We start from the raw sequence: 56,348 nt of genomic DNA, 5'->3' as shown, positions 1-56,348 counted from the left end.
GATCAGCAAAAGCGTGTCCATGCCGCGCTCTCGGTAGTTGTAGGAGGCCTGGAGCAGCAGCGTGCTCTTGCCGGCATTCATCGTGGAGTAATGGAAATACAGCTTGGCCATGCGACCAGATAGCGGCGTGCCGGCCCGCCATCAAGTATGACGCGCCTGTCGCAAGGCGCGAATATCGCTTGCCAAAACGCGCGCGTGCTGGCAGGACTGCACGGGACGGGCGGCAAAATTGGCTTCGGCGCGATTCTGCGCCGCGCGTTTTCACTTCCAGATGACAGGTTCGACCCGATGCGTGACCCGCTGTTCCGCATGGCCCTTGTTCTGGGGCTTCTCTCCGCCGTCGGTCCCTTTGCGATCGATATGTATCTTCCCGCCTTGCCGGAGGTGGCGCGGGATCTGGCCACGACCGAGGCGGCCGCGGCGCAGACCCTGACCGCGTATTTCATCGTGTTCGGCATCGCGCAGATGATCTACGGACCGATGGCCGACGCGGTCGGGCGCAAACCGCCGCTCATCATCGGGGTGGCGATCTTCCTGCTGGCCACGATCGGCGCGGCGCTGGCACCGACGATCGGCTGGCTGATCGTCGCGCGCGGCGTACAGGGGCTGGGCGCGGCGACGCTGATGGCGGTGCCGCGCGCGGTGATCCGCGATCTGGCGACCGGACCGGCAGCGGCGAAGATGATGGCGGCGATCATGATCGTGATCTCCGTCTCTCCGATGCTGGCGCCGCTGACTGGCTCGCTGGTGATGGCCTGGGGCGGCTGGCGCGAGATCTTCGCGGTGCTGGCGGTGGCCGCACTGCTCAGCCTGGCGCTGATCGTGCTGGTGCTGCCCGAGACGTTGCCCGCGGCGCAGCGTCAGCCGGTGCGGCTGGCGCGGATGCTGTCCGGGGCAAGGCGGCTTCTGACCGACAAGCGATTCATGGGGCTGACCATGATCGGCGGGTTCGGCATGTCGAGCTTCTTCGTGTTTCTCTCCACCGCCAGCTTTGTCTATACCAGCCAGTACGGGCTTAACCCGACCGAGTTCTCGCTGGCTTTCGCGGTCAACGCGATCGGCTTCTTCACCGCCTCTCAATTCGCCGGGCGGCTGGCGCAGCGTTTCGGGATGGAGCGGGTGATCTCGCTGGCCATCATCGGCTTTGCGGGGCTGGCGTCGGTGGTGAGCTTGCTGGTCTGGTCGGGCTTCGACTCGCTGCCGGTGGTCATCGCGGGGCTCTTCGTGGCGAATGCCTGCCTGGGGCTGGTGATGCCGACGGCGATGGTCATGTCGCTCGACCCGCATCCCGATATTGCCGGGCTGGCCTCGTCACTGGGCGGGACCATTCAGATGCTGACCGGCGGTGTGATGATCGCGGTCGTAGGGCCGTTCATGGACAATACCGCTGCCACCATGGTGCCAGCGATTGCGCTGTGCGCCCTGCTGGCATGGGCGGCCGCGGTGGCGTCGCTGCCGCGGTTGCGGTTCGGGCCCCGGCTGGCCTGACATCCGGCTTGCACAACACAAAACCCGCGGACGATGCGGTCCGCGGGTGTCCTGTTTAATCGCGCCAGCCGCCGGTCAGGCGTTCTGCTGCTGGCTTTTCGGCCGCCGCGACGGGCGCCGGGCCGGGCGCTTGCGCGGTGCGGCCTCACCGCCGGGGCGGGCGCGGGGCGCGCCGCCGCGACCGCGGCTGCGCGGGGCGGGCTTTTCCTCCGCCGGGGCCTCGCCACCGATCACCGGGATCTTCGATTTCATCGCCTTCTCGATGGCGCGCAGTTCTCCGATTTCCCCCGGCGCGCAGAAGGCCACGGCGCGGCCATCGCGACCGGCGCGGGCCGTGCGCCCGATCCGGTGGACATAGTTCTCCGGCACGTTCGGCAGATCGAAGTTATAGACATGCGCCACCTGCGGAATGTCCAGACCCCGTGCGGCCACATCGGTCGCGACCAGCACCTGCGTCTTGCCCTCGCGGAACGCGGCGAGCGCGCGTTCGCGCTGCCCCTGCGACTTGTTGCCGTGGATCGCCGCGACCGAGAAGCCCCATTTGTCGAGCAGTTTCGCCAGCTTCTCGGAGCCGTATTTGGTCCGGCCAAAGACAATGGCCAGCTCGCCAGGATGTTTGGACATATATTCGGCCAGCAGCGTCGCCTTATCGCCCTGATTGACGAAATGCACGCCCTGCTCGATCTTCTCGGCGGCCTGGCCTGGCGGGTTGACCTGCACCTTTTCCGGGTTCTTCAGATAGGTGCTGGCCAGCTCCTCCATCAGCTTCGGCATGGTGGCCGAGAACAGAAGCGTCTGGCGCTTGGCGGGCAGTTCGCGGGCGATGCGGCGCAGGGCGTGGATGAAGCCGATATCCAGCATCTGATCGGCCTCGTCGAGCACCAGATACTCGGTCTTGGACAGGTCGAGCGCGCGGCGGTCCAGAAGGTCGATCAGCCGGCCGGGCGTGGCGATCAGCACGTCCACGCCGCGCTCGATCCGCTGCATCTGCACGTTGATCGAGGCGCCGCCAACGACGCGGAAGGCGCGGATCGGGGTGCCTTCGGCAAAGCCCTCGACCGAGGCGGCGATCTGGGTCGCCAATTCGCGGGTGGGCGCGAGGATCAGCGCCCGGCAGGAACGCGGATCGGGCTTGCGGCCATGGGCCAGAAGCCGGGTCAGCATGGGCAGGGAAAATGCCGCGGTCTTGCCGGTGCCGGTCTGGGCTAACCCAAGCAAATCAATGCCTTGAACGATATGCGGGATGGCTTGCGCCTGGATCGGGGTGGGGGCGTTCAGCCCCATTGGCGCCAGGTTGGCGTTGATGCGGGGGTCGATCCCCATCTCGGCGAAGGGGCCGGTTTCGACCGGCGCCCGGGCGGGCGCGCGGCGCGCGGCGACACCGGCCTCGCGGGGGGCGCGCTGCGGGTTCGGGCGGGGTTTCTGGCCGCGACGCGGCCGACGTTTTTCGTTATTCATTTCAATCACTTGCATGCGGCCGCACACCCGTATCGGGCACGGCAGGCGGCGCTTGGCCGCGAAAGGGGTGCGGGTCGCGATACGGTGACCCGGCGGTGCCCCTGCGTGTGGGTGGGAACCTGTTCGTAAGCCCGCCCGCGACTGGCTGCACACGCGGCAGCACGCGGACCGGGGTTGCGGATCAGATGAGGCCTCCGCGCGGAAAAGTCAAGCCGTCCGGCGGGTCCGAAACCAGCCGCACAGCCTGTGCACAGGGTGTACACCGCGCGTACACTGTTCGTGCACCGTTCTTCTGACACGCGACGAAACGTCTTACACAAGGCGGATCTGCCTGCCGGGTGGCCTCAATCGCACGCAGCGCGGGCCGGTATCAGGCCAGTCTGCCCCGCACGAGAGGGCAAGCGCCTGTCCGTGGGATGGCGCCGCCGAGGGATGTGCGGCACGCTTTATGGAGCCACCCGCATCTCTTCGCGGGGTCGGGGGGCTGACGGCACCAGAGCGCCAGCCCGCCCGGACGGGCAGGCGCAAGCCCCTGGCCGCTGGCGCGGCTGTTCCGGGCGCGGGCGTGACGGAGGCAAGGGGGTTGGCGGCCGGTCGATTGATGCGGTTTGGTGATCGAAACCTTAACCGGGCCGCGGTCCGCTGGTCGCAGATACTCATACCGGGGCCTTCGGGTGTGAGCGCGCGCTCGATCCGGGTGTGCCCGATGGCCGCAAGCAGCCGCGGGGCGACTCAGCCCCGATCGGCGCTGTCCATCCAGATCGTCACCGGGCCGTCATTGGTCAGCGCCACCGCCATGTCGGCCCCGAATTCGCCCGTTTCCACCGCGCAGCCGAGATCGCGGAGTGCCGCGGCGAAATCCTGATAAAGCGCGCGGCCCTGATCTGGCGGGGCGGCGGCGGAGAATCCGGGGCGGTTGCCGGAGCGTGTGTCGGCGGCCAGCGTGAACTGGCTGACGACGAGCGCCGCGCCGCCCGTGTCGAGAAGCGCGCGGTTCATCTTGCCGGCCTCGTCGCGGAAGATGCGCAGCTTGGCCACCCGCGCCGCCAGTTTCTGCGCCGCCGCGCGGTCGTCGCCCTGCATGGCGCAGACGAGGATCATCAGGCCGGGGCCGATCCGGCCGATGGTGCGCCCCTCGACGGTGACGCTGGCTTCGGTGACCCGCTGGATCAGGGCGCGCATCTGGACCTCTCTGATTGCGATGCCGCTGCCTGCCACATCCGGGATGGGCGGGCAATGGCGGTGGGCCGGGCGGTTCGCGCCGGGGCGGCAGCGCGCCTATCGCAGCGCGTCACGGTTGCCGGAGAGCCTGTCGCCGGGGCAGGGCGGGGAACGATGCCGGGGCTGCATCGTTTCGGAGGGGAATTGTCCTTAACGATGGAGCGGCAGAGATGGCCAGCAAGTCAGACGACAAGACCCCGACCCCGGATCCGGCAGAGCCGGGTGCCTATTTCCCCTCGCCCCATTCGCTGGGGGAGTTCACGTCGCCGAAATCCGATCTGGCCGACGCGGATTATCCCGACGCCTATACGGGCGGGCGCTGGAAGGTGCTCGTCATCGGGGCCGACGAGCGGTATCTTATGACCGACAATGGCAAGATGTTCTCGACCGGGAACCACCCGGTCGAGACGCTGCTGCCGATGTATCATCTCGACAAGGCCGGGTTCGATTTCGACATCGCCACGCTGTCGGGCAACCCGGTGAAGTTCGAGCATTGGGCGATGCCGGAAGAGGATGCGGAGGTGACGGGGTTCTTCGACCGCTTCGCGGATCGCTTCCGCCAGCCGCTGAAATTGTCGGAGGTGGTGCGCGAACGGCTGGGACCGGACAGCGATTACATCGCCGTGTTCATCCCCGGCGGTCACGGCGCGCTGATCGGGCTGCCGGGCAGCGCGGATATGCGCGCGGTGCTGGAATGGGCGGCGGATGTTGACCGGCATGTGATCTCGCTGTGTCACGGTCCGGCGGCGTTCCTGTCGGCGGCGGAGAGCGGGATCTATGACGGCTACCAGATCGCGGCCTTCCCGGATTCGCTGGACGCGCAGACCCCGGAGATGGGCTATATGCCCGGCCATCTGACCTGGAAATTCGGCGAGCGGCTGGAGCAGATGGGGTTCGATATCGTCAATGACGATATTTCCGGGCTGACCACCAAGGATCGCAAGCTGCTGACCGGGGACAGCCCGCTGGCTGGGAATGCGCTGGGAAAACTGGCCGCGAGCGAGCTGCTGGCAGCGGTGAAGCAGGGCTGAGAGGCCGCCGCGGGTGGGCGGTGGTCAGAGCCGGGTGACGACGCGTTGGCCGAACAGCCGGTCCACATCGGCGCGGCGGCACAGCGCGGTGGCGGGCGTCATGCAGGCGGCCGAGGCCATCGCCGCCCCGAGGCCGAGCGCGTCGGGCGTCGCCATGCCGCGGGCGCGGGCCAGCGTGAAGCCCGCGACGAAGCTGTCGCCCGCGCCGACCTTGCTGACGATGGGGACTTTCGCGGCCTCGGCATGCCAGGCACCCTCGGCGGTGGCGATGATATTGCCGTCGCCGCCGCGGGCCACGATCACCGCCTGTGCCGCGCCATCCTTGACCAGCGAGGCGGCAAACAGCGCCGTGTCGCGGCGTTCGGCCAGGGGGCGGCCGGCCAGCGTCTCCGCCTCGTGCCGGTCCATGCGCAAGAGCGCCACGCCATGCCCGCCCGAAGCCACCGCGCTGAGCGCATGGCCTGACGTGTCGACGAAGAGATGGCTGCCGCTGTCCGCCAGCCGCGCGGCGAGGCTTGCGGCGTAGTCATCGGGCACGCCGGGCGGGTTGGAGCCGGACAGCACCACAAAGCCGTCCGGGGCGGCGTGGCGGGCGATCTCGTCCAGCGAGCGGGCGACCAGGTCCGGCGGCCAGTCCGGGCCGGGCATGACGAAACGGTATTGCTCGCCGCTGTCGCGGTCGGTGACCACGACGGATTGGCGGGTTTCGCCCGCGGTGTCGAGCCGGATCGGGTCGAGCCCGGCCTCCGCCAGCATCTGCGCCATGCGCGCGCCGGTATGGCCGCCAAGGGCCACGAGCGGGCGGGACGTGCCGCCCATCGCCGCAATCGCCCGGCTGATATTGATGCCGCCGCCGCCGGGATCGACGCGGGGCGCTTCGCAGCGCAGCTTGACCTCTGCCACCACCTGATCGGCGGCGGTGGACAGATCGAGCGCCGGGTTCAGCGTGACGGTCAGGATCGGGGCCTGATCGGGCGCGCTCATTCCCACCACCGGTCGATGCGGGCGATATCGTCATCGGACCAGCCGAAATGATGGGCGAGTTCATGCACGGTGACATGCGCCACCAGATCGGGCAGGGTGATGTCGCCGCGCTCGGCCCATTCATCCAGGATGGCGCGGCGGAACAGCCAGATCGTGTCAGGGAAATGCTGCGGATCCGACGGCGATTTATGCGTCATCGGCACGCCGTCATAGATGCCGGTCAGCTCCAGCGGGTCATCGGTTTCCAGCTCGTCCAGCATGTCGTCGGGGGCGAGATCCTCCACCCGCAGCACGATGTCCCTGGCATGGGGGGCGAAGGCTGTGGGCAGGGTGGCGATCACGTCGCGGGCGATGGATTCGATATCGTCCTGTGTCGGCGCCACGCGGCCGGTCCAGTCTTGGGTCTCATCGCTCATCATCTCACCTCGTTTGCCCCTGATATGGACAAAATGCAGGCGATATGAAAGAGCGTCGGGGTCCAGAGGATTATTGCCATGACCACCACCCGTTTTGCGCCCTCGCCCACGGGGCATATCCATGTCGGCAATCTGCGCGCGGCGCTGTTCAATTACCTGATCGCGCGCAAGGCGGGCGGCACGTTCATCCTGCGGTTCGACGACACCGACCGGGAGCGTTCGAAACAGGAATATATGGACGGGATCAAGCGCGATCTGGAGTGGCTGGGGATCGAATGGGACCGGGTGGAGCAGCAATCGACGCGGCTGGACCGATACGAGGCGGTGCGCGAGCAGCTGCGCGCCGATGGCCGCATCTACGAGGTGTTCGAGAGCCCCGGAGAGCTGGATCTGAAGCGCAAGAAGCAGCTCAACATGGGCCGCCCGCCGGTCTATGACCGCGCCGGGCTGCGCCTGAGCGAGGCGGAAAAGGACGCGCTGCGCGCCGAGGGGCGCGAAGGGTATTGGCGCTTCAAGCTGGCGCATGAGCGGATCGAGTGGGCGGACCGGATCCTGGGGGATATTTCCATCGACGCTGCCTCCGTGTCGGACCCGGTGCTGATCCGCGCCGACGGGCAGGTGCTGTATACCTTCGCCTCTTCGGTGGACGACACCGATATGGGGGTGACCGATATCGTGCGCGGGTCCGACCACGTGACCAATACCGCGACGCAGATCCAGATCATCGAGGCGATTGGCGGGACGGTGCCGGTGTTCGGTCATCACAGCCTGCTGACCGGTCCGCAGGGCGAGGAGCTGTCGAAGCGGCTGGGGTCTCTGGCGATCCGCGATCTGCGCGAGGCCGGGGTGGCGCCCGAGGCGCTGGTGTCGATGATGTCGCGGCTGGGCTCGTCCCAGCCGGTGGAGCTTTTGTCGATGGACGAGGTGGCGGAGAGCTTCGATCTGTCGCATTTCGGCGCGTCGCCGACGAAATTCGATGCCGAGGATCTGTGGCCGCTGACCCGCGCGCGCAACCAGTCGCTGCCCTTCGAGGCGGTCAAGGACCGGGTCGCGGCGCTGGGTGTGCCGGGGGATCAGGCAGAGCGGTTCTGGCGCGTGGCGTCGCAGAATATCACGACGCTGGACGATCTGGGCGAATGGTGGGCCATCTTCAGCGAGGGGGCGGAGCCCGACATCGCGCCCGAGGATGAGGCGTTCATTGCCGAGGCGATGACGCTGCTGCCGCCGCCGCCCTATGACGACAACTCGTGGTCGGAATTCACCACCCGCGTCAAGCAGGCCACGGGCCGCAAGGGCAAGGCGCTGTTCATGCCGCTGCGCAAGGCGCTGACCGGGCAGGCGCATGGTCCGGATATGGGCGATCTGATGCCGCTGTTGCAGGTGGTGAAGGCGCGCGGATAGCGGCGAGGTCCGGCGCTTACGCGCACCCAGCCGGCAGGATCGCGTGCCGCGCTGCGGGGGATTGGATAGGGCGTCCGGTTCTGGCCTGGGTTCAGTCCGAATCGAGGGCACGCGCCTGCCCGTGGGATGGCGCCGCCGAGGGTCGGGCGATGCGCTTTATCGCGCCACCCACATTTTTTCGCTGAGCGGCAAGGCTGCGTCACCAACGCGCCAGCCCGCCTGCACGGGCAGGCGCAGGCCCGGCGGGGCTGCGCCACTTGTTCCGGGCGGGATGGGTCAGAGGCGTGGTCGACTCAGCCGAGACTTGGCGAGGCCGGCTGTTGATCCGCAGGGCCAGCCGGCGTAACCACCGCGCGCTCGGGTCGGCAGCACCTCGCCAACTCATTCCTGGAACTTCGCGGCGCATAGTCTTTGTAACTCAAGTTCTGCGTCGCGCCCAATCTGGATGTTGTCCAGCAGCCACGTGATACGCTCTATGGCCTGCTCGGTGACGCCATTATCTTTCAAATCTCTCCAGAGAAGATATAAGTATGAGTTGCCGGCTGTAGGTATAACCGAGAAGAAGGTGGCTGGCGCTAATCTGTCCAAGTCCATTTCGTTACGGAAATATGAGTAGTTCCATGCGTGCACGACGTTCGACAGGTTTTCACCGATCGCTTGGACTGAACCCTCGGGTACGTGCAAGGATCGAATTTGAAATTCAGGAAGTTCCGTGAGGACCTTGCGGTAGGGTTGACCATAAAATTTTGATAGGCGACGATCTGGAAAGTCCTCTCCGACAATCCAGTCCAACCCGATCGTCCTCCTACGAAGTTCAAATGCGAGTTGGTCGAACTTAAACAAATCACTTCTGTGATTGCTATGAGATAGAAGCCCATAGCGGCTATCAGGATGACCCATGGAGTTTATCCTATGGAGCAACGATTCAAGCGACTCATCTCTCCAGATCCACTCGGAAAGTTTGCTCGGTCTCCTAAGCTCCCTCACGGCAAGATTTCCAAACAACTCGCTGTGTGTACGCCAAAGCTTTTCGATGTCGTGCTTGAAATGCCGCGTAACCGACACGCCGTTCAGAACTAGACCAGCTTTTAACAGCTTCTCGATAGTTTGAAGCGCATTCCACCAAAACTCTTCATGTATCCCGTAGATCTTTGATAGTCTTGAGAAGAAATAGTTTCGGTCGGCGGGCGCTACGAAGAATTTTTGTGCCATGACCGACTTGAAGTGGTTCAAAGGGATGTCGAACATCGAAGTTTTCATGATCGTGAAGCCGAACTGTGTGAAACATTTTCAGGTGGTTTAAAGTTGATGCTAGTTCTCGGGTGCACGGCAAATCAACGCGCAAGGAAGCCCTTGCCGCTGATCGACTTGACTTCTACGTCGTGCAGCGACACGAGAATCTCGCAGCCCTGAGTTTCGCGCTCTGTCTCGGCTCCAGCCCCTACCGCGACCTGCTCCAATTTCCACAGAATCCCGCTTGACGCCCCCCGCACCCTCCCTTACATCGCCTCCACCCCACGCGGTGATCGGGGCGGAGTAGCTCAGTTGGTTAGAGCAGAGGAATCATAATCCTTGTGTCGGGGGTTCAAGTCCCTCCTCCGCTACCACGACATCGCCCTATGTCCCGTTGCATGACAAATCGTCTCGGCCGCGCGCCAGCGTGGCCTGGCGGGTGGTGCGAGGTCGGGGACGGGCGGTGCGCCGGTCAGTCTAGCGGCAGCTTCCAGATCCGCGCGGCATTGGCGGCGTAGAGCGCGTGGCGCTCGGCCTCGGAGGCGTGGGCGAAGAGGTCTCGCGTGGCCTCGGCCCATTTGGTCAGACCGCCCCCCAGCGTGCAGACGAACCAGTCGCTGCCCCAGACCAGCCGGTCGAAGCCGAAACTTGCCGCGACGTGATCGGTCCAGCGACGCAGATCCGACGGTGTCCAGCCCGGCGCGGCATAGGCGGGCAGGCCGGAGATCTTGGCGGCCACATTGGGTCGTTCGGCCAGAGCCGCAATGTCCCGCGCCCAGCCGTCGAACGCGCCACCGGCAATGTCGGGCACGCCGCAGTGATCCAGCACGAATTGCGTGTCGGGCGCGGCATCGGCGAGCGCGATGGCCAGTGGCAATTGCCGGGCCAGCACGCAGAGATCGAAGGGCAGGTCGTGGTCGGAGAGGCGGCGGAGATTGTCGCGGAACTGCGCGGTCCGGGACAGATCGTCGGGCATGGTATGGAGCACGCGGCGCAGCCCGACCACCGCGCCGCCGGACAGGGCCTGCTCGATCTGCTGGGCGAAGCGGGGCGATTCGGGGCGGCAGCCGCCGATGATGCCGATGATCGGGACATCCGCGCGGTCGGGCAGGGACTCGATATGGGCGGTTTCCGCCGCGATCAGGTCTTCGGCGACATCGACCTCCATATGCAGCGCGGCTGTGATGCCGCAGGCCGCCGCCTCCCGCGCGTAATCCTCATGGGTCCAGTCCCGGTCGAGCGCGGGCGCATCCGCGAGCCAGGGATAGGTGAGTGCCGTGCGGTCCACCAGGTGCAGATGGGTGTCGATCATGGTCATGCGTGCCGTTCCTTCGATGTTGCGGTCACCGGGGTCAGCCGGTCTCCACCCCGGCGCCGGCCATGGACGAGAGCGTCCGGCATGTGTCGAGCAGCATATGCGTGCAGTCGGAGAGATCCGGCGCGTCGGGCACATTGACCAGCGGCAGATAGGGCACGGTCAGCGCGGCGATGGCCGCGCCGTCGCCGGCCATGACGGGGGCCGAGAGGTTGAACACCCCGGCGGTCTGGGCCGAGGGCATGCTTTCATAGCCCTGCTCGCGGATCCGGTCGAGCCGGCTGGCCAGCGAAGGGGGCATCTCGCGCCCGGCATCGAGCGGGTTCTCGGCCACCATGACGCGGCGCTGCTCCTCGGTGCTGAAGGCCAGAAGCACATGGCCCGAGCCGGTGTCGTAAAGGCTGATATGCGAGCCGACGCGGACGCTGATGCCCCAGTATCCGGGGGCCTCCTGCTGGGCGATGACCACCACCTGGCCGCGATCGAACACGGTGAGCTGGTTGGCCTGGCGGGTGCGGATGGCCAGTTCGCGCATCAGCGGGGTGGCATAGCTGACCAGGCGGCGCGTCGGCGGGTGGAGCTGCGAGATGCCGAACAGCTTCAGCGTCAGCGCGAAGCGGTCGCCTTCGAGCCGGGTGACATAGCCGCGCTTCTGCAGCCGGTCGAGCATCCGGTAGAACTCGTTCGGGCTGCGGTCGAGCCGCTTGCCGATCTCGGCCTGGGTCAGACCGCCATCGATCCCGGCCAGAAGTTCAAGAATATCAAGCCCCTTGTCGAGGGCCGGCGCGCGGTATCGATCATCGTCTGACATGGCATCTCCCGTAAACGGTAAATTCATATACGATACAAGCTGCGGTCAAGCCAGAAGTTCGCTTGACAACTCGCCGGTTTGGAATTTGTATGTAAATAGGCTGCTCACTGGCGCAATCATAGATGCCAAAGCAATCAGGGAGGATGGAAATGACATATTCAGCGAAACTCGCGGCGCTGCTCGGGGGAAGTCTGCTGGCCGGAATGGCGGCCGCGCAGGACCTGCCCGGCAGTTTCGACGGGGTGACGGTGCAGGCCAAGCTGATCGGGGGCCAGCAATACGAGGCGCTCTATGCCCGCATCAACGAATGGCAGGAGGCCACGGGTGCGACGGTCGAAGTGATCTCGAAAAAGAACCATTTCGAGCTGGATCGCGAGATCAAGTCCGACATCGCCACCGGCCAGCTCGGCTGGTGCGTGGGCTCGAACCATTCGTCCTTCGCGCCGCAATATCCGGGCATCTACCAGGATCTGCGCGCATTGCTGCCCGAAGACGCGCTGTCCGGCTTCGTGCCGGCCACGCTGGATGCGGCGACGCTGGATGACCGGCTGGTGATGCTGCCGCGCGCGCAATTCGACGTTTCGGCGGTGTATTACCAGAAATCGCTCTATGAGGACGAGGCGAACAAGACCGCCTTCGAGGAGGAATACGGCTATCCGCTTGCGCCCCCGGACACATGGGACCAGCTGGCCGACCAGGCGAAGTTCTTTGCCGATCCGCCGGATTTCTACGGCACGCAATATGCCGGCAAGGAAGAGGCGATTGCCGGGCGGTTCTATGAGATCCTGAAGGCCAATGGCGGCGAATTCCTGAATGCGGATGGCGAGCCGGCCTTCAACTCCGACGCCGGGGTCGCGGCGCTGCAATGGTTCGTCGATCTTTACGCGGCCAACGCGGTGCCCAACGGCGTGCCGAATTATCTGTGGGACGATCTGGGGCAGGGCTTCGCCTCGGGCACGGTCGCGGTCAACCATGACTGGCCGGGCTGGATGGGCTTCTTCAACGATCCTGAATCGAGCAAGATCGCCGGCAATGTCGGCGTCGCGCCGCCGCCCAAGGGATCGTCCGGCGCGCGCAGCGGCTGGTCGGGGTTCCACGGCTTCTCGGTCACGGAAGATTGCGAAAATCCCGAGGCCGCGGCATCGCTGGTGTGGTTCCTGACCAACGAGGACAGCCAGAAGATGGAAAGTGCGGCCGGTCCCCTGCCGACGCGCAGCGCGGTCTGGGATCACATCATCGCCGAGGCCGAGGGCGACGAGTATCGCAGCGAGGCGCTGACGGCGTTCCAGGTGGCGGCGGAGGGCGCCTATCCGGTGCCGCGCTCGCCAAGCTGGATCGAGATGACCAACGTGGTCTATCCCGAATTGCAGGCGGCGATCCTGGGCGACAAATCCGCGCAGGAGGCGCTGGATGCCGCGGCCGAGGCGGCGACGAATGTGCTGATGGATGCGGGCGAGCTGTAATCGCTAGCTGCGGGGGCCGCGCGGCGGCCCCCGTTCCCGTCACCTGATACCGGAACTCCCATGAAGCCCTGGCGCTTGCCCCCCCATCTTCTGCTGCTGTTGCCGGCGGTGCTGATCCTTGCCGCGATCGTGGTGATCCCGCTGGGACTGTCGCTGTGGTCCAGCTTCACCCCGTTCCGGCTGACCCGGCCGGATACGATGTATGACTTCATCGGGCTGAGGAACTATGCCCGGCTGCTGGGGGACGCGCAGTTCTGGTCGGCCTTCGGGCGCACGGTGCTGCTGCTGACGGTCGCGCTCAATCTGGAGATGGTGCTGGGTCTGGGCCTCGCCCTGCTGATCGAGCGGGCAAGCCGGGGGCAGCGCATCCTGCGCACGATCATGATGTTCCCGATGATGTTCTCTCCGGTGCTGGTCGGGTTCCAGTTCAAGTTCATGTTCAACGACAATGTCGGGCTGGTGAACAACGCGCTGCAATCGCTGGGGCTGACGGATCGGGCAATCCCGTGGCTGATCGATCAGAACCTGGCCTTCATCTCGATCATGGTGGCAGAGATCTGGTCGTCCACCGCCGTGTTCGCGATCTTCATCCTGGCCGGGCTGATGGCGATGCCGCGCGACCCGCTGGAGGCCGCGCGCGTCGATGGCTGCACGCCGTGGCAGACCTTTCGCTATGTCACCTGGCCGTTCCTGATGCCGTTTGCGTTCATCGCCATGACCATCCGGTCGCTGGATGTGGCGCGGGCCTATGACATCATCAAGATCATGACCGATGGCGGTCCGGCGCGGCGCACCGAGGTTCTGTGGACGCTGATCTCGCGCACCGCCTATTCGGATGCGCGGATGGGGATGGCGAATGCGATGGCCTATATCGCGATCCTGCTGTCCATCGCGTTCACGCTGATCTTCTTCCGGCAACTCTCGAAAGCGCGGTCCCAGATCGCGGCGGAGTGGTGATGATGGACGCCAATCAAAGCTCTCGCATCCGCAAGCGGCTGACCCGCTGGGCGCTGAATGTCGCGCTGTTCATTGCCATGGCGATCATCTGCCTGCCGGGGCTGTGGATCGTGCTGAACTCGCTGCGCCCCACGGTCGAGATCATGGCCAAGCCGCCGGTCTGGATCCCGCGCGAGCTGAACTTCGATGCCTATGTGGCGATGTTCTCGGGCGTCGGCGCGGGCGGGATCCCGGTGCTGGATTATTTCCGCAACTCGATCATCATCGCCACCACCTCGACCGTGATCGCGCTGGCGGTGGGGATGGCCGGGGGATACGCCTTCGCGCGGTATCGGTTCCGGGGCAAGTCTGGCTGGTTCATCGGTCTGATGCTGACCCGCACCGTGCCGGGCATCGCGCTGTCGCTGCCGCTGTTCTTCCTGTATGCGCGGCTGGGCATCATCGATACGCATTTCGGGCTGATCCTCGCCTATGTGGCGATGAATGTGCCCTTCACCATTTGGCTCATCGACGGGTTTTTCCGGCAGGTGCCGAAGGATCTTTCTGAGGCTGCGCAGATCGACGGCTGCACGCGCTGGCAGGCTTTCTGGCGGGTGGAGTTTCCGCTGGCCCGGCCAGGCATCGCGAGTGCCGGGATCTTCGCCTTCCTGACCGCGTGGAACGAGTTCGCCCTGGCGTCGCAGCTCACGCGGTCCACCAACAGCAAGACCCTGCCGGTGGGGCTGCTGGATTATACTGCCGAATTCACGATCGACTGGCGCGGCATGTGCGCATTGGCCGTGGTGATGATCGTGCCGGCGCTTCTACTGACCTATGCGGTCCAGAAACATCTGGTTTCGGGGCTGACATCGGGCGCAATCAAGGGATAGGGCCGCATGGCAGATCTGAGCCTCAGGCAGTTGGACAAGAAATACGGCAGCTTTCACGCCGTGAAGGGGCTGGACCTCCACGTCGAGGATGGCGAGTTCGTGGCGCTCGTGGGGCCATCAGGCTGCGGGAAATCGACGACGCTGCGCATGATCGCGGGGCTGGAGGAGATCAGCAGCGGCGATATTCTGATCGGCGACCGGGTGGTGAACGATCTGGCGCCGAGACAGCGCAACATCTCGATGGTGTTCCAGTCCTACGCGCTCTACCCGCATATGACGGTGCGCGAGAATATGGGCTTCACGCTGAAGATCGCGGGCCGGCCCGAGGCCGAGATCGAGACGGCGGTGGCCGATGCTGCGCGTGCGCTGGAGATCGAGCCGCTGCTGGATCGCCGCCCGGCGCAGCTCTCGGGCGGGCAGCGGCAGCGCGTCGCCATGGGCCGCGCCATCGTGCGCAACCCGGACGTGTTCCTGTTCGACGAGCCCTTGTCCAATCTGGATGCCAAGCTGCGCGGCCAGATGCGCACCGAGATCAAGCGGCTGCATGCCCGGCTGGGATCGACCGTGGTCTATGTCACCCATGACCAGATCGAGGCGATGACGCTGGCCGACCGGATCGTCATCATGCGCGACGGTCTGATCGAGCAGGCCGGTTCCCCCGACGAGGTGTTCAACCGCCCCGCCACGCGTTTCGTGGCCGGCTTCATCGGCTCGCCGCCGATGAACATGGCCGAGGGCGTGATACAGGACGGGCTGATCCGTTTCGGTGATGGCGAGACGCTGCCGCTGCCCGCGCAGTTCCGCGATGCGGTGACGGCGGGACAGCGCGTGACGCTGGGGCTGCGGCCCGACGACATCTATCCGGTGGGCCACGGGCTTCATGCCGGCGAGGCGGTGGAGACGCGGCCGCTTGAGGTGGCGCTGACCGAGCCGCTCGGCAATGAGACGCTGCTGTTCGTGCGCTTCGGCGGGGTGGAATGGACCAGCCGGATGCTAAATCCGCGCGACCTGCGACGCGGGGAGACGGTCGATTTCCAGATCGACCTGTCGCGCGTCCATCTGTTCGACGGCGAGAGCGGCAGATCGCTGAGGACCGCGTGATGGCCAGGATCGAACGGATCGATCTGGCGATGGTCGACCTGGCCCCAAAGGTCGAGCGCCAGGACGCCATTCAGAGTTTCGTGACCCAGGAAACCCCGATTGTCACCATCACCGACAGTGACGGGGCGCAGGGCACCGGCTATTCCTATACGATCGGCACGGGCGGCTCGTCGGTGATGCGGCTGCTGGCCGATCATCTGTGCCCGCGCATCATCGGCCGCGACCCGACCGAGCTGGAGGCGATCTGGCACGAGCTGGAATTCCTGACCCATGCCACCACGATCGGCGCGATCACCTCGATTGCGCTTGCCGCCATCGACACGGCGCTGTGGGATCTGCGCTGCCGCAAGGCCGGTCTGCCGCTGTGGCGCATGGCGGGCGGGGCGCGGCGCAGCGCGCCCTGCTACACCACCGAGGGCGGCTGGCTGCATCTGCCGGTGGAGGCGATTGTCGAGGATGCGCTGGCGGCCAAGGCGCAGGGATTCACCGGATCGAAGGTCAAGATCGGGCGTCCGGTGCTGGCCGAGGATGTGGCCCGGATCGCCGCGCTGCGCGAGGCGGTGGGCGACGGCTACGAGATCATGACCGACGCCAATCAGGGATTTTCGCGCGATACGGCGCGCAGGCGGGCGGCGGCACTTGCGCCGTTCGGGCTGGCCTGGATCGAGGAGCCGCTGCCGGCGGATGACATTGCCGGCCACGTCGCGTTGTCGCAGGCCTCGGATATTCCGGTGGCGGTGGGCGAATCGCTCTATTCCATCCGGCATTTCGCGGAATACGCGGCGCGCGATGCCTGCGGGATCGTCCAGGTGGACGCGGGGCGGATCGGCGGCATCACGCCCTGGCTGAAGGTCGCGCATATGGCCGAGGGTTTCGACATCCCGGTCTGCCCGCATTTCCTGATGGAGCTGCATGTCAGCCTGGTCTGCGCGGTGCAGAATGGCCGATATGTCGAATATATCCCGCAGCTCGACGAGATCACCCATACCGGGCTGACCATCGAGAACGGCATGGCCATCGCGCCGGAGAGCCCGGGCATCGGCATCGACTGGAACTGGGACGCGATCCGGGCCCGCGCCGTGCCCGAGTTCAACCGCAGCGTCAGGAGGTCCGACACATGATCCGCATGGGCTCTGTCATCGCGCTCAATCCCGACAAGATCGCGCGCTACAAGGAACTTCATGCCAATGCCTGGCCCGGCGTGCTCAAGACGATCACCGAATGCAATATCCGCAATTACGTGATCTATCTGCGCGAGCCGGAGAACCTGCTGTTTTCGCATTTCGAGTATCACGGCACCGATTGGGCGGCCGATCAGGCGAAGATGGCCGCCGATCCGGTGACGCAGGAGTGGTGGTCGGTCTGCGAGCCCTGCCAGAAACCGCTGGCGACGGCGGCGGAAGGGGAGTGGTGGGCGCCGATGGAGGAGGTGTTCTTCCATGAGTGAGTTTCGCGCCGAGGCGCTGCGCCAGCACTGGCCCGCGCCCGAGCGCCGCAGGCCCATCGTGATTTTCGGTGCCGGTTCCATCACCGGCGACGCGCATCTGCCGGCCTATGCCAGGGGCGGCTACGAGGTCGCGGGGATCTATGATCCCGATCCGCAGAAGGTCGCGGCATTGGGGCAGCGCGCATTCGCCTCGGTCGCGGAGGCGGCGGCGGTGCCGGGCGCGGTGTTCGACCTGGCGACCCCGCCGAAAGCACATGCCGGGATCCTGTCGGCGCTGCCCGAGGGGGCGGCGGTGCTGATCCAGAAGCCGATGGGCATGGATCTGACCGGGGCAACCGAGATCCTGGGGATCTGCCGCGCCCGCAGCTTGCAGGCGGCGGTGAATTTCCAGCTTCGCTTCTCGCCGATGATGCTGGCGCTGCGCGACGTTATCGCGCAGGGCTGGCTGGGCGAGGTGGTGGATGTCGAGATGCATGGGGTGATGGCGACGCCCTGGGGCCTGTGGAAATTCCTCGACGGCCTGCCGCGCATCGAGATCACCATGCATTCGATCCATTACCTCGACAGCATCCGCATGTTGCTGGGCGATCCTGCCGGGGTGCATGCGAGAACCATCGGGCATCCGTCCCACAAGGTCGCGCAGACGCGGACATCGGCGATTCTCGATTACGGTGACCGGGTCCGCTGCACGCTGTCGGTCAACCATGACTGGGATTATGGCCGCCCCCACCAGGCCTGCGAAATGCGCGTGGCCGGGACCGAGGGCGCGGCCTATCTGAAATTCGGCGTCAATCTCGATTACCCGAAGGGCGAGCCGGACATCCTGCAGATCCGGCCGTGCGGCGGGGACTGGACCGAGGTGCCGCTGACCGGAGCATGGTTCCCCGACGCCTTCACCAGCCGGATGCACAATCTGCAACGCGCCGCGGAGGGGCAGGAGGCGCTGATCTCTGACGCCGAGGATGGCTGGCGCACGATGGCCCTGGTCGAGGCGGCCTATGCCGCCTCCTCCTGTCCCGCGACCCCGATCGAAAGCCTGGATTGATGGAAATTACCCAATATTACGAGGATATCGAGATCGGCGCCCGCCGCGAGACCTTCGGGCGCACCATCACCGAGACGGATTTCGTCGTGCATGCCGGCCATACCGGGGATTTCTTTCCCCATCACATGGATGCCGAGTTCATGGCGAAAAGCGAGTTCGGCCAGCGGATCGCGCATGGCACGATGGTGTTTGCCATCGGCATCGGGCTGACCGCGACGGTCATCAACCCGGTCGCGTTCTCCTATGGTTACGACCGGCTGCGTTTCGTCCGGCCGGTGTTTATCGGCGACACGATCCGCACCCGCGTCACCGCCGCGCGCAAGCAGGACGATCCGAAGCGCGCCGGGTTCGGCCGGCTGTTCGAGACGGTCGAGGTGCTGAACCAGAACGATCAGGTCGTGCTGGCCTGCGAACATATCTACATCGTCGAGAAGAAGGACACAGCGGCATGAGCGAGCTGAGCGGAAAGACCGTGCTGATTACCGCCGCGGGGCAGGGCATCGGCCGCGCCACCGCCGAGGCGTTTGCCCGTCAGGGCGCGGTGGTCCACGCCACCGACATCAACGAGGCGACGCTGGCGGAGATGGCCGGGCAGGACGGCATCCGCACCCATCGGCTGGACGTGCTGGACGGCGATGCGGTCGCGGCGCTGATCGGCGAGATCGGTCAGGTGGATGTGCTGTTCAACTGCGCGGGCGTGGTCCATGCGGGCTCGATCCTGGAGATGAGCGACGCAGAGTTCGACTTTGCCGTCGATCTGAACGTGCGGGCGATGATCCGCACCATCCGCGCCGTTCTGCCCGGCATGATCGCGCGCGGCGAGGGCTGCATCATCAACATGAGCTCGGTCGCGAGTTCGATCAAAGGCGTGCCGAACCGCTTCGCCTACAGCACCACCAAGGCCGCCGTGCTGGGGCTGACCAAGGCGGTCGCGGCGGATTACGTGACCCAGGGCATCCGCTGCAATGCGATCTGTCCCGGCACGGTGCAGTCGCCATCGCTGGATGAGCGCCTTACCGCGACCGGCGATTACGACAAGGCGCGGCGCGACTTCATTGCGCGCCAGCCGATGGGCCGCATCGGCGAGGCCGGGGAAATCGCGGATCTGGCTGTGTATCTGGCGCAGGCAAGCTATACCACCGGGCAGGCGGTCTGTATCGATGGCGGCTGGACAATCTGAGAAAGAGGACAGAGATGAAACTGGTTCGTTTTGGGGAAAGCGGCGCGGAAAAGCCGGGCGTGATCGACGCGGAAGGCCGGATCCGCGACCTGTCGCAGCATGTCGGCGATCTGGCCGGCAAGGAGATCGACCCGGACGCGCTGTCGCGGCTGGCCGGGATCGAGATCGACTCGCTTCCGCTCGTCGAAGGCACGCCCCGGCTGGGACCCTGCGTCGCCGGCACCGGCAAGTTCATCTGCATCGGGCTGAACTATGCCGATCACGCCGCGGAATCGGGCATGGATGTGCCGCCGGAACCGGTGATCTTCATGAAGGCCAGCTCTGCCATCTGCGGGCCAAATGACCCGATCGTCATCCCGCGCGGCTCCAAGAAGACGGACTGGGAGGTCGAGCTGGCCGTCATCATCGGGCGACATGCCAAGTATGTCTCGGAAGAGGACGCCATGGATTACGTTGCGGGCTATGCCGTGACCAATGACGTGTCCGAGCGGGAGTTCCAGACCGAGCGCGCCGGGCAGTGGACCAAGGGCAAGAGCTGCGACAATTTCGGCCAGATCGGCCCGTGGCTGGTCACGAAGGACGAGATCACTGATCCGCAGAACCTCAAGATGTGGCTGACGGTGAACGGCGAGACCATGCAGGATGGCAGCTCTGCCACCATGGTCTATGGCGTCCGGCATCTGGTCAGCTACCTGTCGCAGTTCATGTCGCTGCATCCGGGCGACGTGATCTCCACCGGCACGCCGCCGGGTGTCGGGCTGGGCATGAAGCCGCCGCGCTATCTGAAGGCGGGCGATGTGGTGGAACTGGGGATCGACGGGCTTGGCAGCCAGCGTCAGGACGTGGTGGCCGACGCATGAAGATCACCGGGCTGCGCACGCATGATCTGCGCTTCCCGTCGCAGGGCGCGTTGGACGGGTCGGATGCGATGAATGCCGATCCGGTCTATTCCGCCGCCTATGTGCTGCTGGAAACCGATGGCGGGGTGGAAGGCCACGGGCTGACCTTTACCATCGGGCGCGGAAACGAGCTGTGCGTGGCCGCGATCCGGGCGCTGTCCGCCCGGATCATCGGGCTGGAACTGGACTGGATCCGCGAGGATCCGGGCCGGTTCTGGCGCCATGTCACCGGCGACAGCCAGCTTCGCTGGGTCGGCCCCGACAAGGGGGTGATCCATCTGGCGACCGGGGCGGTGGTCAACGCGGTCTGGGATCTGTGGGCGCGGGCGGAGGGAAAGCCGGTCTGGCGGCTGGTGGCCGAGATGTCGCCAGCCGATATCCTGAAGATCGTCGATTTCCGCTATCTCACCGACGTGCTGACGCCGGACGACGCGCTCGCGATCCTCGAGGCGGCGGCGGACGGCAAGGCCGAACGCATCGCGGAGCTGGAGCAGAACGGCTATCCCTGCTACACCACCTCGGCCGGATGGCTGGGCTATCCCGATGACAAGCTGCGCCGGCTGTGCCGCGAGGCGCGGGCGCAGGGGTTCAGCCATGTGAAGATGAAGGTGGGGCGCGATCTGGACGACGATATCCGCCGCCTGACCATCGCCCGCGAGGAGCTGGGCGAGGACATCACCATGATGATCGACGCCAATCAGGTCTGGGAGGTCGATCAGGCCATCGACTGGGTGAAGCGCCTGTCCTTTGCCCGACCTTATTTCATTGAGGAACCGACCTCGCCGGACGATATCCTCGGCCATCGCGCCATCCGCGAGGCGGTGGCACCGATCAAGGTGGCGACTGGCGAGATGTGCCAGAACCGCATCATGTTCAAGCAGTTCATCGCCGGCGGCGCGATCGACGTGGTCCAGATCGATGCCTGCCGCCTGGGCGGGCTGAACGAGGTGCTGGCGGTGCAGTTGATGGCGGCCAGGCACGGCCTGCCCGTGTGGCCGCATGCGGGCGGGGTGGGCCTGTGCGAATATGTCCAGCACCTGTCCATGATCGACTATATCGCCGTGGCCGGGAGCAAGCAGGGCCGGGTGATCGAGTTCGTCGACCATCTGCACGAGCATTTCACCGATCCCTGCGTCATCCGCAACGGCGCATATATGGCCCCGTCCCGGCCGGGATTCTCCATCCGGATCAAGGACGAAACGCTGACCGGCTTTGCGCATTCCGGCTGAGGGTCGGCTAGTCTAATCATCCGGCGGGCCGGGTGAAACGATCCGCCGCCCATACAAGCCGCCGCGCGGTCCATGCGGGGCGGCAGGCCCGTCGCCGCGACGCCGCGCCAGAATGCAAAACGGCCCCGCGCGGGGCGGGGCCGGTCTGCGATGCGTGTTGTGTCAGTCCAGATCGAAGGACCACATCAGCGTTTCGCCGGAGGCATCATCGACACCGTCATTGTCGGTGACGATCCAGACCTTGCCCTCGGGCGAGATCGCCATGCCCTCGACCTTGTCCTGCACATAGCCGTTCCAGCGCTGCATGTCGGGGACCAGGTCGCGCACGGTCTCCTTGCTGACCACCGGAAGTTCCCCGTCAAGCGCGACCGGCTGAAGCTCGGCGAGCGGCACGCGGGTCACGGCCTTGAGCGCGGCGCGCTCACCGATCAGGTTGTCACGCTCCAAGAGATAGAGGTGATCGCCGTTGATCGCCAGTTCGGACAGGCCGACCCAGCCTTCGCCGCTGTCGAGCGGATAGCGCACGCCCATCCATTCGCCGGTCGCCGGATCCAGTTGCAGCAGCTTGACCTGGCCTTCGGGATCGTCGCCCCATTCGCGCTGCACGGCGACCCAGACCTTGCCGTCCTGCACGGCGATGCCTTCGAGGCCGAAGCGCTTCTGCTGTTCCAGAAGGCTCTCGGGCAGGCTGTATTCCTCCGTGATCTCCCCATCGGAATTCACGCGCAGCACGGCGTGGGGCACTTCCTTCTTCGGATGACCTTCCGAGGCCAGCCAGAACCCGCCTTCGCCATCCACCGTGATGCCTTCCAGGTCCAGCTTCTCGGCCGGGGCGCCGTCACGGGTGACAACGGTTTTCGCGGAGATCGTCGCGGGCGTCGTCGTGGTGTCGATGGTGAAGATGGCGGGCTGCGTGCTGTAGATGCTGTCGCTGACCGCGTAGAGCGTTTCGGGCGCGGCCGGGTCCATGGTCAGGCCCGACAGCGCGCCCCAGCCGATCAGCGGATCGGAACCGGCGGAGGTGAGCACCGGATAGATCGCGTCACCTTCAGCGCGCTCATAGATCATGACATGGGCGCGGGCGGCATTGTCCTCGACCAGGTCGGCCTCGTTTGCGGTGGCAAACAGGTTGCGCTGCGGGATCGGAACCAGGCCTTCAGGGCCGATCCCCGAGGGCAGCATCTGGAGAAGCTGCGGCGCCGCCGGGTCAGTGGCGTCATAGACGCCGATCACGCTGCCACGTTCGGACGCGACGAAGAGCAGCCGCTGATCGCCATAGGTGGCGACGGTCACCGCCTCGGGTTCGGCACCCTTGTTCTCGGAGCGCTTCTCCGGGTAGTGGCCGATTTCGGCGACGGCGCGGTCGAAGCTGTTGCCGCTGTCATAGACGACCGTGCCGTCCTTGGCGAAGATGGTGAAGCCGCGCGAGCCGCCCTTCCAGTCCCCCTCGTTCGCGACGACGAAATGATCGTTGTCCAGCCATGCCAGCGCATCGGGTTCGCGCGGCACGTCGCTGAGGCTGCCGGTGAAATCGAGCGCGCCTTCTTCGGCGATGTCGATCCCGTCCAGGTCAACCGAACCGGCGCTGAAATCCGACTGCACTGTTCCGTCGGCGCCGATCACGACGATATGGTTGTTTTCTTGCAAGGTAACGGCGATTTCGCCGGCCGCGTTGAAATCGACATATTCGGGTTCGGGATCCTCCGGCGCGACATCGGCCAGCCCGGTCATTTCGATCCGTTCCGCCGCATTGCAATCCACGCCGTCATCGCTGACCGGCAGGCGGACCACGAAGCCCGCCGGCATCTGCGGCAAGCCGCCATCGCCCGCATCCTCGTCGCGCTCGTTCTCGATGGCGACGGCGATCATGCCGCCCGCATCCGAGATGGCGACGCTGTCGGGCTGGCCGCCCAGATCGCAGCTTGCCACGACCTGCTTGCTGGCCAGATCGACCGTGCGCAGCACGCCCGACGGATCGGTGTAGGATTCAGACGTGTTGACCCCGACAAAGGCCTTGTCGCCGCGCACCACGGTGGTGGTCGGCTCGCCTTCCATGTCGATATTGCCGAGCGGCTTGGGCATGCGCGGATCGGTGATGTCGATCATGCCGATCGCGCCGAGCGGGCTGTCCGAATAGATCAGCGTGTTGCCGTTTTCGGTGACGGCCATGATCTCGGCCGAGCTTTCGCGCGCCGTGTCCTCGCCTTCGGCCATGTTGCGGATGGTGGGGAAGGCGGCGACGCGGTTGAAGTTCGGCTCAGCCAGGGCCGGAAGCGCGGCCGCAAGTGCGACGCCGGAGGTCAACATTCTGCGGAAAATCATGGGGTTCCTCGTGTTTCGTTCTCCCCCGCTGTTTCGCCCCTGCCTGTGACGGTGAGGTTACGCGACGGTGACAGATTCGTGACGCCGGCGGTTTCACGTTCCGGCTGCGTATTTTTTTGGCATAAACTAAATGAATAATCATATTTATGCTTTTAAACGAACAACTGTTTTATTGATTATTCATCATAAAGTTTACGCTGCGTAAACGAGACTAATTCAAAAACTCAAATTCAAAAATGAACTCCAGAAAATTCCGATAAGATGAGTCGGTCCGTCCAGAGCCCAAATGCCGGTGATTCCATTTCATGGAATTTACCGAACCTATCTAAAAGTATAATCGGTTAACATGTTGTGGCCATTTTTCTAACTCAAAAGACAGGTCATTGAGAAGTTTGGCATATTTATTTAGCCATAATCATGGCCTAGTTTAAAAAAACTTGGGAAACACCGTGTTAGCGCCGGTCGTCAGATTCAGTGCGGGGTCACGCCCGGCCCTTATGGGTGTTTCCTATTGTTTCTGAATGATGGGATGAATTTTATGGCGACCTATACGTGGTACCTCACCGAAGCCGTTCCCGACGCCGGAGGGACAGGCTGGGATACGGGAACATCCAACCAGGTGAAGGTTTTCTTCGGGACGGAGGATCAGTGGGATCTGCTGACACCAGTTCAGCAAGCCGAGTACGACATTAAGATCTTGGATGGTTACGACGGCGCGGCACCTGACGGGCTGGTTGATGGTGACGAGCTGAAGGAGGCAATGCAGCTGTATTCCACCACCAACAAGCTCGGTTACAACTTCCCGAACAATTCCGGCTATCTCGGAACCGACGCGATCGATTTGGACGGCAATCCTGCCACCCCGGATCAGGCTTCGGTGGGTATGGCAGTGGACGGCAAAAGTATCCAGTCGTCGAAAGAAATCGTGATTATCTCGCTCGAGCAGATCACACATGAGCCGATAGTGTCAGAATACAAGCCTGGCTCGGGGAATTTTACGGCGTTCGATCCCGGCACGCTGCTGCCGCCGCCGGATGATTGTCTGGTCTGCGGCAGCCTCATCCGCACCGCGGACGGCGAAAAGCTGGTCGAGGATCTGATGGCCGGCGATCTGGTGCTGACGGCGGATCACGGATTGCAGCCCGTCAAGATGGTGAAGTCGTCTGTCGTCACCGAAGGTCGGCTTGCCGGCAACCCGGCGCTCTGTCCGATCCGCATTCGTGCCGGCGCGCTTGGTCAGGGGCTGCCACAGCAGGATCTGCTGGTCAGCCAGCAGCATCGCATCCTGGTCCGTTCCAAGATCGCATCGCGCATGTTCGGCGTGCCGGAGGCGCTCGTCGCGGCCAAGCAGCTTCTCTATATCGACGGGATCGAGTTGGCCGAGGATGTGACCGAGTTCGAATACTTCCACATCCTGTTCGACCGCCACGAGATCATCTATGCCAACGGCGCGGCGACCGAGAGCCTGTATCTCGGCACCGAATGCATGAAGCATATGCGTCCCCTGCTGCGCGAAGAGATCCTGACGATCTTCCCCGAGCTGAAAGACAGCACTGCCGAGATCGAGCCGGCCCGGCTGCTGGTCCCCGGCGTGCGGGGGCGTCGCCTGGCGCAGCGCCACGGCGACAATCACCAGGAACTGGTCGGCTGAGGGGCCGCTGACCGGCGGGGTCACAGGGCGCGCGCGGGCGCGCGCGCCCTGGCCCTAATCGCGCTCCTGCCGCCAGGCGGTGGCTTTCTCGCGGCCGTGGCGCATCTCCGATTCAAGCTGTTCGTTCATCCGCTTGGACAGCTCCACGAACTCCGCGTTTTCATGGGCCGGGACACCGGGGCGATAGGCTTCGGCCAGGGCCCGGACATGGGTCTTGTCGGATTCGACGAACTGGGCGGTCATCGCCTCGGCCTCCTCCCGCGTAAAGCCGAGCGCCTCATAGGCCGAGCGGCCGGTGCGGATGGCGCTGTCGAAGGTCTCGCGGATGATGTCGTCGGCACCCGCCTGATAGAGCTCGTAGGTGTGGATGCGGTCATAGGCCCGCGCGATCACATGGACATGCGGGTGATTGCGCTTCACATGCTCCACGATCTGCGTGGTCTGCTCCTGCCGGTCAATGGCGACGATCAGAAGCCGTGCCTCGTCTATGCCCGCGGCGTGCAGAAGGTCGGGGCGGGTCGCGTCGCCGAAATAGGCATGGATGCCGAAGGCGCGCAGCATTTCAAGCTGGCGGGACGAGAAATCGACCACCACAATGTCCTTGCCGATGCTGCGCAGCATGCGGGCGATGCTGCCGCCGAACCGGCCATGCCCGGCGACGATGATCCGCGCCGGGCGGTCGATTTCGTCGGCCTCCTGCTTCTGTCCCTCGGTGAAATGCGGGCTGATGACCCGGTCATAGAGGATGAACAGAAGCGGTGTCAGCAGCATCGACAGCGCCACGATCAGCAGGGCGAGATCCGCGGTGCCCTGCGGGATCACGTTATTGGAGACGGTGAAGGACAGCAGCACGAACCCGAACTCGCCCGCCTGCGCGAGGCTGAGCGCGAACAGCCAGCGGTCGCTGCCGCTGATCCCGAACAGCCGCGCCAGAACCAGCAGGATCCCGGCTTTGAGCAGGATCAGCCCCAGCGTGAGCGTGACGACGATCAGCGCGTTTTCCGCCAGCAGCGTGAAGTCGATCCCCGCCCCCACCGTCATGAAGAACAGCCCCAGAAGAAGACCACGAAACGGGTCGATGTCGCTCTCCAGCTCGTGCCGGTATTCGCTGCCCGCCAGAACCACCCCGGCCAGGAAGGTGCCAAGCGCGGGCGACAGGCCGACAAGCGACATCAGCAGGCCGATACCCACGACGATGGCAAGTGCGGTGGCGGTGAACAATTCGCGCAGATTGGCCATTGCGACGAAGCGGAACAGCGGCCGCGTCAGCACCGTGCCGGCGAAGATCACGAAGGCGATTGCGGCGACGGTGACAAGCGCTGTCTGCCACCCGGCCAGCCCGGCCACGAGGCTGAGCGTTTCGGCGCTTTCCGCGCCATGCGACTCGCCGCCCCCGGCGGCCTCCGGCGCGGATTGCGAGATCGCCAGCAGCGGCAGAAGCGCCAGCATCGGGATGACCGCGATGTCCTGGAACAGCAGCACCGAGAAGGCTGACTGCCCGCCATCCGACCGCATCAGCCCCTTCTCGTTGAGCGTTTGCAGCACGATCGCGGTGGAGGAGAGCGCAAAGACCAGCCCCAATGCCAGCGAGACGTTCCAGGACAGCCCAAGCGCGATGGCAACGCCAGCCACCAGCCCCGCTGTCACCATGACCTGCAACCCGCCCAGCCCCAGCAGCCGGGCGCGCATCGACCACAGCAGCCGCGGCTCCAGCTCCAGCCCGACCAGGAACAGCATCATGACCACGCCGAACTCGGCGAAATGCTGGACGGCGATCACATCGACATTCAGCCATTGCAGCACCGGCGAGATCGCGATCCCGGCGACCAGGTAGCCGAGCACGGACCCCAGCCCGAACCGCGTCGCGATGGGCACGGCGATGATGCCCGCGATCAGGAACACGGTGGCGAGCATCAGGAATCCGGTCATGGCAACTGCCCTTTGCAACTGGTGACGACATTGCGGGCGGCAAGGCCGCGCGCCTGAGAAGTTCTACAGTGTGGCGATTGCGCGTCCAGACCCTATCTGTGTCGGCCCCGTCCCCGTGGCCCGACGACCCGCGCCTGTCAGGCCACGCGCTGCCCGCGCACCCAGGTCTCGCGCAGCGCCGGTGTGCCCTCGACCAGCCGGAACCGGATCAGATCGGCGCGCAGTCCCGGCGCGATCCGGCCGCGATCGGACAGGCCCGCGGCCTCGGCCGGGGTGGCGGTGACGCAGCGCATTGCGCGGGGCCAGTCATTCCAGATCCGCGCCAGCAATGCGGCGGCAGAGAGCAGCGCCGAGGGCACGTAATCGGAGCTGACGATATCCATCAGATTTTCCTCTGCCAGCTCCCGCGCCGTGACATTGCCCGAATGCGATCCGCCCCGGATCAGGTTCGGCGCGCCCATGATGGTGCGGATGTCGTGGCGATGGCAGGCGATGGCCGCCGCGCGCGTCGTCGGAAACTCGGCCAGGCGGATGCCATGCGCGGCGGATTGCGCCACCTCTGCCTCGGTCGAATCGTCGTGGCTGGCCAGCACCGCCCCGACCTCGCGGGCGAAGCGGACGGCGCCCGCCTCATGCGCGGCACCGTTGCGCGCCGACAGCTCGCGCAGCTCGCGAAAATACGCGGCGATCTCGCCATCCTGCATCTGCACCTTGCTGCGCAGATAGGTTTCCAGCGCGGCTGTGTCGCGGAACTGCCGCTGGCCGGGCGTATGGTCCATCATGCTGATAAGGCCGATCCGGTCATCCGGTCCGAACGCGGCCAGCTCCTCCAGCAGACTCTCGCAGCACATCTCGGCGCGCAGGTGGAGGTAATGGCTGATCCGCAATTCCTGCCCGTCGATCTGGGCCAGCAGTTCCGAGGCGAGCTGGCGGGCATAGGGCGCATAATCCTTGCGCGAAGGGATCGAGCCGACGCGCATCGCGTCGAACACGGTGGTGATCCCGCAACCGGCCAGCTCGGCGTCATGGGCGTAGATGGCGGCGGCATGGGGCCAGTCCACCCCCGGTCGGGGCTGGATATGACGTTCCAGATTGTCGGTGTGCAATTCGACCAGCCCGGGCGCCAGATGCTCGCCCGCGCAGTCGATGGCGCTGCGCGGTGCCGTGCCCTCGCCGATTTCCGCGATGCGCCCGTCGCGGATCACCAGATGGCCTTTTCGCACCTGATCGGGCAGGATCAGCGCCGCATGGGCCAGCACGGTTTCTTGCATGACGATATCCAGAGGTTCGGGAACATGGACGCTTACCGCAGATTCGCCATCTATTACACCCCGCCACCGGGTGAATTCGCGGATTTCGGTGCGTCATGGCTGGGATGGGATCCGCGGTCTGTTCGCGCGGTGGCGCAGCCGGAGATCTCCGGGCTCGATCCAGGACGCATCACCCAGGCGCCGCGGAAATACGGGTTTCATGCCACGCTGAAAGCGCCCTTCCGGCTGCATCCTGATCGCCGTGCCGAGGGGCTGGAGGCGGCGGTGAGGGCAGTGGCCGGGCGGCTTTCGCCGGTGACGCTTTCCGGCCTCAAGCTCAGCCGGATCGGATCGTTTCTCGCGCTGACGCCCCAGGGCGATCCGGCCGCGCTGAACCGGCTTGCGGGCGAGATCGTCACCGGGCTGGATGACTGGCGCGCGCCGCTGAGCGATGCCGAGATCGCGCGGCGCCGGCCCGAAAGCCTGAGCGCGATGCAGCGCCGTTATCTGGACAAATGGGGCTATCCCTATGTGCTGGACGAATTTCGCTTTCACATGACGCTGACCGGGCCGCTTGACGCATCAGATGCCCAGACCGTGCGAGCCGCCCTTGTGCCGCGACTGGCATTGCTGCCGGAGCCGTTCGTGATCGATGCAATCAGCCTGGTGGGAGAGGCCGGGGATGGCCGGTTTCATCTGATCCGGCGCATCGCGCTATAACCAGTTCTTCCAGCGCAGCAGCAGATATGTTCCGACGAAGGTGGCGGCCATGAGGCCGAGCGCCCATTCATAGCCGAACTGCCAGTCCAGCTCGGGCATCCCGTTGAAGTTCATCCCGTAGGTCGAGGCGATCAGCGTCGGCGGCAGGAACAGCGCCGCCACGACAGACAGGACGCGCACGATGTCGCTTTGCTGCAGGCTGATCATCCCCATCGCGGCATCGACCGACAGGCTGACCCGCGTGGACAGGAAGTCGGCATGTTCCTCCAGCGCCTGCACATCGCGCTGATGGCCCTTCAGGATCGGTTTCAGCCGGTTGCCGTCCGCGGTCTTGCCCTGGGTGGCGGAATAGAAGCTGAGCACGCGCTCCAGCGACAGAAGGCCGAGCCGCACGCGCGAGATCACCTCCGACTCCCGGCCGATGGTTTCCAGCGCCGATTGCAGCAGCAGGGGGCGCTGCCTGGCCTGCGGGCGGAACACGTCGCTGACCGTCTTGTCCAGCACATGCCCGGCGGATTCCAGCAGGTCGGCCAGCCGTGCGATGATTTCCTCGATCAGGCCCAGAAAGATGCGATCGACGCTCTGCACGCCGCTGGCGGACCGCGCCGCCCGGTCGGGAAAGCTGTCGAAGGGGCGCGGCGCATGGTGGCGCACCGTGACGAGGCGCGAGGGACCGAGAATGAACGTCACCGGACCGGACACCGGCTCGCCATCCGGGGTGGAGCCCGGCAGCATCGCCGTCATGTGCAGGCTGTCCTCATCGAGATAGAGCCGCGACGAGATCTCGATCTCGACCATGTCGTCAAGCGTGGGAATGTCGATGCCCAGATCGACGACGGCCTGCACCTGCTCGGGCATCGGCCGGTACAGGTCGATCCAGACGGCCTCCTCCAGCCCGTCGCGCGGCGGGATCAGGGAAAGTTGATCGTTTTCGCGGTGATAGGCGCGCAGCATCCGGGTCCCCTTACAGGTGCCCTTCGTGACCAGAGGCGGTCAGGCCGTCAAGGCATTTCCGTTCGCCGGGGGGCAGGGATCGCGGAAAACGGTTCGCTTCCCCCTCGGGAAGAGCCGGATACGAGGGCGCACCCGCGCTGGTTGATGTTAAACGAAAGCTATATCACATTCGATTTCGAGATAGCTGAACACCGTTCAATAAACTTACGCCAACCTACCCTTTTCGGCAATTTCCTTGCTACAACATGTCCAAATAGACAGGCCGAGCGGGCGAATTAAGGTCTACGAATCAAAGAATGTTTGCTATTTTCACATTGTGTAAAGAGTGATGGTGTTTGAGTGGCGGCCGTGTCGGGAGACACGGCCGCGGCTGCATAAAAAAGGACGCCCGGCGGGGCGTCCTTCTGCATTTCGGAATTCCGTTCCACTCAGGTCTTGTCGCGGAAGAAATCATCGAGCTGGTTGTCAGCCTCGTCCTTCGACCAGCCGTATTTCTCTTGCAAACGGCCGGACAGCTTGTCCTTCTTGCCGCCCGCTTCCGTCAACTCGTCATCGGTCAGGTCGCCCCATTTTTCCTTCACGGAGCCCTTGAGTTGGTCCCATTTGCCTTCAACGACATCCCAGTTCATGGAGTATCCTTTCACTTGCTCGCATACGGCAACACAACGCGAGCGGGATGGCCGGGTTCCGCCAAACCGCGCCGAATCCTGCGATCCGGTCAGTTCACCAGGTCGGGCAGGGGGCGCGATTCCTCGAAGGCGATCAGGTTGTTGAGCGCGCGCATCGCCATCTCTGTCCGCGTATCCTCGACCGCCGTGCCCAGATGCGGCAGCAGCACGGCATTGTCCAACGCCCGCAGAGCGTCGGGGATCTGCGGCTCCTGCTCGAACACGTCCAGTCCGGCCGCCCTGATCCGGCCATCCGACAGCGCCCGGATCAGCGCGGCCTCGTCGATCACGTCGCCGCGCGAGATGTTCACGATGATCCCGTTCGGGCCAAGCGCCTCCAGCTCCTCGGCGCCGATCAGATGATGGGTTCCCGATTCGCCCGGCACTGCCAGCACGACGAAGTCGGATTGCCGCATCACGTCGCGGATCTCGGGGAGCTGCCGCGCCGGGAAGTCGAGCGAGGACAGGTGCGAGCGATTGAAGAACACCACCCGCATGTCGAAGCCCAGATGCATCCGGCGGGCGATGGTCCGCCCGATCCGGCCCATGCCGATCACGCCCAGCGTCCGGCCCGACACCTTGCTGCCCAGCATTTGCGTCGGGTTCCAGCCGGTCCATTCGCCGCTGCGCGCCAGCCGCTCGCCCTCGCCGGCGCGCCGGGCGGTCATCATCAGCAGGGTGACGGCCAGCTCGGCGGTGGAGTCGGTGACCACATCGGGCGTGTTGGTGACATCGATCCCCGCCGCGCGCGCCGCGCCGGTGTCGATGTGATTGTATCCGGCCCCGAAATTCGCCAACAGCTTCGTGCGCGGCGGTGCCGCATCGAAGGCGGCGGCCTGAAACGCATCGCCCAGTGTCGGCATGATGAGATCATATTCCGCCAATGCGGATTTGACCTCGTCCAGCGTCATCGGCGTGTTGCTGTCGCGGAAATCCGCTTCGAACCGGGCCGAGATCGCCGCCTCGGCGCCTTGTGTCATGGGACGTGTCACGAGCAGTTTCATCAGAACATCCTTCCGCCAGTTGCAACCTCTTGATCCGGGCCGATCAGCACCACCTCGCCCGCCGCGTCGGGAAGGCCGAGCACCAGCACCTCGGACATGAACCTGCCGATCTGCCGCGGGGGAAAGTTTACGACGGCCAGCACCTGCCGGCCAACCAGTTCCTCGGGACGGTAATGGGCGGTGAGCTGGGCCGAGCTCTTGCGCGTGCCGATCTCGTCCCCGAAATCCAGCCACAGCTTGATCGCCGGTTTGCGCGCCTCCGGGTAGGGCTCGGCATGGGTGATCCGCCCGACGCGGATATCGACCTTCTGGAAGTCGTCGAAGCTGATCGTCACCGGCCCAACTCCCGCGACCTGTCGGCGGCGGCCGCGACGGTGCGCGCCATCAGCGGGACAAGCCCGGCCTTCGCGTCCATCAACTGCGCAAGCCCCGCCGCCGTCGTGCCGCCGGGTGAGGTCACGGCCTCGCGCAGCGCGGCGGGGGGCGTGTCGTCATGCATCGCCAGCGCCCCGGCCCCGGCCACGGTGGCGCGGGCCAGATTCAGCGCCAGATCTGCGGGCAGTCCCTGCGCGATGCCGGCCTGGGTCATCGCCTCGATCATGTGGAAGACATAGGCCGGGCCGGAGCCGGACAGCGCCGTGACCGCATCCATCTGGGCTTCGTCGGACAGGCGCACCACCTCTCCGACGACCGACAGCAGCGCCTCGGCCATCTCCAGCGCCGCGCGCCCGGCCGCCGCGTTGCCGATGATGGCGGTGATGCCTCGGCCGATGGCTGCGGGGGTGTTGGGCATGGCGCGCACGATCCGCGCACCGGGGAAGGCCATTGCGTAACGGTCCAGCGTGACCCCGGCCGCGACGGAAAGCAGCAGCGTGTCGGGTCCGATCGGCAGACCGGACAACACATCGCCGATCATCTGCGGCTTGACGGCCAGCACCAGCACGGCGGGATTGTCAGGAGGCTGCCGGTTCAGCCGGACCCCGCGTTCCGCCCAAGCGGGATCGGCATTCGGGTCGCTCACGGTGACGGAAGAGGGCGCGATCCCGCTGTTGAGCCAGCCGGTCAGCATCGCGCCGCCCATGCGCCCGCAGCCGATCAGCACCAGACCGCGCCTGTTGATCTCGTCAAAATCCATCATGCCCCCTGTCCTCTCCGGGGGCGTCAGGTCCGGTCGCCGCCCCGTCAGGCCCGTCCGTAGGCCGCACCCATCGCGATGTCCATAGCTGCGTCCGGGGTGGAATCCCCCCAGGCCACCAGTTGGAACGCGGGGTAGAGACGTTCGGCCTGCTCCACCGCATTGCGGATCATGTGGTCGATCTGTTCGGGACCGGCAACGGTGTCGCCCGCCAGCACCAGCCCGTAGCGCCAGACCATCATCCGCTGCGATGACCAGAAGGTAAACGCGCCATCCCAGACCTGGTCATTGGCCATGTTCAGCGCCTCATAGAGCGCCGGCACCCGCTCGGCCGGCGGGTCCATGTCGAAGGTGCAGATCAGGCGCAGCATCTCCTCGGCCCCCGACCAGGCCAGCGTGATCGAATAGGTCCGCCACTGACCCTCGACCGCCATGGCGATCTGGTCATCGGCCAGCCGGTCGAAATCCCATTCGTGATGGGTCGCAATCGTCTCGACGATGTCGATGGGGTGGATGTCGTTGCTGAGGATATATGTGTCCGTATGCGCCATGCCTGCCGTCCCCTTGATTTGGTGGCTACCCACCTATTCTAGCGTAGGAACACGACAGGATGTGGTTCAGCCCGCCTGTCCTACAAGATCAGGGTGTGCCACAGAGGCGCCTGTGTAAAGGAATAATTCCGCGAAACCGGCAAAATCTTGTGGACGGAATCCGCTTCTCCACCAGATGATCCGCGCGGCGCCGCATGGCACGGTGCCGCGCCGCAAAGGGCCGGGCCAGACCGCGTTCGGTCAGGTCAGCCGCGCCCCGCCATCCTTGCGGAACAGATGCACCGCGCCCGGCGCGACGTCGAGGCGCAGCGTCTCGGGCAGCTCGGCGTCGGAGGGCATGGTGACGGTCACCATCTCCGCCCCGACCTTGCCATGGACCAGCCGGGTCGCGCCCAACTCCTCCACCGCGTCGATCTTCAGCTCGATCTGGCCATCGGGTGCGGGGTGCAGATCCTCGGGGCGGATGCCGATCAGCCCGGCATGGCCGGTGCCGGGCAGATGCGGCACGGCGCTTGCCGGGATCAGGTTCATCGCCGGGCTGCCGATGAAGCTGGCCACGAAAGCCGAGGCGGGCTTGCGATACACCTCCAGCGGGGTGCCGATCTGCTCGACGCGGCCGCCATTCAGCACCACCAGCCGGTCGGCCAGCGTCATCGCCTCCAACTGGTCGTGGGTGACATAGAGCGATGTGGTGCGCAGCCGTTTCTGCAATTCCTTGATCTCGAGCCGCATGGCCACGCGCAGCTTTGCGTCTAGATTGGACAGCGGCTCGTCGAACAGGAACGCCGCCGGTTCGCGCACGATGGCGCGGCCCATGGCGACGCGCTGTCGCTGCCCGCCCGACAGGGCGCGCGGCTTGCGGTCGAGATAGGGACCGATCTGCAGGATCTCCGCCGCCTCGGCCACGCGCCGGTCGATTTCGGCGCGCGAGGTGCCGCGGTTCTTCAGCCCGTATTCCAGATTCTTGCGCACCGACATATGGGGATAGAGCGCGTAATTCTGGAACACCATGGCAATGTCGCGCTCGGCCGGCTCGACCCGGTTGACCACGCGATCGCCGATCCTCACTTCGCCCTCGGTGATCTCCTCCAGCCCGGCGACCATGCGCAGCAGGGTGGATTTGCCGCAGCCCGACGGCCCGACCAGCACGATGAACTCGCCATCCGCGATGTCGATGTTCACGCCTTCGACGGCGCGGGTGCCGCCCGGATAGACCTTGCCGACATTGTCCAGATTGATGGATGCCAATTTATTTCTCCGTCTCGACGAGGCCCTTGACGAACAGGCGCTGCATGCCGATCACGACCGCGACCGGCGGCAACATCGCCATGACGGCGGTTGCCATCACCAGATGCCATTGCGGCAGGCCGTCCACCGCGTCGGCCATGCGCTTGATGCCTGCGACAATGGTGTAATATTGCGCGTCCGTGGTGATGAGCAGCGGCCAGAGATACTGGTTCCAGCCATAGATGAACAGGATCACGAACAATGCGGCGATGTTGGTGCGCGACAGCGGCAGCAGGATGTCGCGGAAGAACTTCATCGGCCCGGCCCCGTCGATCCGCGCGGCCTCGACCAGCTCGTCGGGCATGGTCAGGAAGACCTGCCGGAACAGGAAGGTGGCGGTGGCGCTTGCGATCAGCGGGATCGACAGCCCGGCATAGGAGTTCAGCAGCCCCAGACCCGCGACGACCTGAAAGGTCGGCACGATGCGCACCTCGACCGGCAGCATCAGCGTCACGAAGATGCACCAGAAGGCGAAATTGCGCAGCGGAAAGCGGAAATAGACGATGGCGAAGGCCGACAGCACCGAGATCACGATCTTCCCGATGGCGATGGCCATCGCCATGATGAGCGAGTTCAGCATCATCCGCGCCACCGGCGGCGTGCCACTGGTCGACAGCCCGGAATCGAGCATGCGGCTGTAATTCTCGACCAGATGCGGGCCGGGCCACATCGGGATCGTGCCGGAGCTGAAATCGGTCGCGGTGTGGGTCGAGGCGACGAAGGCCACCCAGACCGGCAGGGCGACGATGGCGACGCCAAGGATCAGCACCAGATGGGTCAGGAGGTTCAGAAAGGGCCGGTTCTCGATCATCAATAGGCGACCTTTTTCTCGACCCAGCGGAACTGGATCACCGTCAGCACGATCACGATCAGCATCAGGATCACCGACTGCGCGCCCGACGATCCCATGTTCTGCCCGACGAACCCGTCGAAATACACCTTGTAGACCAGGATATTCGTGGCCTGCGCCGGTCCGCCCTCGGTGGTGGAATCGATCACCGCGAAGGTCTCGAACATGGCGTAGACGATGTTGACGACCATCAGGAAGAAGGTGGTGGGCGACAGAAGCGGGAAGGTGATGGTGAAGAAGCGCTTCACCGGCCCGGCGCCGTCGATGGCGGCGGCTTCACGCAGGCTGGCCGGGATGGATTGAAGCCCGGCCACGAAGAACAGGAAGTTGTAGCTGATCTGCTTCCAGGCACTGGCGATCACCACCAGCAGCATCGCCTGGTTCGGATTGGAGATGTGGTTCCAGTCATAGCCGATCTGGTCCAGCATATAGGGCAGGATGCCGATGGTCGGGTTGAAGATGAACCACCACAGGATCCCGGCGACAGCCGGCGCCACCGCGTACGGCCAGACGAGCAGCGTCGTATAGAGCCGCGAGGAGCGCAGCGTCCGGTCCACCGCGACCGCCAGCAGCAGCGAGAACCCCATCGACAGCAGCGTGACGGAGACCGAGAAGATCAGTGTCACCTGCATCGAGTTCATGTATTCCGCGCTGCCCCACAGCCGCGCGTAGTTGTCCAGCCCCACAAAGGTCGAGCGGATGCCGAAGGCGTCCTCGCGCAGGAAACTCTGCCAGACCGCCTGCATGGCGGGCCAGATGAAGAAGATGAAGGTGATGGCAAGCTGGGGGGCCAGCAGCAGCCAGGGGAGCAACTGATTGCTGAATATGGTGCGCTTCATCTAAAGGACCGGCCGGAAGTTCCAGAAAAAGGGGCCGCGCCGGAACGCGGCCCCGACACTGTCAGAGGCTTACTGGCTCTGAGCCTCGAAGTCTTCCAGCAGCGCATTGCCGCGCTCGACCAGGGTATCCAGGGCTTCCTGCGCGGTCTTGGAGCCGCCCATCAGCGCCTCGAATTCCTCGTCGATGATGCCGCGGATCTGGACGTAGTTGCCGAAGCGCAGACCCTTGGAGTTCTCGGTCGGCTCGTTCAGCGTGATCTGGCGCAGCCCGGTATCGGCGCCCGGATTTTCATCGAAGAAGCCCGACATCGCCTCGCCCGCCGCCTCGGTGATCGGCAGATAGCCCGAGAAGGACGCCCAGTCGGCCTGCACCTCGGGGCTGGACATATAGCTGAAGAATTCGGCCGCGGCCTTGTATTCTTCGTCCGGGCGGCCCGACAGCACCCACAGCGTGGCGCCGCCGATGATCGAGTTCTGCGGCGCGCCCTCGATGTCGTCGTAATAGGGCAGCATGCCGAAGCCGACCTCGAAATCGGTCGCATTGGCCAGAACGCCGGCACGGCTGGCCGAGCTGTTCATGATCATCGCGCATTCCTGGCTGTAGAACATCGGCGGGGCGTTGTCGCCGCCGACCGGGCCGCCGTATTTGAAGATGCCTTCATCGGCCCAACGCTTCAGGTTGCCCCAATGCTTGACCTGCGCCTCGCCGTTCAGCGTCAGCCGCGCCGACGGGCCGCCGAAGCCGTTCTGCTCGGTGCCGATCGGCTGGTTGTGCCAGGCGCTGAAATTCTCGGTCTGGATCCAGCTCACCCAGCCGGTGGTGAAGCCGCATTCGGCCGCGCCCGATTCCATGATCTGCTTGGAGAATTCTTCCATCTGCGCCCAGGTCTCGGGCGGCTGCTCGGGGTCCAGCCCGGCAGCCTCGAACACGTCCTTATTGTAGTACAGGATCGGGGTCGAGCTGTTGAACGGCATCGACAGCATGTTGCCATCGGTGTCGGTATAGTAGCCCACGACGGCGGGCAGGAAGGCGTTCGGGTCGAACTCGGCGCCCTGGTCTTCCATCATCTGGTAGACCGGGACGATCGCACCCTCGGCGGCCATCATGGTGCCGGTGCCGACCTCGAAGACCTGCACGATGGCGGGCTGCTCATTGGCGCGGAAGGCGGCGATGGCGGCGGTCATGGTTTCGGGATAGGTGCCCTTGTAGGACGGCACCACGGTGTACTCGTCCTGGCTGTCGTTGAAGCCCTGGACGATTTCTTCCAGCTTGGCGCCAAGCTCGCCACCCATGGCATGCCACCACTGGATTTCGGTCGCGGCGCTGGCGCTGCCGACGGAAGCGATGAGCGCGATGGCCGATACGCAAGAGATCCGGTTCATGTTCAGTAGTCCTTCCTGTTGAGGCGGTGCCTGACTTATTCCGGGCATATGTATGGCCCGTGTCGGTTTTGTGACGGAAGTGTGACAGAATTAATGTCCGGGTCAACCATTTGAAAACGGGGCGCGGATGCTGCCGCACCCCGCCCCGCAGAACCATGCGCTATCGCAGTTTCTTATGCGCTGCGCCCGAAGATCGACTTCACCCCGGAAATCAGCGGCACGAGCGTCGCACCGGCCACCGGCACGATCAGATATTCCGACAGCGGGATCAGCAGCAGGCCCCAGATCAGCCCGATGATGCCGTCGATGAAGGCCGTCACGGCCCAGCTCACCAGCCCCGCCGCCTGCGGCAGCAGATGCGCCGCGGCCTCGGCCTGGTGGTGGATCCATTCGTAAGGGGCGTGCCAGCCCATCTCCGACAGGCCGTGCACGATGATGTTGCCGCCCACCCAGATCATCGCGGCGGTGCCGATAATGGTCAGCGCCTTCATGAAGCCGGGCATGAACTTGACGATGCCGCGCCCGATCGAGGCGATGAGGCCGCTGTTGTTCTTGGCCAACGCGACGCCGACATCGTCCGCCTTCACGATCAGTGCGACCGAGCCATACACGATGACGGTGATCGCCACGGCGACGACGAACAGCACCCCGGCCTCGGTCGCGAATTTCGCCGCGCCCACCAGCCCGCCGCCGGCCATCAGCGCCGTGACCTCATTGAGCGCGATGGTCATGATCTCGGCCGACAGGATGAAATCGGTCTTGATGGCGCCCGCCACCTTGGTCTGTTCCAGCTTGGCCGGATCGCCCTTGCCGCCCTCGTAATGGTCGTGCTTGTCGCCCGGCGGGGAAATCGCGTGATAAACCTTCTCGGCGCCCTCGAAACACAGATAGGATCCGCCCAGCATCAGCAAGGGCGCGATCAGCCAGGGCGCAAAGGCCGACAAAAGCAGCGCGATCGGCAGCAGGATCACGACCTTGTTGAAGATCGAGCCCTTGGCGATCTTCCAGATGATCGGCAATTCGCGCTTCGCATCGAAGCCGTGGACATATTTCGGCGTCACCGCCGCGTCGTCGATCACCGCGCCCGCGGCCTTGGCCCCGGCCTTGGCGGCCATGCCGGTCACGTCGTCCACGGAGGCCGCTGCGACCTTGGCGATTCCCGCCACGTCATCCAGAAGTGCGATCAAGCCCGCCATCAGGGATCCTTTCTCTGCTGCGCTAGCATAATAGCGCCGGGTTGCGAAGGTTCCATAGCGGTCGCACGCGATGCCGCCCGATGCGCTTGCACAGCCCGCGCGAATCCTTCATCACACGGGGCGACACAAGGGAAAGGGCAGCATCATGGCCGATCTGGACGCGACCGCGAAACCGACCGAGGAAATCGACCTGCGCGAGGTGTTCGGGCTGGACAGCGACATGAAGGTCAAGGGGTTTGCCGACAAGTCCGAGCGCGTGCCCGAGATCGACAGCACCTATAAGTTCGATCCAGATACGACCCTCGCGATCCTGGCCGGGTTTGCCTATAACCGCCGGGTGATGATCCAAGGCTATCACGGCACCGGCAAATCCACCCATATCGAACAGATCGCGGCGCGGCTGAACTGGCCCTGCGTGCGGGTGAACCTCGACAGCCATGTCTCCCGGATCGACCTGATCGGCAAGGACGCGATCAAGCTGGTGGACGGCAAGCAGGTCACGGTGTTCCACGAAGGCATCCTGCCCTGGGCGCTGCGCAATCCGACCGCTATCGTCTTTGACGAATACGATGCCGGCCGCGCCGACGTGATGTTCGTCATCCAGCGTGTGCTGGAGGCCGACGGCAAGCTGACCCTGCTGGACCAGAACGAGGTCATCACCCCCAACCCCTCCTTCCGGCTGTTTGCGACCGCCAACACGGTGGGTCTGGGCGACACGACCGGCCTCTATCACGGCACCCAGCAGATCAACCAGGGCCAGATGGACCGCTGGTCGCTGGTCGCGACGCTGAACTACCTGTCCCATGACGCCGAGGCGGCGATCGTTCTGGCCAAGAATCCGAACTACAACAACGAGAAGGGCCGGGACGTCATCTCGAAGATGGTCACGCTGGCCGATCTGACGCGGACGGCCTTCATGCAGGGCGATCTGTCGACGGTCATGTCGCCGCGCACGGTGATTTCCTGGGCGCAGAATGCGCGCATCTTCGACAATGTCGGCTATGCCTTCCGGCTTACCTTCCTGAACAAATGCGACGAGCTCGAGCGCCAGACCGTGGCCGAGTTCTATCAGCGCCTCTTCGACGAGGAACTGCCGGAGAGTGCCGCCAGCAAAGCCGGCTGATGGCGGCCTCGGGCGGCTCTCGCACCAAACGGTCCTTGCAAGGCGGGGCTAGACGCATCCTGCACGGGATCGGGCTGACCCGGCTGCGCACCGCGCAGCGGCTGGAGCGGGAATGTGCGCGGCTCAGATCCGAGCTGAACCAGAGCCGCGCCGAGGCTGCGCGCCTGCGCCCGCAACCGGCCGAAGCACCCCAGGCGGAACCGGATGAAAAAGCGCCGCGGCGGTCGCCCCACACGGAGCGGCCCGCCTCGGGAGCGCCTGCACCTGATCCGGCACGGCAGACCCGCACCATCCACGCGCTGCGCCGGCAGATCAGCTTCGCCAAGGCGGAGATCGCCTTTCGCACGCGCCGCTGGCGGCGGGCCGAGCGCAAGCTGAACGGGTCCGGTGCGCTGCGGCGTTACGGTTTCGCGCCCCTGTCGCTGAGCGCGGGACTGCCGCGCGCCACCGGGCCGCGGCATGTCAAGCATTACAAGGAGCGGTTGGCCCTGACCGGGCTGGAGGCGCAGCGCGCCTGCTGGCTGGAGCTGTCCTGCCTGTTGCGGCTGCACTGGGTCGCGCCCGAGGCGCGGGACCGCTTTCCGCTACCGATCGCGCTCGATCCCGGTGCGCCAAGCCTGACCATGACCGATCTGGGCTGGTCGCTGGACATGGTGCCTGCCCATGCCAGCGCCGCCGTGGCGGCCCGGCTGCGGCCCCGTGTGTCCGCGCAGGTGACCGAGATCGTCTCGGTGTTGGAGCAGGCGGGGATCGCGCATCTGGATATCCACGACTCCGGGCGCAATATCGTGGTGAATACGCGCGGGCGGCTGGCGCTGATCGATTTCGACATCGCCGCGATGGACGGCATGGCGATCAGCGCCACGATCGAGCGGCGGTTGCAGGAATGGCACCGGATGGGCGGCTATGACTGGCTGGCACGGCGGATGCGGGATCAGGCGTTGCGCTTCTGCGACGCGGCCCCGCCCTTGCCCGGCTGAACCGCCGCCCCAAACCCCGCTGAAAACCTTGCACTCGCCCGCGCCCTACTCGACACCACCGGCGCAATCGCGCAGAACAGCGATATGAAACCCAGCGACAACCCCGCCGATCCGTTCAAGAAGGCTCTGACCGAGGCCACGCGCGCGCTTGCCGACGAGGCCGAGCTGAACGTCACCTTCACTGCCGACCCATCCGGTGTGGCGGGCGACACGATGCGACTGCCGCAGATCAGCCGGCGCATGTCGCGCGACGAGATCGTGCAGGCGCGGGGCACCGCTGATGCTCTCGCCATGCGCGTGCGCCACCACGACGCCGCGACCCACGCCCATTACGCCCCCTCTGGCCCGCTGGCGCGCGAGATCTACGATGCGGTCGAAACCTCGCGGGTCGAGGCGCTCGGTGCGCGCGACATGCCCGGTGCGCTGTCCAATATCGACGCCAAAATGTCGGCAGAGGCGCTCAAGCGCGGCTACGATCAGGCCCGCCAGCCTGCCGATATCCCGCTGCCGGTCGCGGCTGGCTATCTTCTTCGCGAGGCGGCGACCGGCCGCGCGCTGCCGCCCGGCGCGGCGGAGGCCGCCGAGCTTTGGCGTCCCTTCATCAGCCAGCAAGCCGGGCATGTGCTCGACACGGCGCGCGACACGCTGGCCGATCAGGCTGCCTTCGCGCGGCTGGCACGCCAGTTGATCACCGATCTGGGCTACGGCGACCAGCTTGGCGACGACCCCGATGAGCCGGTTGAGGATGACGCCTCGGACGAGGCCGAGCCCGATCCCGAGGCCGGCGACAACCAGGCCCGCGAGGAGGATGAGGGCGACGAAAGTGAAGCCTCGCCCGAACGCAGCCAGGAACGCACCCAGGACGAGCGCCAGGCGCAGGTCAGCCTCGACGATTCCGCGGAAGAGGTATTCGCCGAAGATGCCGAGATGCCCGACGGTGACATGCCCGAGGAATTGCCGCCCCCGGTCAGCGAGGCCTCGGCGGAATACCGCGTCTACACGCAGCAATTCGACGAGGAGATCCGCGCCGATGAACTGGCCGAGCCGGCCGAGCTGGAACGGCTGCGTGCCTATCTCGACAAGCAGCTCGACCCGCTGCGCGGCGCGGTCAGCCGCCTGGCCAACAAGCTGCAGCGCCGCTTGCAGGCCAAGCAGAACCGGAGCTGGGAATTCGACAAGGAAGAAGGCGTGCTCGATGCCGGGCGGCTCGCCCGCGTCGTCGCCAACCCGACGACGCCCCTGTCGTTCAAGGTCGAACATGACACCGAGTTCCGCGACACGGTGGTCACGCTGCTGATCGACAATTCCGGCTCCATGCGCGGGCGGCCGATCTCCATCGCGGCGATCTGTGCCGATGTGCTGGCCCGCACGCTGGAGCGCTGCAGTGTCAAGGTCGAGATCCTCGGCTTCACCACCCGCGCGTGGAAGGGCGGGCAAAGCCGCGAGGCCTGGCTGAAGGATAACCGCCCGGCCGAGCCGGGCCGTCTGAACGATCTGCGCCACATCATCTACAAGCCCGCCGATGCGCCCTGGCGGCGGGTCAGGCCCAATCTCGGGCTGATGATGAAAGAGGGGCTGCTGAAGGAAAACATCGACGGCGAGGCGCTGGAATGGGCGCATCGCCGGCTGGTGCGGCGGGCGGAGGCGCGCAAGATCCTGATGGTCATCTCGGACGGTGCGCCTGTGGACGATTCCACGCTGTCGGTGAACCCGGCAAACTATCTGGAAAAACATCTCCGCGATGTGATCGCCATGGTCGAGAAACGCCGTCAGGTCGAATTGCTGGCCATCGGGATCGGCCATGACGTGACGCGCTATTACGAACGCGCGGTGACGATCACCGATGCCGAACAGCTTGGCGGGGCGATCACCGAACAGCTCGCGGCGCTGTTTGACACCGATCCGCGCAAGCGCGCGCGGGTGATGGGGATGGGCAGCATTAGGCGGGCCATGTGATGTTTCAGGATTTCGAGACGGCGGGCGACGGCGCGCAAGGGGCCGCGCGGCTGGCGAAGCTGCGTGAAGTGATGGCTGAGGAGGGGCTTGATGCCTTCATGGTCCCCCGCGCCGACGCGCATCAGGGCGAATATGTCGCCGATGCCGATGCAAGGCTGCGCTGGCTGACCGGGTTCTCGGGCAGCGCCGGGCAGGCCATCGTGACCGCCGACCGGGCCGGGATCTTCGTCGATGGGCGCTACCGGGTGCAGGTCCGGGCCGAGGTCGATCTGGACAAATTCACCCCGGTCAATTTCCCAGAAACCCGCCCCGCCGAATGGCTGCGCGAGGCGCTGCCCGATGGCGGACGCGTGGGCTTCGATCCCTGGCTGCACCCCCATCGCGAGATCGAGGATCTGCGCCGCAAACTCGAGGCCGAGAATATCAACTTTATCCCCGTCGCCAATCTGGTCGATCGGATCTGGCCCGTCCGGCCCGCGCCGCCTGTGGGCAAGGTCCGATCGCATGACGACGCGGTCGCGGGTGCCACAGCGGCCGAGAAACGGGCCGAAATCGCCGAGACGCTGCGCAAGGCCGGCCAGTCGGTCGCAATCCTCACCCTGGCGGATTCGCTGTCGTGGCTCTTGAACATCCGCGGCGCGGACCTGCCCCGCAATCCGGTCGTGCTGGGCTTCGCGGCGATCGAGGCGGATGGCACGGTGCAGCTCTTTGCCGATCCGGCGAAATTCGACGAGCCGGTCCGGACCAGGCTGGGGAATGAGGTCTCGATCATCCACCCCGACGGGTTCGAGGCCGCGCTCGCCAATATCGACGGCCCGGTCCGGCTGGACCCGGCCACTGCCCCCGAGGCGATTTTCCAGATCCTGTCGGATCAGGGCACGACGATCATCGAAGGCAATGATCCGGTCGTGCTGCCCAAGGCGCGCAAGAATGACGCCGAGATTGCGGGAATGCGCGAGGCCCATCTGACCGATGGTGCCGTGATGGCGCGGTTTCTGGCGTGGCTCGACGCGACCGCACCGGGCGATCTGACCGAGATCGACGTGGTCGAGACGCTGGAATCGCTGCGGCGCGAGGCGGGGATCCTCGATATAAGCTTCGACACGATCTGCGGAGTCGGCGCGCATGCCGCCCTGCCGCATTACCGGGTCTCGCGCGAGAGCAATGCGCGGCTGGAATCCGGCCAAGTGCTGCTGGTCGATTCCGGCGGGCAATATGCGAACGGCACCACCGACATCACCCGGACGATGGCGGTGGGCGATGTGGGGCAGGCGGCGCGCGAGGCGTTCACCCGCGTGTTGCAGGGCATGATCGCAGTCTCTCGCCTGCGCTTTCCGAAGGGGCTGGCGGGGCGCGATATCGACCCGGTGGCGCGCGCGCCGCTGTGGTCGGCGGGGCTGGATTTCGACCACGGCACCGGCCACGGCGTCGGCGCGGCGCTCTGCGTCCATGAGGGGCCGGCACGGATCAGCCGCGCATCCGAGATCCCGCTGGAACCCGGCATGATCCTGTCCAATGAGCCCGGATATTACCGCGAGGGCGCATTCGGCATCCGCATCGAGAATCTGCTGGTGGTGACGGAGGCCGACAGCCCGGACGGGCGCGACATGCTGGGCTTTGAGACGCTGACCTTCACCCCGATCGACCGGCACATGATCGTGACGGCGATGCTCTCGCCCGCCGAGCGGGACTGGCTGAACGCCTATCACGCCGAGGTGCTGGAAAAGATCGGGCCGCGGGTGGATGTGGAGACGCGGCTGTGGCTGGAACGGGCGACCGCTGCGGTCTGAGCGCGGCGCTAGAACACCGCTCTGAACGTGTGAGTGACAGAGGGCCAGCGGACGACCGCGGGTGGCCGCCGCAGCAGATGAGCGGACTCCCTTTATCGCGCAGCCACATCGAACTTCTGTTCGGCGCGGACCGGCAAAGAAGCGGCCGCCCAGGGGGCGGTCGGCCGCTGGCCCGGCGGGGCTTCGCCCCTTGTTCCGGGCCGGGTGTGCTGCAAAGCCGCGAGCCGTAGAAAAGCATTGCGCACCGTTCCGCTCGAGGCCGACCGAAAGCCAGACGCCGCCCCTTGTGGAGCGGCGTCCAACTCTTCGGAACCGGATCACTCCCGGCTCAGATCACCCACAATATCCCGCCGATAATCACCCCGGTGATCAGCAGCAGCACCACGCAAAATCCCATGATGTCGCGCGCCTTCAGCCCGGCAATGCCCAGCATCGGCAGCGCCCAGAAGGGCTGCAGCAGGTTGGTCCAGGCATCGCCCCAGGCCACGCCCATGATCACCTTGTTGATATCCGCGCCGAGCGATTCCGCCGCCGGCAACATAATCGGCGCCTGCACCGCCCATTGCCCGCCGCCCGAAGGCACGAAGATGTTGACGATCCCCGCCGAGATGAAGCTCCAGAAGGGCAGGGTGCGGTCGGTGGAGAGCGAGACGAACCATTCCGACATGGTCGCGGCCAGCCCGGTGCCGGTCATGATCGCCATGATCCCGGCATAGAAGGGGAACTGGATCACGATCCCCGCGCCGCCCTTGACCGCGTCGTCGAGTGCGGCCAGCAGGCTGCGCGCCGTGCCATGCAGGGTCAGCCCGATGAACAGGAAGGCGAAATTGACCACGTTGAGGTTCAGCCCGCCGCCACCGGCGAAATACAGCACCAGCCAGACGATGCCGGGAATGCCCACCAGATACATCAGGATGCGCGAATTCTCCAGCCGCTGCGCCGGGGTGGCGTCATTCGGCAGAAGCGGCAGACCCTTATCATTGCCCAGCATCTCGCGATCGACCAGAACGGTCTCCTCTTCGCGCGGCATCATCATCCGGTTGGCGATTGGCAGCGCGATGACGACGGCGGCCACGATCAGAAGGTTCCAGCCGGCAAAGATCGTCTCGGAGGTGGGGATCACCCCGATCTGGTCGGCGGTGAAATGACCCTCGGTCGCGACGGTCAGCGGGATCGAGCCGGAAATCCCGCCATGCCAGATCACGAAGCCCGAATAGGCCGAGGCGACGAGCAGCCGGTAATCGACCCGCACCTGCTTGGCCAGCTCGCGCGCGAAGATCGCGCCGACCACCAGCCCGAAGCCCCAGTTCAGCCAACTCGCCGCCAGCGACACCAGCGTGACCATGATGATCGCCATGCCGCCCGATTTCGCCATCCCGGCCAGCGAGGCCAGCAGCTTCTTGACCGGCGGCGACGAGGCCAGGATGAAGCCGGTGACCAGCACCAGCAGCATCTGCATGGAGAATTGCAGCAGCGACCAGAACCCGTCGCCCCAGATCCGCACCAGTTCGACCGGGTTGGTGCCCTCGATGCCCATGGCGGCCAGCATGGCGATGATGGTCAGCACCAGCACGAAGATGAACGCATCGGGCAGATAGCGCTCCATCAGCCGCGTGGCCGGCCGTGACAGGATTCTCAGCATGAATGTCCCTCCCTTATGTTTAGATGGCGGGAGATTGCGACAGCCGGGGTCACAAAACAACAGTTCACATCGAAAAGCGCCGGCCAAAATGGCCGGCGCCGTTTGGTTTTGTTCCGATGGGCCGGATCAGGCCATCAGCAGATCGTCGAACAGCGCATCGCGGTCGACATTCTCCAGGCGGATCGTCAGATCGGCATGGCGCAGCACGGTGTCGCCGCCATCGGCCTCGGCGCTGGCAAGCATGGCATCAACGCTGGCGCCGATGATCTGGATCTCGTCGGCCTCGTTCGCGGCGGCGTTGAAATCCTCGATGGTGACGGTGCCCTTGATGCCGGCATTGAACAGGAACACGTCATCGCCATGCCCGCCATTCAGCCGGTCCCCATCGCTGGAGGCGACCAGCACATCGCGGTTCTCATTGCCATAGAGCCGGTCCGCGCCGGTGCCGCCGACCAGGCGGTCCGCACCTTCACCGCCCAACAGGACGTCCTGGCCCATTGTGCCCATCACCAGGTCGTTGCCGCCTTCGGCAAAGACCACGTTGCCGCGCAGAAGCTGGTTGCCGTCATGGCCCTGGGTCTTGCTGCCGAACCACAGATCCTCGTCGCCGCGCCCGAAGAAGGAGAAGGACTCATCCTCCAGCCGGTCATTCTGGATCGAGTAGCGCGTCAGGTCGCGCAGCGCGCCCAGCTTGCCATAGGTGGCGAACTCGACCCCTTCGACATTCTCCGCGATGGTGACGCTGTCATCCGAGATCACCGCCAGGCGGTCGCCCGACAGGCGGAACGCCTGGTAATCCTCGGCTTCGCCGACGATGCGCAGCGTGTCCACGCCCTCGCCGCCATCGACGCGGTTCATGCCGGTGGTGACGCGGATCACGTCGTCGCCGGTGCCGCCGTCGATCCAGTCCGTCCCGGCACCGTCGCCCAGACGATCATCGAAATCAGAGCCGACGACAAAGCTCGGTGCGCCGAAGTGATCCGAGGTGGGGGATTTCTTGTCCTCCACCCAGGTCCGGCCGCGCAGATTGTCGCTCAGATCCGACACCACCACGACGCTGTCGCGCTCGGTGAATTCGTAATAGGTCGATTCCGCGATCCGGGTCAGCCCGGTGGTGGCGGCCCCGCTCAGATGCGCGGCCCAGGAGCCGGCGAGGTTCAGGATCGAATCGACCGCCAGCATCACGTCCGCCCGGGCATAGGTGTCGTCGAACATCACCAGGTTGTCGGTGGACGAGCCGTAGCTTTCATCGGGGTTGGACAGCAGCGGATCGGCCGCCTGGATGGCGGTCTGGATGTCGGCATGATCGCCCACGGCGCGGAACACCACGTCGTTTTCATAGCCGATATTCAGGACGCGGTCGTCCTCTTCATACATCAGCGGCGAGGCATGGCCGACATAATCGGCATCGGCGAAGAACCCGTCCGCCAGCGTGTCGGCATAGCGTGCCATCAGGTTGGTATAGCCGCCGCCCAGGCTGTAGCCGGTGACCATCACGTCGCTGCCGTCCAGCCCCGCATCCTGCGCATAGTCGCGCACCAGGGCCAGCACCGGCTCCATGTATTCATGCAGCTCGCCGCTGTTCATCTGGAAGTAATCCAGCACGTCGATCAGCGAGTTCGTGCCCAGGAACACCACGCCCAGACCGATCACGTTGCCCGCGGCGTCGGTCTTTTCGGTGATGGTGACCTGCGGGCCGGTCTCGGCCCAGCCGGTCAGCGGGCTCTTGATCTTGATGAAGCCCGAACTGTCCACCCAGGCCGGATCGATGCCCATATCCGCCGGATCGACGTGCCGCCAGTCCTCGGCCCCCGCCGGGGTGGTCCCGCTGCCCAGCGTCTGGCCCAGCATCGACACCGCAAGCGTTTCGTTGACAAGCGCAGCACTGCTGGTGCTGTCCATCCCCTTATAGTCGAAAATACCCATTTACGCCCTCCCTTTCTGGCTCTGAACTCACAACCTGGAGGGAAGTTAAACCAACAAACATTAATCACGCACCGTTAACCAAACGGCAATTCCGGCGTGACGTGGCGGCAATGAGAAACCCGCCGCGCGGGCGCGACGGGTCTGAAAACACGGGATTTTCTGGTCGGGTCAGCCGATGGCGGCGGATTTGACCTGGGCGTCAACCTTGTCGATATATTGCGCGAAGTTATCCGAGAACATCTCGACCAGCTTCTTGGCCTGACGGTCATAGGCAGCGGCGTCATGCCAGGTCCGGCGCGGGTCCAGCAGCACGTCCGACACGCCCGGCACCGCCACCGGCACCTCGAAGCCGAAATTCGCGTCCTTGCGGAACTCCACCCCGTTCAGCGACCCGTCAAGTGCTGCCGTCAGCAGCGAGCGGGTGGCCCTGATCGGCATGCGCGAGCCGGTGCCGAAGGCGCCGCCGGTCCAGCCGGTATTGACCAGCCAGCAGGTGGCGCCGGTCTCGGCGATCTTCTTTTGCAGCAGCTCGCCGTAAGCTTCGGGCCGGCGCGGCATGAAGGGCGCGCCGAAACAGGTCGAGAAGGTCGGCTGCGGCTCGGTCACGCCCATCTCGGTGCCCGGCGTCTTCGAGGTGAAGCCCGACAGGAAATGATACATCGCCTGCGCCGGGGTCAGCCGCGCAATGGGTGGCAGCACGCCATAGGCGTCGCAGGTCAGCATGATGACGTTCTTCGGCACCCCCGCCGTGCCTGTGGCCGACGCGTTGGAAATATACTCCAGCGGATAGGCGCAGCGCATGTTCTCGGTCAGCGAGCTGTCCTCAAAATCCAGCTCGAACGTGTCGGGGTCATAGACCATGTTCTCGATCACCGTGCCGAATTTCCGCGTCGTGGCGTAAATCTCCGGCTCGGCCTTGGGCGAAAGGTTAATGGTCTTGGCATAGCAGCCGCCCTCGAAATTGAAGACGCCGTCTTCGGACCAGCCATGCTCGTCATCCCCGATCAACACCCGCGACGGATCGGCCGACAGCGTCGTCTTGCCGGTGCCGCTGAGGCCGAAGAACACCGCCACGTCGCTTTCGTCGCCCACCGCGTGATTGGCGCTGCAATGCATCGGCATCACGCCCCGGCCCGGCAGGATGTAGTTCAGCAGGGTGAACACGCCCTTCTTGTTCTCGCCCGCATATTCGGTGTTGCCGATCAGGATCAGCTTCTTCTCGAAATTCAGCGCGATCACCGTCTCGCTGCGGCAGCCGTGGCGTTCGGGATCGGCCTTGAAGCTGGGGCAGTTGATGATGGTGAACTCGGCCTCGAACCCGGCCAGCTCCTCGGCGGCGGGGCGGCGCAGCAGATGGCGGATGAACAGGTTGTGCCAGGCCAGCTCCGACACCACGCGCACATCCAGCCGCTGCTCGGCATCCGCGCCGGCATACAGGTCCTGCACGAAATACTCACGGCCCTGCATATGTTCCAGCATGTCCGCATAGAGCCGGTCGAACGCCGCAGGCTCCATCGGCTTGTTATTGTCCCACCAGATCGAGTCCTCGACATCCTTGGTGCGGACCACGAACTTATCTTTGGGCGAGCGGCCGGTATGGCTGCCTGTGGCGACCAGAAACGCCCCGCCCAGACCCAGCTTGCCCTCTCCGCGCGCGATGGCGCGCTCGATCAGCGCCGGCTCCAGCAGGTTATAGTGGACGACGGCGGCCCCCTTGATTCCCTGATCTTCAAGTTTGAAATTCGGGTTTACACGGGGTTGCGACATCGTGAAAATCTCTCCGGTCTGGCTCTGTCAGGGCACCACTGCCCCTTCGGCCCCTATAACATGGCAGTTTTGCAAAAATAGAGGCGTCGCACAGCATGTTAGCGAAATCAGTTGCGGTTAGCGCAAACGACCAAGTGATTGCGCCACTCAGCATGGCGGTCTGCCGCGCGTCGGTGCACATAAATTGAGCCTGTCCCAGCCCGCACATGCCAGCGCCGTGGCCATGTCCGGGCGTGGCGTGCTGATTCTTGGCCCCTCGGGCAGCGGGAAATCCAGCCTTGCCCTGGCACTGTTGGCGCTCGGCGGCCGGCTGGTGGCCGATGACCGGGTCATGCTCATGCGCGAGGGCCAGCGGATCATGGCGCGGGCGCCCGCGCCCATTGCGGGGCTGATCGAATCGCGCGGGGTGGGTCTGATCCGCGTCCCCCATGCCCCGGCCGAGATCACGCTGGTCGTCGATCTGGGCCAAACCGCGGCGGAGCGGCTGCCGACCCCGCGTCACATTGACGTTCTCGACAGGTCGCTGCCCCTTGTTCTCGGCCCGTTATCGGCCCATCTTCCCAACAGCATCGCCCTGCTGCTGAGCGGCGGGCGGATCGTGTCAGGGGACGATGACCAGCCGGATTGCGAATGAATGAATCGGCCAGCCCGAACAGCACGGTGTTGAGCGCGGGCAGCGATGCCGCGCCGCTACGTCTTGTGCTGGTCACGGGCCCGTCAGGGGCCGGCCGCTCCACCGCGATCAATGTGCTGGAGGATCTGGGATACGAGGCGATCGACAACCTGCCGCTGTCGCTGGTGCCGCGTCTGCTCGACGGCCCGCCGCGCCCGGCACCGCTGGCGCTCGGTCTCGACGTGCGCAACCGCGATTTCTCCGCTTCCAATGTCATCGAACTCATCGACCGGCTGACCCGTCATCCCCGCTATGCGCCCGAAGTGCTGTATCTGGATTGCGATTCGACGACGCTGGTGCGGCGCTTCAACGAAACCCGCCGCCGTCACCCGATGGCCGGGCCGGGCGCGCCGCTCGATGGCATCCAGGAAGAGAAGGATCTGCTGGCCCCGATCCGCGTGCGCGCCGATGTGCTGGTCAACACCTCCGAAATGTCGCCCCACGACCTGAAGGCCGAGCTGGCCCGCTTCTTCGAGACCGACCATGACAGGCGGCTGACGGTCTCGGTGCAGAGCTTTTCCTACAAGCGCGGCGTGCCGCGCGGCATCGACATGATGTTCGACTGCCGCTTCCTGGACAATCCGCATTGGGAGCCGGCGTTGCGCCCGCAGACCGGATGCGACGCGGATGTGCAGCAATTCGTGCGCCGAGACGCCCGGTTCGAGGAGTTCTTCACCCGCGTCCGCGACCTGATCCTGTTCCTGCTTCCGGCTTACCTGGCCGAAGGCAAGACCCATCTGGCCATCGGCTTCGGATGTACCGGAGGGCAACACCGTTCGGTCACAATGACGGAATTTATGTCACAAACGCTTGCTGAACATGGCTGGCAAGTGTCAAAACGTCACAGAGAACTGGAACGTCGCGGGGATGCGGCGTCTCAGTCCACGGTTTCGAATTCGACGCCTCAGGGAACGCAGAATTGATCGGAATTGTCATAGTCGCGCATGGCGGGCTGGCGGGGGAATATCTTTCGGCGATGGAACATGTCGTCGGCCCCCAATCCGCCGTGCGCACGGTCAAGATCGAAGATGTCCATGACCGCGGCGCCAAGAGCCGCGAGATCTGCTCGGCCGCGGACGAGGTCGATCAGGGCGACGGCGTCGTCGTCGTCACCGATCTGTTCGGCGGCTCGCCCTCGAACCTGTCGCTTCCGGCCTGTTCTGCCAGCAACCGGCTGATCCTGTATGGCGCGAACCTGCCGATGCTGGTCAAGCTGGCCAAGCTTCGGCATCTGCCCGCGCAGCAGGCGGCCTCGCTGGCCGCGGCGGCGGGGCGAAAATACATCGACAGTTTCAACGTTTTCGATGAGCTGGACCGGCACCGGGTCGCGCAATGACCGAACTCGTCTGCCGGGTTCTCCAGATCCGGAATGAAAAGGGGCTGCACGCCCGCGCCTCCGCCAAATTCGTCGAGACGGTCGAGCGGTTCGACGCCGAAGCCAGCGTGTCGCGCGACGGCATGACGGTGTCGGGTGATTCGATCATGGGGCTGCTGATGCTCGCCGCCGGGCGCGGCAGCGAGATCGCCGTCAGCACCACCGGCAACCAGGCGACCGAACTGGCCGAGGCGCTGACCAGGCTGGTCGCGGATCGCTTCGGGGAGGGTGGCTAGACCGTGCCGCATCGCAAGACCTATCACCACGGCAATCTGCGCGAGGCGCTCGTCGATGGCGCGGTGGACCTGATCGAGCTGTCCGGCCCGCAATCCTTCTCGCTGGCCGAGGCCGCCCGCCGCGCCGGCGTCTCGCCCGCCGCCCCCTACCGCCATTTCAAGAGCCGGGAGGATCTGTTGGAGGAAGTGGCGCGGCGCGGATATGTCGAATTCGCCGAGAAGATGGACAAGGTCTATGACGACGGCAAACCCAACCCGCTGGCCGCGCTCGCCCGGCTTGGGAACTCCTATCTCGAATTCGCGCAGGAACGCCCAGGCTATTACCAGGCCATGTTTGAAAGCGGCATCTCCGTGGTCGAGAACCCCGAGCTGTGGGAGGCCGCCGAAGCCTCCATCGGCATCCTGGTCCGGGCGTCGGAGGAGCTCTTCGCCCATTTCCCGGTCGAGGACCGGCCGCCGCCGCGCATGGTGGCCAACCATATCTGGGCCATGAGCCACGGCGTGGTGGAGCTGTTCGCGCGCAGCAAGCAGGGCGCGCGCTCGCCCATCTCGCCCGACGACATGCTCAGCTCGGGCGTGCTGATCTATCTGCGCGGCCTCGGCGTGATCGGAAACTGAGCGCCGCGCGACCACCGCCGACGATTTTCCCGAAATTCGATCCTTCGCCTCTTGATCGCGGCCGTTTTCGCCCCATCTTGAGTAATGTTAAAGGTTCTTACATCGCAGGAAGCAAGGGGGAATACAATGGACTACGCAGCAACGACCAGCTATCGGCCCGGCCCGGCCAGCCGCATCAAGGATGCGGCGATCCGGGCGCGCGACTGGCTGGACGACAAGGGCAAGGGCGCGTGGATCGCGGCCATGGTCCTTGGTTTCATCTTCGCCTGGCCGGTCGGCCTGGCCCTTCTCGGTTACATGATCTGGAGCAATCGCATGTTCAGCTGTTCAAACCATCGCCGCGGCGCGTCCCGCCGCACCGTTCAAAGCTCGGGCAATTCCGCCTTCGACGCCTATCGCGAGGAAACGCTGAAGCGCCTGGAAAGCGAGCACGAGGAATTCATGGCCTTCCTCGCCCGGCTGCGCGAGGCCCGCGACAAGGCGGAGTTCGACCAGTTCATGACCGACCGGCGCAGCGCCCCGGCAGACAGCGCCGACCGTCCGGTCCAGCTCTGATCTGTCCCTGACGGGGACCGCAGGACACGACAAAGGGCCGGAGCCTCCGCTCCGGCCCTTCCGCATGCATCTGGCGTCGCTCAGCGCGTCGGCACCGGCGTCTCGCCCGAGTAATCGTAGAAGCCCCGGCCGGATTTCCGGCCCAGCCACCCGGCCTCGACATATTTCACCAGAAGCGGGCAGGGGCGGTATTTCGTATCCGCCAGCCCGTCATGCAGCACCCCCATGATGGCCAGGCAGGTGTCCAGCCCGATGAAATCGGCCAGCTCCAGCGGCCCCATCGGCCAGTTCGCCCCCAGCTTCATCGACTGGTCGATCGACTTCACCGAACCGACCCCCTCATACAGCGTATAGACGGCTTCGTTGATCATCGGCATGAGGATGCGGTTGACGATGAAGGCCGGAAAATCCTCCGCCGTGGCCGAGGTCTTGCCCAGCTTCTCGACCACGCCTAGCAGGGCCTGATAGGTCGCGTCATCCGTGGCAATGCCGCGGATCAGCTCGACCAGCTGCATCACCGGCACCGGGTTCATGAAATGGAACCCCATGAATTTCTCCGGCCGGTCGGTGCGGCTGGCGAGCCTTGTGATCGAGATCGAGGAGGTGTTCGAGGTCAGGATCGTCTCGGGCTTGAGATGCGGCAGCAATTCCTCGAAGATCTTCTGCTTGACCACTTCCTTCTCGGTCGCCGCCTCGATCACCAGATCGCATTGCCCCAGATCGGTCAGCGCCTGCGTGGTGCGGATGCGGCCCAGCGCGGCCTGCTTCTCCGCCTCGGTGATCTTCTCGCCCTTGACCTGCCGGTCGAGATTCTTCCCGATCAGCGTCACCGCGCGGTCGAGCGCCGTCTCGCTGACATCGTTCAGCAGCACCTCGAACCCGGCCAGCGCAAAGACATGCGCAATCCCGTTGCCCATCTGCCCCGCACCGACCACACCCACCGAGTCAATCGCCATGATCTGTCCTTTCCTGTGTCGCGCGGACGATAGGGCGCACCGGCACGCGGATCAATCCGCAACGCGGGGTCGCACCGCTGCTGCGCGTGGCGTAACTCCGCCATGTGAAAACCACGGCGGAAAAGCCAGTCGGAGATTGCATCACGCTCGCGTTTGTCTAGATTGCAGAAGGCGTCGACATTCCAAGCTATTGTGACCAGCGTGCTGCCCCAAACCGAAGAAAACATCGCCTGCCTGGAGGCGAGCAAGCTTTACTGCATTCGCAACGACGATCTGGTTTTTGCTTTCAACGGGGACATCCTCGGCGATGTTGCAAACGACCTGAGCCAAAACATTCCTGAGGGTCATGGGCTGATCGGCACGGTTCTCGTGGGCATCCACAAGATTTTCGCTGTTCCAAGGATAAGTGGCCGCCGTGTGGGAGTTCAGACCGAGCAGCTGTTTGACTCACACGGCAAAAAAATGTGGAAAAACTTCCACGAACCCAGAATGCGTCGGCATGCGAATGGTTTGGACGGAGTTCTGGATTTCAGTTTCTCCAATACTCCGGCCTATGCAGCTCTCAGGTGGAACCGGCAACAGAAAATATGGTTCGGACCGTATGTTTTCCCGGATTTTCCCGTGAGGTTCAGAGCCAGGGGCAGCGGAATCACATATGTGGGCAGTCAGAGCGAACGGCGCAAACCGATCCTGGAAGGCCTAGCCCAAGCGCACCCGCTAAAGATTGCAGATCAGCCAATATTCGGAAAGGACGTGGCCGCCTTTTTGACAGGTGGCGCGGGCGTGCTGAACATCCACCACACCGAGGGGATCTATTCCGAGGTGCCGCGGATCCTGAAAACCTACATGGCCGGCAAGATCCTGTATTCCGAAGAACTTGCATATCCGTTTATCGCTGGCCGGCACTATCTGCCGCTGTCGGATCTGGGCAGTCCCTCACGCGATCCGCGCGACATCTTTGCCACACTGCAACGGGAGATCGCGTTGCCGTTCCGGTTCAGCCTGTTTCTGCAGCGATTTCTTCAGCTCTGAGTCTGCCACGCAGCGCAAAGGGCCCGCCTTTCGGGCGGGCCCTTCCGGGTATTTTCGTGAAGAAGACGCCGATCAGAGCTTTTCGGTCAGTTCCGGCAGGATCTGGAACAGGTCGCCCACCAGGCCGTAATCGGCGACCTGGAAGATCGGGGCCTCTTCGTCCTTGTTGATCGCCACGATGACCTTCGAATCCTTCATCCCCGCAAGGTGCTGGATCGCGCCGGAGATGCCCACCGCGACGTAGAGCTCGGGTGCCACCACCTTGCCGGTCTGGCCGACCTGCCAGTCATTCGGCGCATAGCCCGAATCCACCGCCGCGCGGCTGGCGCCCACGGCCGCGCCCAGCTTGTCGGCCAGCGTCTCGATCAGCGCGAAGTTTTCCTCGGACCCCACGCCGCGCCCGCCGGAGACCACGCGGCCGGCCGAGGTCAG

The 56,348-nt window shown here is 65.1% G+C and carries 54 protein-coding genes and 1 tRNA gene (1 of these 55 running past the window's edge); 28 read left to right on the top strand and 27 right to left on the bottom strand.

All coding sequences use genetic code 11. The features are described from left to right. Positions 1-111, bottom strand: the beginning of a protein-coding gene (locus tag BLT73_RS00275; protein WP_090519865.1) for a thymidine kinase. It extends 462 nt beyond the left edge of the window; the window shows 111 of its 573 coding nt (coding positions 1-111); it begins with the start codon at positions 109-111; its stop codon lies beyond the left edge, outside the window. Positions 112-288: 177 nt separating this feature from the next. On the opposite strand from BLT73_RS00275, the gene BLT73_RS00270 reads away from it, so the two are divergent. Further along, complete coding sequence (locus tag BLT73_RS00270; protein WP_090520873.1) at positions 289-1,488, top strand: multidrug effflux MFS transporter; 1,200 nt, start codon at positions 289-291, stop codon at positions 1,486-1,488. A 75-nt stretch (positions 1,489-1,563) separates the two neighbouring features. Here BLT73_RS00270 and BLT73_RS00265 read toward each other — a convergent pair whose 3' ends face one another. Further along, positions 1,564-2,811, bottom strand: coding sequence for a DEAD/DEAH box helicase (locus BLT73_RS00265; protein WP_176804872.1), 1,248 nt, complete (start codon positions 2,809-2,811; stop codon positions 1,564-1,566). A gap of 867 nt (positions 2,812-3,678) precedes the next feature. Continuing rightward, a complete protein-coding gene (gene dtd / locus BLT73_RS00260; protein WP_090519863.1) occupies positions 3,679-4,128 on the bottom strand; it encodes a D-aminoacyl-tRNA deacylase in 450 nt (149 codons plus the stop codon). 209 nt (positions 4,129-4,337) lie between these two features. On the opposite strand from dtd, the gene hchA reads away from it, so the two are divergent. Beyond that, positions 4,338-5,198, top strand: a complete 861-nt coding sequence (hchA, locus tag BLT73_RS00255) for a glyoxalase III HchA (protein ID WP_090519862.1) — start codon at positions 4,338-4,340, stop codon at positions 5,196-5,198. 24 nt (positions 5,199-5,222) lie between these two features. Here hchA and BLT73_RS00250 read toward each other — a convergent pair whose 3' ends face one another. Both BLT73_RS00250 and BLT73_RS00245 read right to left on the bottom strand, forming a co-directional pair. Next, positions 5,223-6,182 carry a 1-phosphofructokinase family hexose kinase gene (locus tag BLT73_RS00250; RefSeq protein ID WP_090519860.1) on the bottom strand — a complete coding sequence of 320 codons (960 nt, stop codon included), beginning with the start codon at positions 6,180-6,182 and terminating at the stop codon, positions 5,223-5,225. Continuing rightward, positions 6,179-6,601, bottom strand: coding sequence for a metallopeptidase family protein (locus tag BLT73_RS00245; RefSeq protein WP_245726876.1), 423 nt, complete (start codon positions 6,599-6,601; stop codon positions 6,179-6,181). The genes BLT73_RS00250 and BLT73_RS00245 overlap by 4 nt, the downstream gene beginning before the upstream one ends. Before the next feature lie 75 nt (positions 6,602-6,676). Here BLT73_RS00245 and gltX point away from each other — a divergent pair, with 75 nt between their 5' ends. Continuing rightward, complete coding sequence (gene gltX, locus BLT73_RS00240) at positions 6,677-7,999, top strand: glutamate--tRNA ligase (protein ID WP_090519859.1); 1,323 nt, start codon at positions 6,677-6,679, stop codon at positions 7,997-7,999. Positions 8,000-8,380: 381 nt separating this feature from the next. Here the strand turns inward: gltX and BLT73_RS00235 are convergent, their stop codons facing one another. Beyond that, positions 8,381-9,247: a hypothetical protein gene (locus BLT73_RS00235; RefSeq protein ID WP_090520871.1), complete on the bottom strand. Its 867-nt coding sequence runs from the start codon at positions 9,245-9,247 to the stop codon at positions 8,381-8,383. A 282-nt stretch (positions 9,248-9,529) separates the two neighbouring features. Between BLT73_RS00235 and BLT73_RS00230 the strand changes: the two genes are divergently transcribed. Further along, positions 9,530-9,606: transfer RNA gene (locus tag BLT73_RS00230), tRNA-Met, on the top strand. 98 nt (positions 9,607-9,704) lie between these two features. Here the strand turns inward: BLT73_RS00230 and BLT73_RS00225 are convergent. Both BLT73_RS00225 and BLT73_RS00220 read right to left on the bottom strand, forming a co-directional pair. Beyond that, positions 9,705-10,550 (bottom strand): amidohydrolase family protein, encoded by an 846-nt coding sequence (locus BLT73_RS00225; RefSeq protein ID WP_090519858.1) that lies wholly within the window; start codon positions 10,548-10,550, stop codon positions 9,705-9,707. A gap of 34 nt (positions 10,551-10,584) precedes the next feature. Beyond that, positions 10,585-11,358 (bottom strand): IclR family transcriptional regulator, encoded by a 774-nt coding sequence (locus tag BLT73_RS00220; protein ID WP_090519856.1) that lies wholly within the window; start codon positions 11,356-11,358, stop codon positions 10,585-10,587. Between the two features lie 149 nt (positions 11,359-11,507). Between BLT73_RS00220 and BLT73_RS00215 the strand changes: the two genes are divergently transcribed. Genes BLT73_RS00215 through BLT73_RS00165 form a run of 11 tightly spaced genes read left to right on the top strand, consistent with a single transcriptional unit; the run spans position 11,508 to position 21,548 of the window. Next, positions 11,508-12,821, top strand: a complete 1,314-nt coding sequence (locus BLT73_RS00215) for an ABC transporter substrate-binding protein (protein WP_245726874.1) — start codon at positions 11,508-11,510, stop codon at positions 12,819-12,821. Positions 12,822-12,881: 60 nt separating this feature from the next. Further along, positions 12,882-13,778, top strand: a complete 897-nt coding sequence (locus BLT73_RS00210; RefSeq protein WP_090519854.1) for a carbohydrate ABC transporter permease — start codon at positions 12,882-12,884, stop codon at positions 13,776-13,778. After that, positions 13,778-14,647 carry a carbohydrate ABC transporter permease gene (locus BLT73_RS00205; RefSeq protein ID WP_245726872.1) on the top strand — a complete coding sequence of 290 codons (870 nt, stop codon included), beginning with the start codon at positions 13,778-13,780 and terminating at the stop codon, positions 14,645-14,647. The genes BLT73_RS00210 and BLT73_RS00205 overlap by 1 nt, the downstream gene beginning before the upstream one ends. A gap of 6 nt (positions 14,648-14,653) precedes the next feature. Beyond that, positions 14,654-15,748 (top strand): ABC transporter ATP-binding protein, encoded by a 1,095-nt coding sequence (locus BLT73_RS00200; RefSeq protein ID WP_090519852.1) that lies wholly within the window; start codon positions 14,654-14,656, stop codon positions 15,746-15,748. Further along, positions 15,748-16,869: a mandelate racemase/muconate lactonizing enzyme family protein gene (locus tag BLT73_RS00195; protein WP_090519851.1), complete on the top strand. Its 1,122-nt coding sequence runs from the start codon at positions 15,748-15,750 to the stop codon at positions 16,867-16,869. Before BLT73_RS00200 ends, BLT73_RS00195 begins: the two co-directional genes overlap by 1 nt. After that, positions 16,866-17,195 (top strand): L-rhamnose mutarotase, encoded by a 330-nt coding sequence (locus tag BLT73_RS00190; protein ID WP_090519849.1) that lies wholly within the window; start codon positions 16,866-16,868, stop codon positions 17,193-17,195. The genes BLT73_RS00195 and BLT73_RS00190 overlap by 4 nt, the downstream gene beginning before the upstream one ends. Then, the gene (locus BLT73_RS00185) at positions 17,188-18,240 is read left to right on the top strand and encodes a Gfo/Idh/MocA family protein (RefSeq protein ID WP_090519848.1); all 1,053 of its coding nucleotides are present in this window, start codon (positions 17,188-17,190) and stop codon (positions 18,238-18,240) included. Before BLT73_RS00190 ends, BLT73_RS00185 begins: the two co-directional genes overlap by 8 nt. After that, a complete protein-coding gene (locus BLT73_RS00180; RefSeq protein ID WP_090519846.1) occupies positions 18,240-18,692 on the top strand; it encodes a MaoC/PaaZ C-terminal domain-containing protein in 453 nt (150 codons plus the stop codon). The genes BLT73_RS00185 and BLT73_RS00180 overlap by 1 nt, the downstream gene beginning before the upstream one ends. Next, positions 18,689-19,420: an SDR family oxidoreductase gene (locus BLT73_RS00175; protein ID WP_090519844.1), complete on the top strand. Its 732-nt coding sequence runs from the start codon at positions 18,689-18,691 to the stop codon at positions 19,418-19,420. The genes BLT73_RS00180 and BLT73_RS00175 overlap by 4 nt, the downstream gene beginning before the upstream one ends. Before the next feature lie 14 nt (positions 19,421-19,434). Further along, complete coding sequence (locus tag BLT73_RS00170) at positions 19,435-20,280, top strand: fumarylacetoacetate hydrolase family protein (RefSeq protein WP_090519842.1); 846 nt, start codon at positions 19,435-19,437, stop codon at positions 20,278-20,280. Further along, on the top strand, positions 20,277-21,548 hold the full coding sequence (locus BLT73_RS00165) for an L-fuconate dehydratase (protein WP_090519839.1): 1,272 nt from the start codon (positions 20,277-20,279) through the stop codon (positions 21,546-21,548). Before BLT73_RS00170 ends, BLT73_RS00165 begins: the two co-directional genes overlap by 4 nt. A gap of 162 nt (positions 21,549-21,710) precedes the next feature. Here BLT73_RS00165 and BLT73_RS00160 read toward each other — a convergent pair whose 3' ends face one another. Continuing rightward, entirely contained in the window at positions 21,711-23,870 is a 2,160-nt protein-coding gene (locus BLT73_RS00160) for an esterase-like activity of phytase family protein (protein WP_090519837.1), read from the bottom strand. Between the two features lie 538 nt (positions 23,871-24,408). Here BLT73_RS00160 and BLT73_RS00155 point away from each other — a divergent pair. Further along, positions 24,409-25,521: a Hint domain-containing protein gene (locus BLT73_RS00155; RefSeq protein ID WP_245726870.1), complete on the top strand. Its 1,113-nt coding sequence runs from the start codon at positions 24,409-24,411 to the stop codon at positions 25,519-25,521. Positions 25,522-25,575: 54 nt separating this feature from the next. Here BLT73_RS00155 and BLT73_RS00150 read toward each other — a convergent pair whose 3' ends face one another. Both BLT73_RS00150 and BLT73_RS00145 read right to left on the bottom strand, forming a co-directional pair. Continuing rightward, on the bottom strand, positions 25,576-27,450 hold the full coding sequence (locus BLT73_RS00150) for a cation:proton antiporter domain-containing protein (protein WP_090519835.1): 1,875 nt from the start codon (positions 27,448-27,450) through the stop codon (positions 25,576-25,578). Between the two features lie 137 nt (positions 27,451-27,587). After that, complete coding sequence (locus BLT73_RS00145; RefSeq protein WP_090519832.1) at positions 27,588-28,721, bottom strand: alpha-D-ribose 1-methylphosphonate 5-triphosphate diphosphatase; 1,134 nt, start codon at positions 28,719-28,721, stop codon at positions 27,588-27,590. A 24-nt stretch (positions 28,722-28,745) separates the two neighbouring features. On the opposite strand from BLT73_RS00145, the gene BLT73_RS00140 reads away from it, so the two are divergent. After that, a complete protein-coding gene (locus BLT73_RS00140) occupies positions 28,746-29,420 on the top strand; it encodes a DUF1045 domain-containing protein (RefSeq protein ID WP_090519830.1) in 675 nt (224 codons plus the stop codon). On the opposite strand, the gene BLT73_RS00135 is transcribed toward BLT73_RS00140, so the two are convergent. The 11 genes from BLT73_RS00135 to BLT73_RS00085 form a co-directional block, all read right to left on the bottom strand. Beyond that, positions 29,415-30,374 carry a magnesium transporter CorA family protein gene (locus BLT73_RS00135; protein ID WP_090519828.1) on the bottom strand — a complete coding sequence of 320 codons (960 nt, stop codon included), beginning with the start codon at positions 30,372-30,374 and terminating at the stop codon, positions 29,415-29,417. The genes BLT73_RS00140 and BLT73_RS00135 overlap by 6 nt on opposite strands. 428 nt (positions 30,375-30,802) lie before the next feature. Continuing rightward, positions 30,803-31,003, bottom strand: a complete 201-nt coding sequence (locus tag BLT73_RS00130; RefSeq protein ID WP_090519826.1) for a CsbD family protein — start codon at positions 31,001-31,003, stop codon at positions 30,803-30,805. 89 nt (positions 31,004-31,092) lie between these two features. Further along, complete coding sequence (locus BLT73_RS00125; RefSeq protein ID WP_090519824.1) at positions 31,093-32,046, bottom strand: 2-hydroxyacid dehydrogenase; 954 nt, start codon at positions 32,044-32,046, stop codon at positions 31,093-31,095. Beyond that, positions 32,046-32,381 carry a tRNA-binding protein gene (locus BLT73_RS00120; protein ID WP_090519822.1) on the bottom strand — a complete coding sequence of 112 codons (336 nt, stop codon included), beginning with the start codon at positions 32,379-32,381 and terminating at the stop codon, positions 32,046-32,048. The genes BLT73_RS00125 and BLT73_RS00120 overlap by 1 nt, the downstream gene beginning before the upstream one ends. Further along, entirely contained in the window at positions 32,378-33,181 is an 804-nt protein-coding gene (gene proC / locus BLT73_RS00115) for a pyrroline-5-carboxylate reductase (RefSeq protein WP_090520867.1), read from the bottom strand. The genes BLT73_RS00120 and proC overlap by 4 nt, the downstream gene beginning before the upstream one ends. A 47-nt stretch (positions 33,182-33,228) precedes the next feature. After that, positions 33,229-33,732, bottom strand: coding sequence for a type III secretion system chaperone family protein (locus tag BLT73_RS00110; protein ID WP_090519821.1), 504 nt, complete (start codon positions 33,730-33,732; stop codon positions 33,229-33,231). A 240-nt stretch (positions 33,733-33,972) separates the two neighbouring features. After that, the gene (locus BLT73_RS00105; protein ID WP_090519819.1) at positions 33,973-34,980 is read right to left on the bottom strand and encodes a sn-glycerol-3-phosphate import ATP-binding protein UgpC; all 1,008 of its coding nucleotides are present in this window, start codon (positions 34,978-34,980) and stop codon (positions 33,973-33,975) included. 1 nt (position 34,981) lies between these two features. Next, positions 34,982-35,830 (bottom strand): sn-glycerol-3-phosphate ABC transporter permease UgpE, encoded by an 849-nt coding sequence (gene ugpE / locus BLT73_RS00100; protein ID WP_090519817.1) that lies wholly within the window; start codon positions 35,828-35,830, stop codon positions 34,982-34,984. Next, positions 35,830-36,708: a sn-glycerol-3-phosphate ABC transporter permease UgpA gene (gene ugpA, locus BLT73_RS00095; RefSeq protein ID WP_090519815.1), complete on the bottom strand. Its 879-nt coding sequence runs from the start codon at positions 36,706-36,708 to the stop codon at positions 35,830-35,832. Before ugpA ends, ugpE begins: the two co-directional genes overlap by 1 nt. A gap of 69 nt (positions 36,709-36,777) precedes the next feature. Next, positions 36,778-38,091 carry a sn-glycerol-3-phosphate ABC transporter substrate-binding protein UgpB gene (gene ugpB, locus BLT73_RS00090; protein WP_090519813.1) on the bottom strand — a complete coding sequence of 438 codons (1,314 nt, stop codon included), beginning with the start codon at positions 38,089-38,091 and terminating at the stop codon, positions 36,778-36,780. Positions 38,092-38,264: 173 nt separating this feature from the next. Further along, positions 38,265-39,287 (bottom strand): DUF808 domain-containing protein, encoded by a 1,023-nt coding sequence (locus BLT73_RS00085; RefSeq protein WP_090519812.1) that lies wholly within the window; start codon positions 39,285-39,287, stop codon positions 38,265-38,267. Positions 39,288-39,432: 145 nt separating this feature from the next. Here BLT73_RS00085 and cobS point away from each other — a divergent pair, with 145 nt between their 5' ends. The 4 genes from cobS to BLT73_RS00065 all read left to right on the top strand — a co-directional run bounded on the left by cobS (position 39,433) and on the right by BLT73_RS00065 (position 45,136). Beyond that, positions 39,433-40,410, top strand: coding sequence for a cobaltochelatase subunit CobS (gene cobS, locus BLT73_RS00080; RefSeq protein ID WP_090519811.1), 978 nt, complete (start codon positions 39,433-39,435; stop codon positions 40,408-40,410). Continuing rightward, positions 40,410-41,390, top strand: a complete 981-nt coding sequence (locus tag BLT73_RS00075; protein ID WP_143025600.1) for a hypothetical protein — start codon at positions 40,410-40,412, stop codon at positions 41,388-41,390. Before cobS ends, BLT73_RS00075 begins: the two co-directional genes overlap by 1 nt. A gap of 84 nt (positions 41,391-41,474) precedes the next feature. Further along, positions 41,475-43,346, top strand: coding sequence for a cobaltochelatase subunit CobT (gene cobT / locus BLT73_RS00070; protein WP_090519808.1), 1,872 nt, complete (start codon positions 41,475-41,477; stop codon positions 43,344-43,346). Further along, positions 43,346-45,136 (top strand): aminopeptidase P family protein, encoded by a 1,791-nt coding sequence (locus BLT73_RS00065; protein ID WP_090519807.1) that lies wholly within the window; start codon positions 43,346-43,348, stop codon positions 45,134-45,136. Before cobT ends, BLT73_RS00065 begins: the two co-directional genes overlap by 1 nt. Before the next feature lie 328 nt (positions 45,137-45,464). Here BLT73_RS00065 and BLT73_RS00060 read toward each other — a convergent pair whose 3' ends face one another. The 3 genes from BLT73_RS00060 to BLT73_RS00050 all read right to left on the bottom strand — a co-directional run bounded on the left by BLT73_RS00060 (position 45,465) and on the right by BLT73_RS00050 (position 50,471). Next, positions 45,465-46,778, bottom strand: a complete 1,314-nt coding sequence (locus BLT73_RS00060) for a short-chain fatty acid transporter (protein WP_090519806.1) — start codon at positions 46,776-46,778, stop codon at positions 45,465-45,467. Positions 46,779-46,904: 126 nt separating this feature from the next. Continuing rightward, positions 46,905-48,704: a calcium-binding protein gene (locus BLT73_RS00055; RefSeq protein ID WP_143025599.1), complete on the bottom strand. Its 1,800-nt coding sequence runs from the start codon at positions 48,702-48,704 to the stop codon at positions 46,905-46,907. A gap of 168 nt (positions 48,705-48,872) precedes the next feature. Further along, on the bottom strand, positions 48,873-50,471 hold the full coding sequence (locus BLT73_RS00050) for a phosphoenolpyruvate carboxykinase (RefSeq protein ID WP_090519803.1): 1,599 nt from the start codon (positions 50,469-50,471) through the stop codon (positions 48,873-48,875). Between the two features lie 223 nt (positions 50,472-50,694). Between BLT73_RS00050 and BLT73_RS00045 the strand changes: the two genes are divergently transcribed. The 6 genes from BLT73_RS00045 to BLT73_RS00020 all read left to right on the top strand — a co-directional run bounded on the left by BLT73_RS00045 (position 50,695) and on the right by BLT73_RS00020 (position 53,928). Beyond that, on the top strand, positions 50,695-51,105 hold the full coding sequence (locus BLT73_RS00045; protein WP_090519802.1) for an HPr kinase/phosphorylase: 411 nt from the start codon (positions 50,695-50,697) through the stop codon (positions 51,103-51,105). After that, positions 51,102-52,067, top strand: coding sequence for an RNase adapter RapZ (rapZ, locus tag BLT73_RS00040; protein WP_090519801.1), 966 nt, complete (start codon positions 51,102-51,104; stop codon positions 52,065-52,067). The genes BLT73_RS00045 and rapZ overlap by 4 nt, the downstream gene beginning before the upstream one ends. Beyond that, positions 52,064-52,480: a PTS sugar transporter subunit IIA gene (locus tag BLT73_RS00035; protein ID WP_090519799.1), complete on the top strand. Its 417-nt coding sequence runs from the start codon at positions 52,064-52,066 to the stop codon at positions 52,478-52,480. Before rapZ ends, BLT73_RS00035 begins: the two co-directional genes overlap by 4 nt. Then, positions 52,477-52,755, top strand: coding sequence for an HPr family phosphocarrier protein (locus BLT73_RS00030; protein ID WP_090519798.1), 279 nt, complete (start codon positions 52,477-52,479; stop codon positions 52,753-52,755). Before BLT73_RS00035 ends, BLT73_RS00030 begins: the two co-directional genes overlap by 4 nt. A 3-nt stretch (positions 52,756-52,758) precedes the next feature. Then, positions 52,759-53,373 carry a TetR/AcrR family transcriptional regulator gene (locus tag BLT73_RS00025; RefSeq protein WP_090519796.1) on the top strand — a complete coding sequence of 205 codons (615 nt, stop codon included), beginning with the start codon at positions 52,759-52,761 and terminating at the stop codon, positions 53,371-53,373. Between the two features lie 126 nt (positions 53,374-53,499). Beyond that, positions 53,500-53,928, top strand: coding sequence for a DUF2852 domain-containing protein (locus BLT73_RS00020; protein ID WP_090519795.1), 429 nt, complete (start codon positions 53,500-53,502; stop codon positions 53,926-53,928). A gap of 80 nt (positions 53,929-54,008) precedes the next feature. On the opposite strand, the gene BLT73_RS00015 is transcribed toward BLT73_RS00020, so the two are convergent. After that, the gene (locus tag BLT73_RS00015; protein ID WP_090519793.1) at positions 54,009-54,884 is read right to left on the bottom strand and encodes a 3-hydroxybutyryl-CoA dehydrogenase; all 876 of its coding nucleotides are present in this window, start codon (positions 54,882-54,884) and stop codon (positions 54,009-54,011) included. Between the two features lie 192 nt (positions 54,885-55,076). Here BLT73_RS00015 and BLT73_RS16940 point away from each other — a divergent pair, with 192 nt between their 5' ends. Continuing rightward, the gene (locus BLT73_RS16940) at positions 55,077-55,916 is read left to right on the top strand and encodes a hypothetical protein (RefSeq protein ID WP_143025598.1); all 840 of its coding nucleotides are present in this window, start codon (positions 55,077-55,079) and stop codon (positions 55,914-55,916) included. Between the two features lie 72 nt (positions 55,917-55,988). On the opposite strand, the gene BLT73_RS00005 is transcribed toward BLT73_RS16940, so the two are convergent. Further along, positions 55,989-56,348, bottom strand: a 360-nt coding sequence (locus BLT73_RS00005; RefSeq protein WP_218132487.1) for an electron transfer flavoprotein subunit alpha/FixB family protein, incomplete at its 5' end; no start/stop codon positions are given.

Origin of the sequence: Paracoccus isoporae (assembly GCF_900101865.1) — a bacterium.
Lineage (GTDB): Bacteria > Pseudomonadota > Alphaproteobacteria > Rhodobacterales > Rhodobacteraceae > Paracoccus > Paracoccus isoporae.
Note: the sequence above shows the minus strand (reverse complement) of the source record. Positions and strands in the feature narration are given on the sequence as shown.

Coding starts and splice junctions, on each gene's coding strand:
- BLT73_RS00270 (WP_090520873.1), top strand. CDS start 289: ATGCGTGACCCGCTGTTCCGCATGGCCCTTGTTCTGGGGCTTCTCTCC.
- BLT73_RS00265 (WP_176804872.1), bottom strand. CDS start 2,811: ATGGGGATCGACCCCCGCATCAACGCCAACCTGGCGCCAATGGGGCTG.
- dtd (WP_090519863.1), bottom strand. CDS start 4,128: ATGCGCGCCCTGATCCAGCGGGTCACCGAAGCCAGCGTCACCGTCGAG.
- hchA (WP_090519862.1), top strand. CDS start 4,338: ATGGCCAGCAAGTCAGACGACAAGACCCCGACCCCGGATCCGGCAGAG.
- BLT73_RS00250 (WP_090519860.1), bottom strand. CDS start 6,182: ATGAGCGCGCCCGATCAGGCCCCGATCCTGACCGTCACGCTGAACCCG.
- BLT73_RS00245 (WP_245726876.1), bottom strand. CDS start 6,601: ATGATGAGCGATGAGACCCAAGACTGGACCGGCCGCGTGGCGCCGACA.
- gltX (WP_090519859.1), top strand. CDS start 6,677: ATGACCACCACCCGTTTTGCGCCCTCGCCCACGGGGCATATCCATGTC.
- BLT73_RS00235 (WP_090520871.1), bottom strand. CDS start 9,247: ATGTTCGACATCCCTTTGAACCACTTCAAGTCGGTCATGGCACAAAAA.
- BLT73_RS00225 (WP_090519858.1), bottom strand. CDS start 10,550: ATGACCATGATCGACACCCATCTGCACCTGGTGGACCGCACGGCACTC.
- BLT73_RS00220 (WP_090519856.1), bottom strand. CDS start 11,358: ATGTCAGACGATGATCGATACCGCGCGCCGGCCCTCGACAAGGGGCTT.
- BLT73_RS00215 (WP_245726874.1), top strand. CDS start 11,508: ATGACATATTCAGCGAAACTCGCGGCGCTGCTCGGGGGAAGTCTGCTG.
- BLT73_RS00210 (WP_090519854.1), top strand. CDS start 12,882: ATGAAGCCCTGGCGCTTGCCCCCCCATCTTCTGCTGCTGTTGCCGGCG.
- BLT73_RS00205 (WP_245726872.1), top strand. CDS start 13,778: ATGATGGACGCCAATCAAAGCTCTCGCATCCGCAAGCGGCTGACCCGC.
- BLT73_RS00200 (WP_090519852.1), top strand. CDS start 14,654: ATGGCAGATCTGAGCCTCAGGCAGTTGGACAAGAAATACGGCAGCTTT.
- BLT73_RS00195 (WP_090519851.1), top strand. CDS start 15,748: ATGGCCAGGATCGAACGGATCGATCTGGCGATGGTCGACCTGGCCCCA.
- BLT73_RS00190 (WP_090519849.1), top strand. CDS start 16,866: ATGATCCGCATGGGCTCTGTCATCGCGCTCAATCCCGACAAGATCGCG.
- BLT73_RS00185 (WP_090519848.1), top strand. CDS start 17,188: ATGAGTGAGTTTCGCGCCGAGGCGCTGCGCCAGCACTGGCCCGCGCCC.
- BLT73_RS00180 (WP_090519846.1), top strand. CDS start 18,240: ATGGAAATTACCCAATATTACGAGGATATCGAGATCGGCGCCCGCCGC.
- BLT73_RS00175 (WP_090519844.1), top strand. CDS start 18,689: ATGAGCGAGCTGAGCGGAAAGACCGTGCTGATTACCGCCGCGGGGCAG.
- BLT73_RS00170 (WP_090519842.1), top strand. CDS start 19,435: ATGAAACTGGTTCGTTTTGGGGAAAGCGGCGCGGAAAAGCCGGGCGTG.
- BLT73_RS00165 (WP_090519839.1), top strand. CDS start 20,277: ATGAAGATCACCGGGCTGCGCACGCATGATCTGCGCTTCCCGTCGCAG.
- BLT73_RS00160 (WP_090519837.1), bottom strand. CDS start 23,870: ATGATTTTCCGCAGAATGTTGACCTCCGGCGTCGCACTTGCGGCCGCG.
- BLT73_RS00155 (WP_245726870.1), top strand. CDS start 24,409: ATGGCGACCTATACGTGGTACCTCACCGAAGCCGTTCCCGACGCCGGA.
- BLT73_RS00150 (WP_090519835.1), bottom strand. CDS start 27,450: ATGACCGGATTCCTGATGCTCGCCACCGTGTTCCTGATCGCGGGCATC.
- BLT73_RS00145 (WP_090519832.1), bottom strand. CDS start 28,721: ATGCAAGAAACCGTGCTGGCCCATGCGGCGCTGATCCTGCCCGATCAG.
- BLT73_RS00140 (WP_090519830.1), top strand. CDS start 28,746: ATGGACGCTTACCGCAGATTCGCCATCTATTACACCCCGCCACCGGGT.
- BLT73_RS00135 (WP_090519828.1), bottom strand. CDS start 30,374: ATGCTGCGCGCCTATCACCGCGAAAACGATCAACTTTCCCTGATCCCG.
- BLT73_RS00130 (WP_090519826.1), bottom strand. CDS start 31,003: ATGAACTGGGATGTCGTTGAAGGCAAATGGGACCAACTCAAGGGCTCC.
- BLT73_RS00125 (WP_090519824.1), bottom strand. CDS start 32,046: ATGAAACTGCTCGTGACACGTCCCATGACACAAGGCGCCGAGGCGGCG.
- proC (WP_090520867.1), bottom strand. CDS start 33,181: ATGGATTTTGACGAGATCAACAGGCGCGGTCTGGTGCTGATCGGCTGC.
- BLT73_RS00110 (WP_090519821.1), bottom strand. CDS start 33,732: ATGGCGCATACGGACACATATATCCTCAGCAACGACATCCACCCCATC.
- ugpE (WP_090519817.1), bottom strand. CDS start 35,830: ATGATCGAGAACCGGCCCTTTCTGAACCTCCTGACCCATCTGGTGCTG.
- ugpA (WP_090519815.1), bottom strand. CDS start 36,708: ATGAAGCGCACCATATTCAGCAATCAGTTGCTCCCCTGGCTGCTGCTG.
- ugpB (WP_090519813.1), bottom strand. CDS start 38,091: ATGAACCGGATCTCTTGCGTATCGGCCATCGCGCTCATCGCTTCCGTC.
- BLT73_RS00085 (WP_090519812.1), bottom strand. CDS start 39,287: ATGGCGGGCTTGATCGCACTTCTGGATGACGTGGCGGGAATCGCCAAG.
- cobS (WP_090519811.1), top strand. CDS start 39,433: ATGGCCGATCTGGACGCGACCGCGAAACCGACCGAGGAAATCGACCTG.
- BLT73_RS00075 (WP_143025600.1), top strand. CDS start 40,410: ATGGCGGCCTCGGGCGGCTCTCGCACCAAACGGTCCTTGCAAGGCGGG.
- cobT (WP_090519808.1), top strand. CDS start 41,475: ATGAAACCCAGCGACAACCCCGCCGATCCGTTCAAGAAGGCTCTGACC.
- BLT73_RS00065 (WP_090519807.1), top strand. CDS start 43,346: ATGTTTCAGGATTTCGAGACGGCGGGCGACGGCGCGCAAGGGGCCGCG.
- BLT73_RS00060 (WP_090519806.1), bottom strand. CDS start 46,778: ATGCTGAGAATCCTGTCACGGCCGGCCACGCGGCTGATGGAGCGCTAT.
- BLT73_RS00055 (WP_143025599.1), bottom strand. CDS start 48,704: ATGGGTATTTTCGACTATAAGGGGATGGACAGCACCAGCAGTGCTGCG.
- BLT73_RS00050 (WP_090519803.1), bottom strand. CDS start 50,471: ATGTCGCAACCCCGTGTAAACCCGAATTTCAAACTTGAAGATCAGGGA.
- BLT73_RS00045 (WP_090519802.1), top strand. CDS start 50,695: ATGTCCGGGCGTGGCGTGCTGATTCTTGGCCCCTCGGGCAGCGGGAAA.
- rapZ (WP_090519801.1), top strand. CDS start 51,102: ATGAATGAATCGGCCAGCCCGAACAGCACGGTGTTGAGCGCGGGCAGC.
- BLT73_RS00030 (WP_090519798.1), top strand. CDS start 52,477: ATGACCGAACTCGTCTGCCGGGTTCTCCAGATCCGGAATGAAAAGGGG.
- BLT73_RS00020 (WP_090519795.1), top strand. CDS start 53,500: ATGGACTACGCAGCAACGACCAGCTATCGGCCCGGCCCGGCCAGCCGC.
- BLT73_RS00015 (WP_090519793.1), bottom strand. CDS start 54,884: ATGGCGATTGACTCGGTGGGTGTGGTCGGTGCGGGGCAGATGGGCAAC.